A 56,189-nucleotide genomic window follows, 5' to 3' on the forward strand; every position below is an offset into this window, starting at 1 on the left:
GCCAGCAGCTGGCTGTACCCGGGCATGTGCGGCGGGTGCAACTCCAGCGCCCGGATCAGGTCGACGATCCCGCCGTCGCGCACGTGGTTGGCCCGGGCCTGGCCGCGCTGGCGCAGCAGGACCGCCCGCGTCGTGAGGGTCTCGTCGTCGGTGGCGTCCCCGGGAAGGGTGGCCAGGGCCTCGTCGACCAGTTCCAGGGCGCGCCTGCTGCGGTTGGCGGAGATGGCCGTGTTGGCGGCCCGGCTGACCACCGCGGCCCAGCTGAGCCCTTCCACCCGGCTGCTGGGGTCGGGCACCCGGTCCCACAGCGCCAGGACTCGCTCCAGCATGTCCAGCCGCTCGTCGAAGGCGAGCGTCTTCTTGGCCTGTACCGCCGCCCACCAGGCGGCCTCCATCGCCCGGGGCAGGTCCTGGGCGGCCTGGTAGTGGTGGGCCTGCTCGGCCGCGCGGCGGTCCACGGGCACGGCTTCGGGGTACTCGTCGATGAGCTGGGCGAAGCGCAGGTGCAGCCGTGAGTGCGGGCCGGGCAGGATCTCCTCGTGCACGGCGTCGCGCAGCAGCGCGTGCCGGAACCGGTAGCCGGTGCGTCCGGGGCGCAGCACGTTGGCGTCCACCAACGTGTGCAGCGCGGCCTCCAGTTCGTGTTCGGGCAGACCGGCCGCGTGGTAGAGGAACTCGTGCTCGATGGAGTCGGCCACGGCGCCCACCGCGGCCACCCGCAGGACGGCCATGGCGGACTCGTCGAAGCGGTGCAGGGGTTCCAGGAAGAGGTCGCGGAAGTGGTCCGGCAGGTCGGGGTCGTCGTCCGGGCAGCTGTCGGCGGCGGCCAGCGCCTCCACGAACAGCGGCACGCCCTCGCTGCGCTGGTAGAGCGTGTTCAGCGCGTCCTCCCCCAGAACCTCACCGCGGATGGCGGCGGCCTGGCGGCCCACCTCCTCGCGGGTGAGCGGTTCCAGCACGATCCGGCCCACCCGGGGCAGGCGTTCGAGTTCGGGGAGGAGGCGGCGCAGCGGATGCGATCGGTGCAGGTCGTCGCTGCGGTAGGTGGCCACGATCTGTGTGCCCGGCCGGTCCAGGTTGCGGGCCAGGAAGACCAGCAGGTCCCGGGTGGCGCCGTCGGCCCAGTGCAGGTCCTCCAGCACCACCGTGATCCCGTCGTCCCCCGCCACCTGGTCGAACAGGCGCAGCACCTGCTCGAAGAGGATGCCGCGGTTCTCCCTCCGGTCCGCGGACGGCTCGCCCAGCTCGGGCAGGAGCCGGGCGAACTCACCGATCCCGCCCGGGGCGGCCGACTCGAACGGAGGACGGCCGCGCTCGCGCAGGATCTGGCGGAGCACCGCGGTGAAGGGCGCGTAGGACAGGCCGTCCACGCCCAGTTGCAGGCAGGCTCCCAGGAAGACCGTGCCGGGCGGTCGTGTCGCGGCGAACTCGGCGACCAGGCGGCTCTTGCCGACCCCGGCGTCCCCTCCGACCAGAAGCATCTCCGGAGGCCCGGTCCGTACACGGTGGGCCTGGTCGGTCAGCAACCGCAGATGGTCCAGGCGGCCGACGAAGACGGGACTGGTGTCTGAAAGGAGGGGCATATCGCCCATTATGCTCTCCGTGGTTGGTAGCTCACCTGGTTTTCCCGACGACGGGCCCGCGCCTCGTTGCGCAGGCGCCGGGTACGGCGGCTGAGTTCGGCCTGGCGCAGGCGCTCGTCGTACAGGGCGTGCGTGGTGGCCAGGCGCAGGTCGGCGTAGCTCATGGTGTTCCCCCGTGGTGGTGTTGGTGCGGTCTTGTCGTGACGCGCGCCCTCAGGTCGTGTCGGAGCGTCGGCCCTCGCGTGCGGCCCGGCGGCGGGCGCGGGCCTCGGCCCGCGCCTCGCGGACCGCGTGGAGGTGCTCGCTGCGCTGGGCGGCCCGCTCGGAGAGGGCCCGGCTGCTGTGCTGTGGTGCGAGGTGGAACACGGTGAGTCCTTCGGTTGTGCGGCGGAACCGGTGTCCCGCCCTTGTGTCCTCCACGATCCGGCTAAGGGGGTCCCTCGCACATCGGAAGGATTCACCGGTTTTCCGTACGGAACCGGGCAAGCTGTGCCTAAGACGTCTAAGACGTGTGAGGTGCGGCCTAAGCATCCGGTCTCAGGCCCGTTCAGCCGTGCTCAGGAGGGGTTTCCGTCGTAGGTTCCTCTGGTCGGGGGCGTGTCACCGAGCGTTCTCGGGTGGTGGCGCGTAGTTGTCTTGAGGTGTCACAGGGTGAACCTCAAGGAGGCGTGGGATGACTCTGGTCGCTTGTGGGATCGGTCGACGGGTCGCGGGCGGGCGCGGGGGAGGGTTCGGGCGAAGGCCCGGATGGGCCCTCGCCGGTCTGGCCGCCGCCGTGTTGTGCGCGGCCCCCGCCGTCGCGGACGAGGACGAGCCGGAACGAGGGCTGCCCGGTGTGCTCTCCGGGGGTGAAGGGCTCGCCGACAGCGACCTGGTGGGGTTGGCGCTGTTCGGGGTGGACCAGCCCCCGCTGCCGGGGGAGGAGGTCGTCTACCGGGCGACCGTGGCCAACGGCGGCGAGACTCCGGTGGAGGGTGCACTGCTCGCCCAGCACGTGCCCGAACCCCTGGAGGTGCTGGAGATCGGCCAGGGCGGGCTGGTGGAGGAGGGGGTCGCCAACTGGCGGGTGGACGTGCCCGAGGACGAGGAGGCCGTCTACACGGTGCGGGTCCGGGTGTCCGAGAACGCCGAGGCGGGGGCCCGGGTGGTGAGCACCGCCTGCCTGCTGCTGGACCGCGACGCCGAGCCCTCGGCCTGTGCGAGTGACACCCTCCTGATCGCTGACCAGACGGTGCTCTCGCGGGCCGGGGAGCTGGTCGACCGCGACGGCGTGCTGCGGGCGCTGGGCGTGGGAGTGTTGATGGTGCTGGTCTGGTTGTTGTGGCGGCAATGGGGGCCGGCCCGGAAGGCGTGAGGGCGCGTTCGGGGTGGGTTGTCTGTTTTGTTACGTCAGGGCGTCAGTAAAACAAGGTCATCAACTACAGGGCGTAGTAGTCTACGGGCATGGACATTCTTTACTCCGCGCTCGTCTTCCTGCACATGCTCGGCCTGGCCGGCATCATCGCCGGTTTCCTGATGCAGCTGATGACCGACAACCTCAAGTCGACCAAGGTCCTGCTGCACAGCGCCCTGCTCCAGTTCGTCACCGGCCTGCTGCTGGTCGGCGTCGCCGAGATGGCGGACACCGCCGAGATCAACCACATCAAGGTCGCGGTGAAGCTCCTCATTGCACTGGGCGTGGTGGTCGTCGGTGTGCTGAACCTGCGCAAGCCCGCCAAGAACCTGGCGATCATCGCCGGTGTCCTCGCCATCGTCAACATCGGTGTCGCGGTCTTCTGGTAGGCCTCTCCCGCCACGTCGGCGTACCCGCCCGCACGGGTCGCCCTCTCGCCGCCGGTGGCGGCTCGGATCGCACACGGTCCGGGCCGCCACCGGCGTTTCTGCTGTCCGCAGGTGGCTTCTGGCGCCTGTTCCTGCTCGGCCCGGGGTGTGTTTTCGAATTTCTTGCAGGTTCTTTCGTTGAGGTCAGAGCGCTGTTGCGTGGCCCTGGGTGCTTAACGCGCCGGTCAACCTCTGTTCACAATCGAAGGTTCTTCTGTTACCTTCATCACCTCCACGCAAACTCTTGCGGATTCTGCAAGATGATGCGGCGGGGCAGCGCGGCCCCGCTTCAGGACTCCCCCCAAGGAGCGCTCCATGAGAACAGCCCGACTCGGCGCCCTCGCCGGGGCCGTGGTGCTGGGAACCGGCCTGCTAACGGTTCCCGCGTCCGCGAGCCCCCAGGAACCTGCCCAGGCACCCCCCGCCGTCGCCCAGGAGGGCGCGGCCGACACCATCGTCCACCTGTTCCAGTGGAACTGGGACTCCGTCGCCGCCGAGTGCGCCGACTTCCTCGGCCCCGCCGGATACGGCGGCGTCCAGGTCTCCCCGCCCCAGGAACACGTGGTCGTCCCCTTCTCCGAAGGCGGCAACTACCCCTGGTGGCAGGACTACCAGCCGGTCTCCTACCAGGTCGACAACACCCGGCGCGGCACCGCCGAGGATTTCGAGGACATGGTCGCGACCTGCGCCGACAACGGCGTCCGGATCTACGTCGACGCTGTCATCAACCACATGACCGGCCCGCAGGAGGAAACCAGCACCGGCAGCGCCGGGACCGAGTGGGAGCAGTACGAGTACCCGGACCTGTTCGGGGACGGTTCGGCCGCCTACTCCTACGAGGACTTCGCCCCCTGCTACGACACCATCGAGAACTGGGACGACAAGTGGGAGGTGCAGAACTGCCAGCTCCTCGACCTGGCCGACCTGGACACCGGCTCCCCGCACGTGCGGGCCCAGATCACCCGTTACCTGAACGAGCTGATCGCCATGGGCGTGGGCGGCTTCCGGGTGGACGCCTCCAAGCACATCGCCGAGGACGACATGGGCGCTATCATCGACGCCCTGGACGAGGTCCCCGGCTTCGGCGGCGCCCCGCACGTCTACCACGAGGTCTACGGGGACCAGACCGTCCCCTACACCGCGTACACGCCCTACGGGCAGGTCACCAACTTCGACTACAAGCGCGACATCGCGTCGGGCTTCGCCAACGGTGACATCACCGGGCTGACCGACATGCCGGATCACGGCGGACTCACCTCCGCCGAGTCCGTGGTCTTCGTCGACAACCACGACACCCAGCGCTACGAGCCGACCCTCACCTACGTGGACGGCGACCGCTACTACCTCGCCACCGCCTTCATGCTCGCGCACCCCTACGGCACCCCCGTGGTGATGTCGAGCTACGACTTCCAGGGCAACGACACCGAGGGCCCGCCCAACATCGGCGAGGTCGACGGCAACCCGGCCGGATGGATCACCGAGGACAGCGACTGCACCAGCTCGGACTGGGTCTGCGAGCACCGCGACGAGGCTGTCAGCGGCATGGTCTCCTTCCGTAACGCGGTGAGCGGCACGGGCCTGACCGAACGCGCCCAGGACGGATCGTCCCGCGTGGCCTTCGACCGCGGTGAGAGCGGTTTCGCCGCCTTCAATGCCTCGGGCCAGGCCTGGCAGCTGAGCGCCCCGACCTCCCTGCCCGACGGCGACTACGACAACGCCGCGGGACCGGGCGGTGCCACCGTCTCCGGTGGCCAGGTCTCCGCGACCGTCCCCGCCGACGGCGCCCTGGCGCTGCACGTGGGCGGCGAGTGCGGGCAGGACTGCGGCGGCAACGGCGGCGACCGTGTCACCGTCACCGCGACCGTCCACACCTACTTCGGTCAGGAGGTGCACGTCGTCGGCTCCACCCCCGAACTGGGTTCCTGGAACCCGGCGGACGGCGCCCCGCTGACCACCGACTCCGGCACCTACCCGCAGTGGTCGGGCAGTGTCACCATCGGACCGGACACCGAGTGGAAGCTGGTCAAGGTCTGGCCCGACGGCGGCGCGGACTGGGAACCCGGTAACAACCGGGTGGGCCCCGCCGCCTCCGTCACCTGGGGCCAGCGCTGATCCCGCCCCGCTGACCCGGCCCTGCGGACTCATCTCCGCTGAGCCATTCTTGCGGGTGCATCCCCACGGAGCCATCTCCAGGACCGTTCACCCCCCGGTCCGACCCTCGGGCACCTTCGCGCCACACTCCTCCGGCGCGGAGGTGCCCTTCCCCTTTTCGCTGCCGTCAGCCCGCGGAGGCGTCCTCGAGAGGGCCGGGCAGGCGCGGCAGGGCTCCTAGGCCGCACAGGAAAGGGGACGGGGCCGTGAGCTGTTCCGTGATTCATTGACAAACATTTATTTCTGTAATCACAGATCACCACCCTGGAAGCCTGTGGAGTTCAGGGTCTGAGGCATGGGCCGTCTACACGAGTAGAAAAAGTCGGCGGGTTGTCGTATTCGGCGGACACGACCCCGCCCGCCCCACTAGCGTTTGGTCTCGAACACCTGAACGATGAGCGCTGGGAGGGGGAGAACTCTATGAAGACGGCAACCGAACAGCACACCGGGCAGCAGCCGAAGCCGGAGAAGAAGCGGGACAAGCGGGGGTTCGAGCCCCGCCCCGGGTGGGTCGTTCAGGCGTTCGTGTTCGCCTTGGACTCCGCAGCCCAGACCGAGCAACGGTTGCGCTCGCACTGCGGGGCTTCCCGGGCCGCCTACAACTGGGCGATCTCCCATGTACTGGCGGTCTGGGACCAACGCAAGGCCGAAGCCTCCTACGGCATTGCCGAGGAGGAACTCGCCCCCTGGCGGTCTTGGTCGCTACCGAGCCTGCGCAAAGAGTTCAACGCCGCCAAACACACCGACCCTCGGTTCGCTCACTGGTGGGCGGACAACTCCAAAGAGGCCTACAACACCGGTCTGGCAGGCGCGGCCGCAGCGTTCGACGCCTACTCCAAGTCCAAATGCGGCGAACGTGCCGGGGCACGCATGGGCCGCCCCAAGTTCAAGTCCAAACACCGCTCCCGACTGGCCTGCCGGTTCACCACCGGGGCCATCCGGTGTGAGGACACCCGCCGTCACGTGGTGCTGCCGGTCGTGGGGCGGGTGCGCACCCATGAGTCCACCCGAAAACTCCACCGCCGTCTGGCCAACGGCACAGCCCGAATCCTGTCCGCCACGGTCTCCCATCGACGAGGCCGCTGGCAGGTCTCCTTCCAGGTCGAGATCGAACGCGCCGTACGTGCTCCGGCCCGCCCGCGGTCGGTGGCCGGAGTCGATCTGGGCGTCAAAGCTCTGGCGGTGGTCGCTGACTCCGACGGACAGGTACGACACGTGGCCAACCCTCGCCACCTGAACGGTGAGCTCCAGCGTCTACGCCACGCGTCCCGGCGGGTGTCGCGACGTCAAGGCCCTGACCGGCGCACCGGACAGGCTCCGTCACAGCGGTGGGTCAAGGCCAACATCGAACGCAACCGCGTGCACCACCGGGTGGCGAACCTGCGCGAGGACGCCATCCACCAGCTCACCACCAGCCTGGCCCGCGAATACGGGACGGTCGTGGTGGAGGACCTGAACGTGGCCGGAATGGTCAAGAACCGGCGTCTGGCCCGCCACATCGCCGATGCCGGGTTCGGGCGGATCCGCCGCCAGCTGGACTACAAGACCACCTGGAACGGTGGCCGAATGATCGTGGCGGACCGATGGTTCGCCAGCAGCAAGACCTGCTCGGGGTGCGGCGCGGTGAAAACCAAGCTGGGCCTGCACGTCCGGGTGTTCGACTGCGACGAATGTCCCCTGGTGTTGGACCGGGACGTCAACGCCGCACGCAACCTCGCCAAACTGGCGCAGAGCATGAGTAATACCGGTACCGGAGTGGCCGGAGACCGGGGAGCGCAAGCTCCAAAACCCCGTGGAGCCGACCGTAAGACCCGCACCACCCGCCGGGGTCGCACGACCCCGGCGGGGCGGGCTGGTGGCGCAACACCGCGTACGCGGAAGGAAGCGGGAGACCGTCGTCGAGGCACCCAACTGAGGTTGTGGTGAGACCGTCACGGACCTCCCGGGCAGAAATGTTCGGGATCCTGATGTTCGACCAAAGAATCAGCAACGGGAGGGCTGACCGTCACGGTCATGTTCCCTCCCCCGCCCGCCCGGGTGGCTCCGCCCGGTGCCGCTCAGCCGTCTCAGTCGTCGTAGAAGACCCGCTCCATGACCGCCCGCGCCCGGCGAGTGGTTCGCAGGTAGGCCTCGGTCAGCTGCTCCGCGGGGCCCTCCGGGTCCGGACCCTCCTGGTTCGGGCCCTCCTCCTCGGCCTCCCCGTCACCGCTGTCGTCGCCGAAGCCCATGGCCTGGGCGAGCGCCGCGCGCACCCGAAGGTCATGCGGGAGCGAGTCACCGCCCCGGCCGCGCACCAGCATGACCATCCCGCGTACCCGCGACGCCAGTCGCCAGGCCTCCTCCAGCACCACACCGTCGTCGGCGGCCAGCAGCCCGTGGGCCACCGCCACCGACAGCGCGGACAGTGTCTGGGGGGTACGCAGGTCCGGGTACTCGTGGGCGTGGCGCAACTGCACCAGCTGCGCCACCCACTCCACGTCCGACAGCCCGCCCCGGCCCAGTTTCGTGTGCAGGGTGGGGTCGGCGCCGCGCGGCAGCCGCTCGGCCTCCATCCGCGCCTTGAGCTTGCGGATCTCCAGTACGGAGGCGGGTTCAATGCCCCCGTCCGGGTAGCGGATGGGGTCGATCAGCGCGATGAACGCCGACCTCAGTCCTTCGTCACCGGCGATCGGCCGAGCCCGTAGCAGGGCCTGGCTCTCCCACACCTGGGACCAGCGGCCGTAGTAGGCGGCGTAGGAGTCCAGGGTGCGCACCACCGGTCCGCTCTTGCCCTCCGGTCGCAGGTCCGTGTCCACCTTCAGCGGCGGCTCGGCCTGCGGCATCTCCAGCAGCCGGGCCAGTTCCCGCACGATCGCCATGGCCTGCTTGGTCGCCGCGCCCGTGTCCACACCCGGCACGGGGTCGTGCACGTACATGACGTCCGCGTCGCTGGCGTAGGTGAGCTCACCGCCGCCGAACCGGCCCATGGCCACCACGCACACCCGGGTGAGCTCCTCACCGCCCGCTTCGGCCACCACCTTGGTGTAGGCGGCGCGCAGGGCGGCGTCGATGGTCACCGCGGCGATGCCGGTCAGCGCCCGGCCGACCTCCTCCACCGAGGACACCCCCAGCAGGTCGGCGGCGGCCGTGCGCAGCAGCTCACGGCGGCGCAGGGCGCGCACCGCCGACACCGCCTCCTCCGGGGTGTCGTAGCGGCGCAGGGCGGCGTCCGCCTCGGCCATCAGCGACGTGGTCTCCCGGCGCTTGAGGTCGGCGTCGTCGGCCAGCATCGCGACCGCCTCGGGCGCCCGCAGCAGCAGTTCGGTCACGTAGCGGCTGGTACCCAGCAGCCACGCCATCCGCTCGGCCACCCGCACGTCGTCGCGCAGCAGCCGCAGGTACCAGGGTGTGGTGCCCAGGGAGTCGCTGACCTGCCGGAACCCGAGCAGCCCGGCGTCCGGGTCGGGGGAGTCGGCGAACCAGCCCAGCATCACCGGCAGCAGCGTGCGCTGGATAGCCGCTCGCCGGGACAGCCCCGACGTCAGCGACTCCAGGTGGCGCAGCGCCCCGCGCGGATCCACGAATCCCAGGGCGCCCAGCCGCTCGACCGCCTGGTCGGGGGAGAGACGGATCTCGTCCTCGGGGAGCTTGGCCACCGCGTTCAGCAGCGGACGGTAGAAGAGCTTCTCGTGCAGGCGGCGCACCTCCGCCGACACCCGCTTGCGGGCCTCGGTCAGCTCGCGCACCGGGTCGGCGGTCAAGCCCAGCGCCCTGCCCAGCTGGCGCAGCTGCGCGGGGCCGTCCGGGGCCTTGGGGTCGGGCAGCAGGTGGGTACGGCGCAACCGCTCCAGCTGCAGCAGGTGTTCCACCCGGCGCAGGAACCGGTAGGCGTCGGCCAGCCCGGCCGCGTCCTTACGTCCCACGTAGCCGTACTCCGACAGCACGGCCAGTGCCTGGAGGGTGTTGCCGGACCGCAGCCGGTCGTCGGAACGCCCGTGCACCAGCTGGAGCAGCTGCACGGAGAACTCGATGTCGCGCAGGCCGCCCGGGCCCAGTTTGAGTTCGCGTTCGGCCTCGCCGGCGGGGATGTGCGCCACCACCCGGCGGCGCATCGCCTGCACGTCCTCCACGAAGTCCTTGCGCCCGGAGGCTTCCCAGACCAGGGGCGCGATCGCCTCGGTGTACTCCCGGCCCAGCGCCACGTCTCCGGCGATGTGCCGGGCCTTGAGTAGCGCCTGGAACTCCCAGGTCTTGGCCCAGCGGTCGTAGTAGGCCAGGTGGCCGGCCAGCGGCCGCACCAGCGGGCCGTTCTTGCCCTCGGGGCGCAGCGCCGGGTCCACCTCCCACAGGGTGCCCTCGGCGTCGGTCTCCGAGAGGATCCGCATCATCGCGGTAGCCAGCTTGGTGGCCGCGCGCTGGGCCTCCTGCTCATCCAGGGGAAGGCCGTCCTCGCCTGGGGCTGGCTCGGCCACGAACACCACGTCCACGTCGCTGACGTAGTTCAGCTCCCGGCCGCCGCACTTGCCCATGCCGATGACACTCAGCCGGCACAGCGCCGCGTCCTCGGGGGCCTCGGCGCGCGCCACCGCCAGCGCCGCGTCCAGGGTGGAGGCGGCCAGGTCGGCCAGCTCCGCGGCGACCTCGTCGACGGTGTTCACTCCGGTCAGGTCCCGCCCGGCCAACCGCAGGACCCGGCGCCGGTAGGCCACCCGCAGCGTGTGGCGCAGTACGGCCGAGGGGACCTCGTTGGAGCCCAGCCCTAGGGAGAGGTCGGCGACGGGTGCGGCCTCGTCGGGTTGTGCGCCTACGGTGTGCATCAGTCCCCGGCGCAGCTCCTCGGGATCGGGGGTGCGCGAGGCGTCGGCCCCGCGCAGTTCGCGCCAGTCACCGGGGTGCCGCACCAGGTGGTCGGTCAGGGCCGTGCTGGCCCCCAGGATTCGGCACAGCCGGGTCCGCAAGTCCGCCTCCTCCCGCAGCGCCACCAGCACTTCGTCGGGGTCGGGCGAGGCCTCCAGCAGCCGGAGCAGACCCAGCAGGGCCTGGTCGGGGTCGGCTGCCGCCGCGAGGGAGCCGATCACGTCGGTGTCGGCCCGGGCGTCCAACCCGGCCTCCGCCACCAGCCGCAGGGCCCGGGTGCTGTCGCTGAAACCGCGCCGGGCGAGCGCGCCTGCTGTCATGTTGGTGTTTCCGTCCCTTGCCACGCGTCAACGGTAGCCGTACGCCCGGCATCGCGGCCGCACGGCGGGCCATCGGGTGCCGATCGCGTGGTGACCACACCTCGACCACATCGCTGACCGGCCCCGGAATCGACTCGGGGCCGGTATCCAGTGCGGATACCGGCCCCGAGGGGTGCTGCTTAGATGTCGTAGAACTGATACCCGCAAGGACGGTAGCAGCGCAGACCCTGAAAGTCCCCTGATGAAGGGGGATTTCATCTGCTGGTAACACGCGCTGTCTCTCATCGTTTTTGGCTCTGGTGTGCGCCCGATGTGCGCCAGAGGTTGTTGTGGCGTGAGCTTGTTGAGCTAGCCAGTGGGGGGGCTGGTCTCCTGTGTCTCTTTACCTTTTTAGAGAGTAAGAAGATACAGCCTCCGCAGCCTCCGGTTGCCATCAGAAACCGCTCTTGAACTGCGCTGATGATGCGGAGGCTAAGCCCGGTTCTCAGCCTCCGCCCAGCCTCCGCAGCCTCCGGTCCAGCCTCCACCCCCCTGGCTAGCTATCCCTGCCGCAGCTCTGCCTGGATGTTCCGGGCCACCCCCTCAGCAGTCATGGTGCTCGTGTCGACACGCAGGTCCGCGTGAGCCAACCGCGGAGTCTGGTCCCATGCTGCAATCCTCGCTTCGGTGTCTCCAGTGCCACGCTCCCGAATCCGCTTGAGAGCGACTACTCGCGGGCATTCGAGAGCAACAACCAGCCAGTTCACCGGGACCGCTGTGGTCACTGCGGATACCGCTTCCGGTTGCCCCAAGTGGATGATCGGTATGCGATCGACCATCAGTTGTTCGACCTCGGGACGGTCGATGGCGTAAATAGCTCCGTACCTGTGGTTCTCCCAGATGAACTCCCCACGCTTGCGCGCCTGGGAAATGTCGTGAGGGGTCACCATTCGGTATTCATCGCTGCGCCCCTCCCCAGCCTTGAGTCGGCGAAAGAGGGAAACCTGTGGCTCCAACGAAGCCAGCTTCTTGGTAACCGTGCTCTTTCCGGATGCTGGAGGCCCGTAGAGAATGATTCCGGCGCTCACGACGTCGCCGCCATAAGGTCCTTCACAAGGGTACTCGCCTGAGTCTGGAGAGGCGGGCTGTCGGTTGAGTTCTCGATCAGTACATGTTCAACCGGTGGGCGGAAATCGACATCGATCCCTGCCAGGTAGCCCTGCCAATCGGCGAGCTTGGCCGTATCCCGAGCTGCTCCCCTATGGCGGATGTAGGTATGCATAGTGTCCGCGTCGCAGTGAACCCAGACGAACGTGATTCGTGCGCCGAGACCCGTATACATGGCTTTGGTCCGATCGATCCATGCTGGATCGTTGAACTCCTTGATGTACGGAGCGGTTGTGATGACACTCGTGCCGCACTCCACGTTTTCGCGGGCCGCAGCGGACAGTGCCTCGTACTCCCGCGGTCGCACCTTCTCCAAATAGACATCTGACTCCCGGTCATGTGGGGAGGCGCCGAGAACTTCCAAAGCCGCTTCGACTACTGGCCGAGTCAGGGTGTCCTTGTCGAGCATGGGCCACCCAGTCTCCTTGGCGAGCACACGCCCCAGTTCACTCTTGCCGCTTCCGGCGTAGCCACCTACAAACAGCACATTTGCTGTACCAAGCCGAATTCCTGTCCTTACTTGCCCCGGAGCGTTCACTACCCGCTGAGAACGGGACTTGCTTACCACCAGGCCTTCGGAGGACAGGACCCTCATCGCCTCGTTGATGGTGTGGACGCTGACATCCCACTCCACTGCCAGCTGGCGAGTTGAGGGTAGGGCCTGGCCATCGCGGAGGACGCCCGCCTCGATGGAGTTCCGTATGTTGCGTGCGACCTGTTCGTACATGGCCTCTGGCCGCGAACCTCGTGAATCACGTGCCACGCAAATCTCCCTGATTGCCCGTTGTGACGGGAACACTCTATCTCTGCCTAACAGATGCCGTTCAGCGTCTCCCCAGCTCACAACGCATCTTCAAAGTTTTTTGTTCCTAACAGTTGATCCCTATGCCTATCAACTGTTAGCTTCTTGCCATGGCTCACGACAGAGCCAAGACCGGAGGAGGACTCCGGTGACCAGGGCAGAGCCCTGCTCACCGCGTGGAATCCCGGGTCCGGCTCCCCGCCTGGTGATCGGGAGCCCTACAAACTCAACAGCGCGTATTGCCCCGACCCCATCCCGAGCTCCCAAGGGACGGCGAACGGCACCGGCCACGGCGACCACTCGGTCGTGATCCGCCATCACCAGGGCGGAACGGAATGGCCGCATCCCCCGCACTACCCGCACCCCTGGGGTGCCTGTCCATCCCCACCTCCCGGCACAACACGGGAACCGGTGGGGGCGGGCGGGGACCACCCGGGTCCACACCACTCAACAAAGAGGACTTCACATGCCGTTCGCTTCGCTCTTCGCTGCTTTCCGCACGGCCTACGCCGCCACCTACTACTGCGCCAACTGCAACTACATGTTCCGCAGCCAGCAGAGCCTGGACGCCCACGTCTGCAACGTCTACTACCCCTAACCACCCGCCAGGGCCCACCACGTCAGGGCCGACACGAAGGTGTCGGCCCTGCCCCTGTACAGGTTCCGACCCACATCCCATTCGCTAGGAAAGGCTCCCCATGCGGTTCAGCGCTCCCTCTGACGTCAGCTCCATCACCGACCGCGGCCTGGTCAAGGTCGTCATCACCACCTACGGGGTCCTGCACGGTGCCCCTCCGGCCGGTGACATGCTCACCGTCGACCTGTCCCGGGCCCTGCGCAACCCGCACCACGACCCGCAGATGAAGTACAAGACCGGCCTGGACCGGCAGGTGCGCGACCACGTCATGGCCACCCCCGGCGCCACCGAGATCCGTGACCGCACCGTCGACCGCATCGAGGCCGCCCGGGTCTTCCACGACATGCACGGCGAGATCACCGAGGTCGGGATCTACTGCAAGGGCGGCCGCCACCGCAGCGTGGCCATCGCCGAAGCGGTGGCCGTCGAGCTCCGGGCCCGGGGGATCAACACCGAGGTCGAGCACCGCGACATCGACAAGCCCGTGGTGGCTACCCCCAAGAACAAGTGAGTCCGGGGCCGCTGGTACCGGCCCCGGACTCACCACCATCACACCACAGCCAGCCCGCTCCTAGGTGGGCTGGCTGTCGTTTGGAGCCCTATGAGTTCGACCCATCAACCCTGTGTGTTCTGCGAGATCGCCGCGGGCCGCTCTCCGGCCACGGTGGTGCGCCGCTGGGCTGACGCCCTGGCGATCGTTCCGCTCAACCCCGTCACCGACGGGCATCTGCTGGTCATCCCGCACCAGCACGTCACCAACGCGGCCACCGCGCCGCTGGTCACCGCCACCACGGTGATGCACGCCGCCTCGCTGCTGGCGGAGTCCGGTCGACAGGCCAACCTGATCGCCAACGTCGGACCGGACGCCACCCAGACCGTGTTCCACCTGCACTGGCACATCGTGCCCCGCACCGCTGGCGACGGTCTGCGTCTGCCGTGGAGTGCGAACTGAGCACCCCTGGGGTGCCTGTCCTCCCCCTGCTCTCCTGGCACCGGCCACCAGAGCGGGGGCGGGCGGGGACCACCCGGGTCCACACCACTCAACAAAGAGGACTTCACATGCCGTTCGCTTCGCTCTTCGCTGCTTTCCGCACCGCCTACGCCGCCACCTACTACTGCGGCAACTGCGACTACAAGTTCCGCAGCCAGCAGAGCCTGGACGCCCACGTCTGCAACGTCTACTACCCCTAACCACCCGCCGAATAGCTGTTTCCCCTTCACCTACGACGAAGGCCCCTCCGGTCGCACCCGGTGGGGCCTTCTGTATCGAGATCACCCCGTGTTGAAAGGCCCATCCCGATGCCGACCATTCTGCCCTTCCCGAGCACCACCCACACCGCACACCCCGTCGGCCTGGTCGAGCTGACCGCCCTGCTGGCCGACCTCGAACTGGCTAGCGAGCTGTTGGCCCCGCGCCAGAGCGGCGAGACCAACGCCGACTACCTCGCGCGCCGCCAGGCCGCCGCTGACATCAGCGCGGACCTGGACGGCCCCGACTCCTTCTCGGCGCTGCCGGTTTCCGAGCTGGGGAGCGTGGCCTGATGATCACCACCCTGCTGCTGGCCGCCCTGGCTCTGGGGCTGGTCTTCGCTCTGCTGCGGTTGCAGGCCGGGCCGCTGCTGCCCGACCAGGCCTCCGATCTGGCCACCCTGCGCGCCATCCGCGCCCGCCAGGAAGGGGTCGACCAGTGATCTTCACCCTGACCCTGCCCCAACTGCTCCTGCTGCTGACCCTGACCGTGGGGGTCGCGCACACCCTCAGCCTGGCCAGTGGCTACGTGGCCGACCGGTTCGTGCTCGTGCTCGGACCGGGCCGCCCCCGGCTGGTGTGGGCCTGGTACGGCATGGGAGCCACCGTGCACCACCCCACCCAGGGTGAGTGCCAGGTGGTCGACGTGGACCTGTACACCGACCCTGCCGCCTGCTGGGTGCGCATCGCCCCCACCACCGACGAGTCTGACTCGGGCCGCTGGGTGCCGGTAGCTGAGCTGGCCGAGACCCGCGCCGAACTCCTGGCCGGAGGTGAGGACCGGTGAGCACCACGGACCTGATCCAGAGTGCCGGGTTCCTGGCCATCCTGTTCGCCCTGCTGTTGACCCTGCTCGTGGCGCTGCTGCGGTTGGCCGCTCTGCCGTTGGCTGGGGCGGTCCTGGTCTTGGATGCCGCCGCCGCGGTTGCTGCCCGCCCGTTGACCTTGCCCGCTCCGGCCCCGAAGGAGGCCCGCCCATGAAGTTCTCGCAGTGGTTCGGCCGCCGGGCCCCGGACGCGGCCGCCACGGTCGCTGACCAGGTGAACGTGGCCCGCCGCTTGGTCGGGATCAGCGATCAGAAGCTCCTCAACGACCCGCACACCAACCCCGCTACCCGCAGCGACGCTGACCGGCTGCGCATCATCCAGCACCGCGAACAGCTGCGGCTCAACCACCGCCGGGCTCTGCGCCGCGAACGAGTGGCCGATTCCCGGGCCGCGGCTGCGGAGAAGGCACTGGAGGCGATCACCGCCGCTCGCGAGGCCGTCTCGCCGGGGCGGGCGGTCGCGGACCTGACCCGCACCCGCTCCCGGGCCCTGATCGGGTGCCTGGTGCTGTCGGTACTGCTCTCCATCGGGTCCGGGGTGGCCATCGAGTTCTGGCTGCAGAACCGGCCCGTGCCCCAACCGACCGGGCTGGGGTACCTGATCGAAGGCGGCCTGACCATCCTGGCCACCACCATGATCGTGCTCCGTGGCCGACTGGCCGCCCGCAACACCGTGCTCGAACCGTGGCAGGTGTGGGCGTTCGGGGTGCTGATCGTGGTGCCGCTGGCGGTCAGCGCGGTCTTGGCGAGTCTGGGCAGCATCGTGGGAGCCGTCTGCTCCCTGGGTGCGGCCGCCTGGTCGGTGGCCGCCTACCTGTCCGCGACCTCGCTGTCCACGGCGATCAACGACGCCCTGGACGAAGTCAACGACGCGGATGAGGCTGAGCTGCGCTCCATCGCGCTGGGCGAGAGCGAGACCGCTCCGGCCACCGCCCGCACTCACCCGGCTGATGTGTGGGTGAGCGAGCAGTCCACCGCGCTGGCGACCCAGATCGAGGCGTTCCTGTCCGACCAGGACGGCCCCGACACCGGAGGGGTCAGCGGGGGTCACATCGACCCGAACCCGCGTGGCCCGAACCCCCGCCAAGCGGGTCACCCCACCCGCGAGGAAGTCCTGGCCGCCTGGGAGCGGCAGCAAGCCCACAACGCCACTCTGCAGGGGGGCCACACTGTTCACGACCAGGGAAAAGTCCACTCCACTGACCGAGGTGGACCGGCCAAGGTGGCCCCGGGGGTCACCGAGGCTCACCAGGCCCGCCGGACCACCGGCCAGGCCAACCTTCAGCGGGTGGCCGACCACGCCAAGGCCCACCCCGAGCAGTCCGTTGCGGAGATGGCCAACGCGCTGGGGTTGGGCGTGACCACCGTCAAGCGGCACCTGCGCACCCTGCGTGGCAGCGATGGGTGAACGTCACCGGCCCACGATCACGCGCACCGTCGCGGACCTGGGTGAGGGAGAGGGGTGGGTGTACCAGCTGCGGTGCACCTGCCCCTCACTCGTTCTCGACACCTACCACCGCAGCAAGGCCCAGGAACAGCGCCGATACCACCTGGAAGTCGAGGTCGACATCGACCCGACCGAGCGGTGCCGCGATGCCCGCCACAAGGTTCCCGCCTGGGACGTGTGCGGGTTGTGCGGCGACCAGATCCCGCTCTTCGACCTGTAAGTCACACCCCACCCCACAAGGGTTTGACCAGTTCAGAGGTAGTGGCCTGGCCACCACAGATTCGCCACCGCCCCGCCCACACAGAAAGGCCCACCGCCCATGTTCGAGCTCCTCATCCTCGCCGGAATCCTCGCCACCGGTATCGGCCTGGTCATCTCCGGACGCCGCGACCAGGGCCGCAACCGCTAACACCCCGAACGCGGCCCCACCCCCAAGGTGGGGCCGCCTGACCTGCGAAAGGAGTTGTCTATGGCCAGCGGGATCGTGGCCCTGGCCGCCATGGGACTGGGGATCGTGCTGCTGCTCTTCGGTAAGCGCGGCCGGATGCTCACCCTGTGCGCGCTCATCTCCGGGCTGGCCGTGGTGCCCTTCCTGGCCCCCTACGTCGTGGCCGGGGTCCGGACCCTGGGCAGCGCCACCTTCGACGGCCTGGCGGTGCTGGTCGCCGTGGCCGCCACCGGGTGGGTGACCTTCGAACTCAAGGACGCCGGAACCCGACCCCCGACCCCGTGGATCGCGCTGCTGGTGCCCTGCCTGTGGCTGGCCGCCTCCGGCCCCTTCATCGGGATCTACGAGTTCTTCCAGAACGGCCTGGACTCCGCTGAGTCCTTCACCCGCGACTTCGACATCAACGACTACTAACCCGACCAAGCGGGCGGCGGCCCCACCACCACAGATCCGCCGCCGCCCGCACCCCACACAGGAGGGCCCACCAGCATGAGCGCCACCCACCCCGAACACGAACCCCACCCCGACACCGAGCAGGACCAGGAGGCGGAGGTGATCGACTTCCCCACCCGCACGACCGTCACCGAGACGGCCACCGATGAGGCCGCCCACTCCGGCGAGATCGTGGACGCCGAGATCGTGCACGAAGAACCCGACCCCGACCCCAACACCGCCAGCTCCGAGGTGGCGGTGCCCGCCAAGTCCAAGGCCCGCGTGGTGGTGCCCGCTTCGGTGCGCACCGCCGCCACCCGCACCGCCGAGGTGGCCAAGCGCCCGGACCGGCTGCTGTGGGAGCTGCTCCGGCACGAGCTGGTCTACGGGTCCGTGGGGACCGCTCGCGGGGCCGGGCACGTGTGGCGGTGGATGGTGGCCGCTGAACTGGACACCCAGTTGGCCGTCAAGCCCGAACTGGTGCTGACTACGCGCAAGAAGCGCCGCAACGTTGTACTCACCGGGGTCGGGACCACGGCCGCCGCTGGAACGCTGGCCTGGTTCCTGCTCACCCCGGCCGTCCCGGTCATCGCGCTGTTGACCGTGCTCGCGGTGGCCGGTGGCCTGGAACGCCGCCGCGCCGCCCTGGGCGATGCCGAAGCCGGGCACGCCGCGTTGGGTGCCTCCCCTTCCGGTAAGGAGGTCAAGCGGGTGTTCGTCTCGGCCAAGCTGGCCAAGAAGGCCGACGAGATCCGTATCGTCGGGCCGGTCACCCGCACCGACGGGGCCTGGGAGGCCACCCTGGAACTCCCGCCGGGCACCACCTACAAGTCCGCGGCGAAGAAGCGCGGGGAACTGGCCGGAGCGATCGGGGTCGACGAAGTCCAGATCGCGTTGGACCCGGTCAAGGGCCACAACGGGCGCGTCAAGCTCTGGTGCGCTGATGAGGACCCCATGCAGGGCTCGCGGGTGGAGAACCCGCTGGCCACCCGCGCCCCCGACCAGGTGAACTTCTGGACCGGCAAGCTCTTCGCCGGGCGCGACGCCCGGGGCCGTGCGGTGGAGTTCAAGATGGTCGAGCGCTCCTACATGATCGGTGGGGAGCCCGGCGGCGGTAAGAGCGTGGCCTCCAACAACGTGCTGGCCTGGTTCTTCCTGGACCCCCGCACCCAGGTCTACCTGGCCGATGGCAAGTTCGGGTTCGACCTGATGGTGTGGGAGCCCATGGCCAAGTTCGTGCTCACCGACAAGCGCCCCGAGGCCATGATCGCGATGCTGCGCGAGGTCATCTCGGAGATGGACCGCCGCTACAAGATCCTGCGCAAGATCGGTGCCCCCAAGGTCACCGAGGCCATCGCCAAGAAGTACGACCTGCACCCCATCGTGGTGCACATCGACGAAGTCCAGTTCTGGTCCGCCTCCGGGGACGCCAAGGCCGACAAGGAGTTCATGACCGCGCTGGCCGACATCGTGGGGCGGGGCCGGGCCGCGGCCATCATCACCGGGGTCATCACCCAGCGCCCGGCCGCCGAGGTCGTCCCGACCCGGCTGCGCGACATCCTGTCCATCCGCTGGGCTCTGCGGTGCACCACCCCGGCCGCCTCCGACACCATTCTGGGCACCGGCTGGTCCGGTCGCGGCTACTCCGCCGCGCTGTTCGAGCCCGACCAGCGCGGCGCCGGATACATCCTCGCCGAAGGGTCCTCTCCGGTGCAGACGCGGGCGGCGTTCATCGACCCCGACCGGGGCGAACTCCAGGCGCTGGCCGACCGGGCCTTCGCGCTGCGCAAGGAGGCCGGGACCCTGCCCAAGAGCGATGAGCGCACTGACGTGCGGCTGCTCAACGCGGTCCTGGAAGCGATGGGGGAGGCCGACAAGGTCCACTCCGACATGCTCGTGACCCGCCTGACCGCGACCGAGGAGTTCACCGACCTGACCCAGGAAGCGCTCGCCAAGATCCTGCGTCCGCTGGGGGTGGTCTCCAAGGGTGTGTGGGCCGCCAAGGTCGAGGACCCCACCACCAAGACCACCCGCCAGGGATACGAGAAGGAGGCCGTCCTGAGCGCCCTGGAGAGGGTCTAGAGCACCCCCTTGGCGGGGCCTAGAACTAGCCCCCAAGGGCCTAGAAACTAGGCCCTGCCACTAGAAACCAAAACCCTATCTGGCCTGCTCCCTTGGCCGTCTAGGGCCTCTAGGGCCACCCCCGAACCCCCGCCTGGGACCCACCCCGGTCGGGGGTTCGTCATCTCTCTCGCGAAAGGCACCCGATGAGCAACCTGTTCACCCGAACCGAGACCGTCGAAGCCCACCAGTGGATGCCCGCTGACCCGATCACTTCGGGCCGCACCCTGGGCTGGCTGCTCGCCTCGGAAACCCAGTTCACCCACACCTGCGGCCCGGAGGCCACCCTCACGCTCGCCCCCGGTTCCGGGGAGCTGATCGCTCACCCCGGTGACTGGGTCGTGCGCCACCCCGAGGGAGTCTTCGCTGTGCTGACTCAGGCCGACTTCGAGGCCACCTACACGCCCACCGAACCGCTCCGTTCCCGGCGCCGGAGCGTCACCAACGTGATCAACGGGGTGAGCGCCGGGGGCTCCATCATCCAGGCCGGCGACCACCACGGCGATATCCGCTTCTGACCCGCCCGGTGCCTCTGACCCACCACCCCGACCTCTTGTTGCGGTGGTGGATCGGGGGGACCGCCCGGTCCGCACACATGACGACGGCCCCACCCCTTGCTTGCAGGCGCGGGTGGGGCCGTCTCTCTCACACGGAGAGGACCACATCCTATGGCCCCCGCGACCCACATCGCTGAGCGTCCCTGCCCCGTTTGCGGTGACTGGTACGACATCAGCGACCCCCAGGCCAGCTACCCGCACAACAACCACTGACCGCACGCATGAGGCGGGCCCGCCATGACGCCAATCCCAGCGGGCCCGCCCACACCCACCCGACGCTTCGACCAGGAAGGCCCACCCAGTATGACCAGCAACCGAGAACTCCAGAACGCCGCGGCCCAAGTCCTGACCGATCTGCTTGATGCCCCTGACCTGCCGGAAGCGTCCTGGCGCCTGCACCGCATCCGCAAGTTCACCCAGATCTTCACTACGCCTCGACTGGACTGCGAGCTGTTGGACGGCCAGACCGACTCTCACCAGGCTGTCCGGGACTGGGCCGCGCATCTGGGCACCGACGTCGAGGAGCTCTACGGGTACACGCTCGCCGCCCGCGCGGTCGTGAAGGGCATCGTCGTGAAGGTCTGGTGCGCCATCGAGGACCCCGAGTTCAGCGACGACATCCCCGCTACTCAGGGAGCCGCGGCGGCTGGACGCGTTTGATCTGAACACCCCCCGCCGAACCCGGGGCCGGGCCGTCACGAGGTGACGGCACCGGCCCCTTGTGCTTGGTGATTTAAGGAGATCCGTGAGCATCTGGAGGCCCCCATGAACGGCTTCGCGCCTGTCGATTACGCACTGGCCGCCGCCCGCCGCGGCTGGCCCGTCTTCCCCCTCACCCCCCGCTCGAAGAAGCCACCGCTGGTGCGGGCCTGGGAGCGGGCCGCGACCACCGACCCCGACCAGATCCACACCTGGTGGCGGCAGTGGCCCGACGCGAACTACGGCATCGCCACCGGCCCGGCCGGACTGGTCGTGGTCGACCTGGACACCCCCAAGCCCGGGCAGGCCCCGCCCGGGCCGTGGAACCGTCCCGGCATCACCGATGGGGCGGACGTGCTCGCGCTCCTGGCCGAAGAAGCCGGGGAGCCGTTGCCGCTGGACACCTTCACCGTCCGCACCCGCCGGGGCGGGTGGCACCTGTACTTCACCCACCCCAACGGCCCCAAGCTGGGCAACACCAGCGGTGACCAGGGCCACGGTCTGGGCTGGCTGATCGACACCCGCGCCCACGGCGGCTACGTCGTGGGCCCCGGCTGCCCAGTCACCGCGCCCGACGGGTCGGGCCGCTACGAAGTGAAGGTCCGCGAGGACCCCGCAGCTCTGCCGTGGTGGATTCAAAGGCGCCTGCTGCGCAGGCCCGATTCCCCGGACCAGCCCACCACCCCCGGAGCCACCCCGCCGGGGCCTGTTGCGGATGTGCTGTCGGCGATCACCACCGATAACCGCCGCCGGGCCGCCTACGTGCGGGCGGCGGTGACCGGCGAGCTAGCCAGGGTTCGAGGCGCTCAGCCCGGCACCAGGAACGAGAACCTCTACATCGCCGCCGCCTCGTTGGGCCAGCTGGCCCGCGAGGGCCTGCTGGAAACCGGCTGGATCGCCTCCGCGCTGCGGGGCGCCGCCCTGGAGGCCAACGCCCAGGGCGATGCCAACCCGACCCACGAGATCGACGCCACCATCCGCTCCGGCCTGAACAAGGGGCTACGCGAGCCCCGCCGCACCCGAACCACCCACTCACGACCAGGAAGGACGGCCGCCTAGATGAGCTCCAGCGACGACAAAGACAAGAAGCCGAGCCAGGCCACCCTGTTGATCGAACTGGCTGACCGGCAGGTCGACGTCGTGGCCGGAGCCGACGGCAAGACCTACGCCGTCCGCAAGAGCGGCCCCAACGTCGCCTTCCCGCTCCTGCGCAAGGACGGCCTACGGGTCCAACTCGCCCGCCAGTACTGGCAGGTACACCGCTCCGTGCCCTCCCAGTCCGCGCTCACCGACGCCATCAGCGTGCTGGAAGGACGCGCCATGGACCAGGACCCCCAGGACATCCACATGCGCCTGGCCAACCGCCGCACCGAACAGGCAGACCAGGTCATCATCGACATGGGCACCCCCGACGGGCGGTGCGTGGTCGCCGGCCCCGACGGGTGGCGCATCGAACCGGTCTCGCCGGTGCTGTTTCGCCGCACCCGACTGACCAGCCCGATGGGCGACCCCGGCCCGGCCGGGCAGACCGAGCACGGCCTGGCCACCCTCCGGGGCCTGCTCAACGTGGACGAGGCCGCGTTCCGCCTGATCGTGGGATGGATGGTCGCCGGGCTCATGCCCAACATCCCCCACCCCATCCTGGCCGCCAAGGGAGAGCAGGGCACCGGAAAGTCCACAGCGCTGGAGATGCTGGTCAACCTCATCGACCCCTCACCGGCACCCCTGCGGTCCCTGCCCCGCGACATCAAGACCTGGGCCACCGTCGCCAGTGCGAGCTGGGCGGTGTGCCTGGACAACGTCTCGATCATCCCGCCCTGGCTGTCGGACACCCTGTGCAAGGCCGTCACCGGCGATGCCCTGGTCGATAGGGCCCTGTACTCCGACGACGACGTGTCCGTGCTCTCGTTTCGCCGTCTGCTGGCGCTCACCTCGATCGACACCGGGGCCCTGGCCAGCGACTTGAGCGAGCGCATGCTGAGCGTGGAGTTCTTGCCCATCAAGTCCGACCAGCGCCGCCCGCACAGCGCCGTGGCCGCTGCCTTCGCTGAAGGCGCACCGGCCATCCGCTCCGCCCTGTTCGACGTGCTCAGCAAGATCCTGGCGGCCCTGCCCGACACGCACCTGGCCGAGCTCCCGCGCATGGCGGACTTCGCCCGCATCCTGGGCGCCCTGGACAAGGTCATGGGCTGGGACACCCTGGACACCTACCTGGTCGCTTCCCAGGTCACCACCGCTGACCTGCTCGACGCCAAACCGTTCACCTCAGCGGTGGCCGATTTCGTCGACGAACGCGGCTCCTGGACCGGGTCTGTCAGCCAGCTCCTGGAGCTGCTGCCGGTACCGGACCCGCGGCCCCGCTCCTGGCCGGTGGACACCACCCGGGCCGCCGGACAGCTCAAGCGCGACGCCCCGGTGCTGCGCTCGATCGGGATCACGGTGGAGGAGGCGGGCCGCTCCCGCGACCGCCAGCGCCGCCAGCTCTACACCTTCACCGCTCTCGCACTCACCACCCAGGCCCCGCAGCCTCCGCACGATGATTCTGCTTCGGACACCCCGGTGACCAGGCAGGACTCCCTTTTTTTTGACCAGCGAGTCACATCTGACCCTGCGGAGGCTACCGACTCAGCCTCCGCATCAGACTCCGCACGAAATCCCAGCTCAAGCGTGCCAGCGGAGTCTACGGGCCCTGCGGAGGCTGGCTTCCCCCAACTCTCTAAAAACCCACCAGTGGAAGCGGGCGCATGCACCTCGTGCGGCACCACCTTCCGCCGCTTCGAGGCCACCACCCACCCCACGGTGTGCACCGGGTGTGCGCACCGCCACCGCTCTTGACCGCGTATGAAGCGGCCCCGGGTCCGCCTGCCAGCTGATCCCCGGGGCCGCGCCCCAACCACAGGAAGAGGCACCACCAGCATGACTGACACGAGCAAACGCTGCCTGGGCATCGCCAAGGTCCGGGTGATCGGACCGCCCGAGGCCGTCGACCAGGTGGTCGACGCGATCACCACCGCGTTGCCCTCCGCTGCCCCGTCCCGCCCCTACCCGAGCCGCCACAGCTCCGGCCACGTCCGCGTCTACCTGGAGGTCGCACCCGAATGAGCAGCACGACGCAGACGAAGCAGAGGACGCACGCAAGCACCAGGCCCTCGCGGCTGTGGTCGATCGAGGAGACCGCGGACTTCCTCGGGGTGCCCGAAACGACCCTTTACCAGTGGCGTCACAAGCGGACCGGGCCACCCTCGCACCGGGTGGGCAGGCACGTCCGCTACTTCCCGGAGGCAGTCCAGGCCTGGGTGCGATCACAGCCCTGACCAGGCGAGATTCGGCGGTGTTGGCGGGACTCACCCCGCTGGCACCGCCCTTTTTGTTTTCCAGCATGACTGACAGCAAGGATTCTCATGCCCGTGGTCGACCTCTGGCACAAGATGGAAAAGCAGCAGGACGGCTCCCGCAAAAAGGTGCGGAGTAGCAAGTACGGACGGGGTAAGCGTTGGGCTGCCCGGTACCGGGCCCTGGATGGAGAGCAGAAGTCGCCGGTCTTCGAGACCCAGGAGAAGGCACGCCAGCACCTGAAGCAGGTGGAAGGCGATCTCGCCCGTGGGCAGTACGTCGACCCCAAGGCCGGACAGGTTCTCCTGGAGGACTTCGCCCGGAAGTTCATCGCCAACGCCTCAGTCGACGAAGCCACCCGGTACGCGATGGAGCAGCGGTTTGAGCGGCACATCTACCCTCTGCTTGGTAAGCGCCCGATGAACTCCCTCCGCCCCTCCGACGTTCAGAACTGGATCAGGGGCCGTCAGAAGGAGCTGGGAGACCGAACGGTCCGCACCATGTTCGAGAACCTCTCCAGCGTCTTCTCGTCCGCTGTGGACGACGAGATCCTCGGGAAGAACCCCTGCCGGGCCAAGTCCGTCAAAGCCCCGACACCCACCCAGAAGAAGATCGTTCCGTGGCCGGTGGGCCGCGTGGTCGCCGTCCGGGCGCAACTACCGGAGCGCTACCGGGCTCTGGTCGACATAGGTGTCGGCTGTGGTCTTCGCCAGGGAGAAGCCTTCGGGTTGGCCGCGGACGACTTCGATTTCGCGGACGAAGTCCTCCGTGTCCGGCGGCAGGTGAAGCTCGTCCGTAGCACCCTGTGCTTCGCCCCGCCCAAAGGCGGCAAGGAGCGGGACGTTCCGCTCCCGAAGAGCGTGGCCGTGCCCCTGGCAGAGCACATGGCGCGCTTCCAACCTGTGGAAGTCACCCTGCCCTGGAAGAAGCCTGACGGGAAACCGGTGACGGCGCGGCTGGTGTTCACCGGCCGAGAACGCAAGGCCCTCAACAAGAACTACGTGAACCCCTACCTGTGGAAGCCCGCCCTCGCGGCCGCGGGGGTGATCAGTCCCCGGGAGCCGGGGGAGAAGTTCGAGGAGTCCCGGGAACACGGCTTTCACGCCCTACGGCACCTCTTCGCTTCCCTGGTCCTCTCCGGAGGCGCCAACATCCGGGAGCTGGCTGACTACCTGGGGCACGCCGACCCCGGGTTCACCCTGCGGACCTACGTCCACATGATGCCGACCTCGGACCAGAAAATGAGAGAGGCCATCGACAGCGTGTGGAACGCCGTCGATGGCCTCTGAGACCCTCAGAGTGTGCCCAGTGTGCGCCCGGCGGGGGAGTATCCCCCGTCGGTGCAGGTCAGGGCGCTGAACTCCTAGATGTCGTAGTAGAGCTCAAACTCGCGCGGGTGCGGGCGCAGACGCAGGGAGTCGATTTCCTCGGTGCGCTTGAAGTCGATGTAGGTCTCGATCAGGTCCTTGGTGAAGACACCGCCCTCGAGCAGGAACTCGTGGTCGGCCTCCAGGGCCAGCAGGGCCTCGTCCAGGGACGCGGGGACCGTCTCGATGGCCGCGGCCTCGGCCGGGGGCAGCTCGTAGAGGTCCTTGTCGACCGGCTCCGGCGGCTCGATCTTGTTCTTGATGCCGTCCAGGCCCGCCATCAGCATGGCGGAGAAGGCCAGGTACGGGTTGGCCGACGGGTCCGGCACGCGGAACTCGATGCGCTTGGCCTTGGGGTTGGAACCGGTGAGCGGCAGGCGGATGCAGGCCGAACGGTTCCGCTGGCTGTAGACCAGGTTGATCGGGGCCTCGTAGCCCGGCACCAGGCGGTGGAAGGAGTTCACCGTCGGGTTGGTGAAGGCCAGCAGCGCCGAGGCGTGCTTGAGCAGACCACCGATGTAGTAGCGGGCCGTGTCCGAGAGCTGGCCGTAGCCGGACTCGTCGAAGAACAGCGGCTCGCCGTCCTTCCACAGGCTCTGGTGGCAGTGCATGCCGGAGCCGTTGTCGCCGAAGAGCGGCTTGGGCATGAACGTGGCGGTCTTGCCCGCCTCGTTGGCGACGTTCTTGACGATGTACTTGTACAGCTGGACCTTGTCGGCCTGCTGGAGCAGCGTGCCGAACTTGATGCCGATCTCGGCCTGGCCCGCGGTGCCGACCTCGTGGTGCTGCAGCTCCACCTCGATGCCGGACTCGATCAGGGTCTGCACCATGTCGGAGCGCAGGTCGCTGTAGTGGTCGACCGGCTCGACGGGGAAGTAGCCGCCCTTGAAGCGCGGACGGTAGCCGCGGTTGCCGCCCTCGATCGCGGAGCCGGTGTTCCAGGCGCCCTCGATGGAGTCGATCTCGTAGTAGCCGGTGTTCGCACGCGTCTCGAACTTGACATCGTCGAAGATGTAGAACTCGGCCTCGGGGCCGAAGAACGCGGTGTCCGCGACGCCCGAACCCTTGAGGTAGGCCTCGGCCTTGCGGGCGACGTTACGCGGGTCGCGGCTGTACGACTCCAGCGTGAGCGGGTCGTGGACGAAGAACGTCATGTTCAGCGTCTTGTGCTTGCGGAACGGGTCGAGGACGCCGGTGCTCAGGTCGGGGAGCAGCAGCATGTCGGACTCGTGGATGGCCTGGAAGCCGCGGATCGAGGAGCCGTCGAACATCTGGCCGTCGGTGAAGGTGGACTCGTCCACGTTCTGGATCGGGAGGGTGACGTGGTTCACGCCTCCGAACAGGTCCGTGAATCGGACGTCGAGGAACTTGACGTCCTCGTCTCGGATGTAGGCGAGTACCTCGTCGACGCTGCTGAACAAAACGGAACCTCCGTGCAGGTGGCTGAGACGACGGGTCCGTGGTCCGCTTCGTCGCGGACATGTCGGACCAACGCGCCGTCTCCCGGCTTCTTTATCGAAGCTAGGAGCGCGTGATTTCCACGCGGTGTCTCGATTGTTTCCTGCATGTTACGGAGCTGTCCGTTTTCGCAGACCAAGGCGGTTGACCCGGTGATTCCGCCTGTTTCATGGCGAAATCAGGGCGCATCGACCCCCTCGGTGTGATGGGGGCCACGGTCGTCTCCCTGTCGCGTCACAGCGCTCCCGCGGGCCCGCGCGCAGGGTGCGCTGAGCGGCGGATAACGTGAAAACCATGAGTGACAAGAGCCGGAGCGGCCCCCCCGCGCCTCCTGAAGACGACTTCCGTTACCGGGGCAACCGGCTCGGCCTGCCCGAGGAAGGCACCGGTTCGGTGCCCGGAGTGGTGCGCCGCCTGGTCGGGCTCGCCCTGGACTGGGGCATCTCCGCGATGCTGGTGTGGGGCGCGATCAACCTCGGCCTGATCGGGCAGGAGGTCGCGGCGGCCGCGGCCGCCGGCGGTGAGCCCGAGGCCCTGGCGCTCACCAACTTCACCACCCTGTCCACCCTGGTGGTGTTCGCGGCGATGAACATCGTCCTGCTGACCCTGTTCGGTACAACGATCGGGCGGCGGATCGTCGGCGTCGGTATCACGGCGACCGGAGAGCGCAGCTGGCCCTGGTTCGCGTCGATGGCCGTGCGCACCCTGCTGTTGTGCCTGGTGATCCCGGCCGTGGTCTACGACCGTGACACCCGTGGTCTGCACGACCGCGCCGCGGGGACGATCGCGACCCGCTACTGACCGCTCACCAGTGGTACCGAAGCCTGTTCCCGCGGGGTTTCGAGCCGTGCGCACCCTTCCCGAGCTGCTGTTAGCATCCGTTCACGGTATTTTTGCAGGGGCCCCGCGACCTCGGGCCGTGTCCTTTCATGTTTCCCCGCCTTCGGGCGGAATCCGCGCCTGGGACACGCCCTGGCTGCCCTGACCCCGCCCCCTCAGGTCTCACCGCACCCTCGAAGGTTCGCATGGCTGGAAGACGCTCCGCCCCCCACACCTCAGGCGCCCTGAGCGCCGCCCGGCTGTCCGCCGGACAGTGGATCGCCTGCGTGGCGACGGCCCTGGCCATCATCGCCAGTCTGGGCGGTTACGGCTGGTACCAGGGCTTGATCGGTAACATCACGACCGCCCAGGTGGACACCGACGAGTGGGACCGGCCCACCAGCGTTGAGGGGGTGATGAACCTCCTGATCATCGGTTCGGACGTGCGCTCGGGGGAGAACGCTGACTACGGTGACGTGGAGGGTGAGCGGCCCGACACGATGCTCATCGCGAGCATCAACGTGGACAACGGCGCGGCCACGCTGGTGAACCTGCCCCGTGACCTGATGGTCGACCTGCCCGCCTGTGAGGCGGTGGAGGGGTACGAGGGCATGTCCCCGCACGAGGGCATGATCAACTCCGCCATGAACTTCGGCGGCGTGGGTTGCCAGTGGAACACGGTGGAGCAGGTCACCGGGGTGCACCTGGACCACTTCGTGGTGATGGACTTCGGCGGGTTCAAGGACATGGTGGACGCCATCGGCGGGGTGGAGATGTGTATCCCCGAGCCGATCGACGACGTCAAGGCGCACCTGAAGCTGGATGCCGGGTTGCAGACCCTGGACGGCGAGGACTCGCTGGGGTTCGTGCGTTCGCGCTACGCCCAGGGTGACGGCAGCGACCTGTCCCGGATCGACCGCCAGCAGGAATTCATGGGCGCCATGCTGCGCGAGGTGCTCAGCAGCGAGGTGATGACCAGCCCGGTGACCATCACCAAGTTCCTGGGTGCGGTGACCGACTCGATCACCACCGACGACGACCTCACCGTCGACACCATGGCCGACATCGCCATCTCCATGCGCGAGGTCGACCTGGACCGGGTCCAGTTCGTCACCGTGCCCAACGGGGAGCATCCCGCGGACAAGAACCGCATCATCATGAGCGACGCGGCCCCCGCGCTGTTCGAGGCGATCAACAGCGGCGTGGACCTGTCCGGCGGAGACGACGAGGACGAGGAGAAGGCCGACGACGGCGCACCGTCCCCCGGCGACATCTCGGTGGAGATCGTCAACAACACCGGGATCGAGGGCCTGGCTGTGGAGATCGAGTCGGTCCTGGTCGGGGACGGCTACGTGGTCACCGGCACCGGAAACCCGGAGCTGCGCGCGCCCGAGTTCACCACCGTCTACCACGGTCCGGGCGACGCGGCCGCGGCCAAACTGCTCGCCGGTGAGCTGAGCAACGCCCAGACCGAGGAGGTCGAGGGCCTGGAGCAGACCCTCGAACTGGTCGCCGGGTCGGACTGGCAGGGCTTCGACACCGGCTCCTCGTCCTCCTCCGAGGGGGAGCTGTCCATCACCGACGACCTCGGCGGCAAGACCGCCGAAAAGAAGGAAAGTGCCTGCTAGGGCATTATTTTCCAGCGTATTCAGCCGCGCATTCCGGCGGGTCCTTCGAGGGCCCGCCGGTTTTCTTTTCCGTCCGTCGCCCAGGACTCCCGAAGAGGCGGTTTGCCGTTCCTCCGTGCGGATGGTCTTTCCCGAACAACGCCCTGTTATCTTTCTGGGGAATCCCCTTCCCCAGCGGAGAACCCCATGCGGAGGACTAACCCGGGGCGGGGCCTCGGCTGGCCCCGTCACGGTCGCCGCGGCGCCACCCGTCGGCTCCGGTGCGGGGCTGCTGGCTGGTGCCTGCCCGGCCTGGCCCGCGGCTACCACCGAACCGGCCCGTGCCTTGCGTTCGTCATGGTTCAACGCCCTGTGTTCGTCCATGGTTCGCCACTCCCACCCCAGTCCCGGAAAGGGCACTATGTTCAGGAACAACCCACCCAACTCCACCCGGCTGCGTGTGCCTCTGACTGCTGCCGCCACCGCCCTGTGCGTCGGACTCGTGGCCGTCGGCTGTGCCGGGTCGGAGGACATCAGGCTCGAAGCCGAACCGCGTGAGGACGCGCAGGACCCGGTCCCGGGGGCAGACGAGGAGATGGACGAGCTCTTCGCACTGCCGATCCACGCCTACATGTTCACGGTGGTGGAGGAGACCACGATCCTTAACGCCCACGAGATCCTCGTTGAGGAGTGCATGCGTGACCTCGGCTTCTCCTTCACCCGGGGCGAGCCGCAGGAAGTCGACCCGGTTTCGATCGCGGCCTTCGGCCCCCAGAACAACTACCTGGGACGCTGGCACGTGGACGCCGAGTACGCCGCCGAGAACGGTTTCTCGCACCCGGAGGAGCTGCTGGCCCAGGACGAGGAGGGCCTCGAAGGGGAGTTCCGTGACCCGCGCATCGACCACGAGGGGGAGACCTACGACGCCGCGGTGGCCGCCTTGCAGGGGTTCCCGGAGGATGTGGCGACCCCATCGGGCGACCCCGTGCCGGAGTGGGGCTGTACGGGGTGGGCCGAGGGTGAGATCGACGAGGGTGTGCGGATCATCGGGGTCGAGGAGGCCCAGGCGGGAGAGGTTCCCACGCCGATGGGGCAGAGCCCGGTGGCCGTCCAGATCTCCAACGAATCTCAGGGGGAGGCCTCCTCGGATCAGCGGGTCCTGGACGCCGAGGCCGCCTGGCGCGAGTGCATGGCCGACTCCGGTTACCCCGGTGAGGAGCCGGGCACCGTGGGCTCGGGGAAGGACACCCGGGTGGACTCCGACGACACCGAGGCCGCGGTACGCAACGTGGAGTGCCGGGAGGAGTCGGAGCTGACCCAGACCTACCTGGACGTGCTCTCGGAGATCCAGGAGCGTGACATCGCCGCGAACCAGACTGTTCTCCAGGAGCGGTCGGAGGAGATGGAGGCGGTTCTGGAACGGGCTGTGGAACTCACCGGGGTGTGAGGGCATCAGACCCGAGAGGCGGCTTCGGTCGTGGTCGCGGAAAACGCATGATGTGCCGGTAGCGCATTTCCGTCTCCGTCTCCGGAGGTGTTTTCCGTGAATTTCTGCCGGAACTCCTCGGTTTCCCACGAGGGAATTGTTCACCACCAGTGGTGATCACGCGCGGTCGCCGAATTCCCGCGGGAGTTGTTCCTCGGCTCGGGGTGGGCGATCGCCCACCCCGAACTGGTGACCGTGATCTGACGCACCGAGACCGGTCCGGTACCATCCGGTGGGTTACGTCCGGGTAGTCGCACGGTTCCCTCCCGCCGCGGCGCCCCTCACCGGACGGCAGCACTCCTCTCATGTCCCAGATCGGATCGCAGGTGCCCTCTTGGCCCCAAGAAACGTGTCTACGGCCGCCGCCAAGATGAGCCTTGGCAAGTGGGCGGCGTGCGCGATGACCGGTGTGGTCATCGCCGGGAGCCTGGCTGGCTACACCGTCTACCAGGACGTCTTCGGTATCGCCACGGCCGACGTCGACCCCGACGGCTGGGGTGATCGGCCCGCCCAGGTGGACGGACTGCACAACATCCTGCTCCTGGGCACCGACGAGCGCGCGGGGGACGACGCCAGCTACAACGATCTCAACGGCATCCGCCCCGACGTCCTCGTGGTCGTCAGCATCGACGTCGACCAGGGCGGCGTGACCATGGTCAACCTGCCGCGCGACACCATGGTCGAGATCCAGCCGTGCGAGGGCGGCGAGGAGGGCAGCGGCTGGAACGGCGGCGTCGACCAGCTCAACCACGCCATGGTCTACGGGGGGATGGACTGCCAGGGCAACACCGTGGAGACGATCACCGGCATCCACCTGGACCACATGGTCATGGTGGACTTCGCCGGGTTCGAGAACATCGTCGACGCTGTCGGGAACATCGAGATGTGCATCCCCGAGCCGATCGACGACCCCAAGGCTCATCTGAAGCTGGACGCCGGACTCCAGGAGCTCAACGGCGAGCAGGCCCTGGGCCTGGCGCGCTCTCGGGAGAGCACGGAGACCGGCAGCGACCTGGACCGGATCGAGAATCAGCAGCGCATGATCGGTGCCATCCTGCGCGAGGTCACCGAAGGCGAGGTCCTGTCCAGCCCCAGCAGTCTCTACGGCTTCCTGGACTCGATCACCGACAGCCTCACGACCGACAGCGGCTTCACCGTGGACAAGATGACCGAATTGGCCATCGCCATGCGTGAGGTGGACCTGGGCCGGATGAACATGGTCACCGCCCCGGTCGTGGAGTACCCCCCCAATGACAACAAGGTGATGCTGGATGAGGTGCCGGCGCAGGAGCTGTTCGCGGCGGTGGCCGCCGGCGAGCTGACCGAGGGGGACGACGGGGGGACGGACGAGGAGGAGTCCGGGGGCGGCGTCGAGCCCTCCGACGTGTCCCTGCGGGTGCTCAACAACACCGGCATCGACGGGCTGGGGAGCGAGATCGAGCAGTTGCTGACGGCGGAGGGCTTCGTCGTGACCGAGGCCACCAACCCCGAACCGGGTGCACCCGACACGACCACCGTCTACCACGGCCCCGACCGGGTCGAGCACGCGGAGGCCCTGGCCGATGCCCTGGCGGTCGCCGATGTGGTCGAGGAGCCCTCGCTGGGCGAGGAGCTGGAACTGGTCATGGGCGGGGCCGACTGGGGCGGCATGGCCACCACCGGAAGCGAGGGCGAGGACGAGGGCGAAGGCGGCGGTGGCAACGCGCTGGACGACCTCGAGTCCACCTCGGCCGACGAGGACACGGTCAGCTGCTCCTGAGTCCGCTGGCGCCCGTGTGACGCTTCTTCAGGGGGCGGTGACCCGACCGGGTCACCGCCCCCTTGCCATGCGCACGTCTTATCGTTTATCGTTAATATCGATAATCGATAAGATAGAGGTGGGCATGCCGTCTCCACGCCGTCCCCGGATCCGCTGGACTCGAGCGGATTCGCTGCTCCTCCAGGGCACTCTGTTCCTGGTGCTGCTCTTGTTGACTCTGTCCTTCGGGGCCACCGTCCTATGGATCCTGCCGGTGATATCGGTCGGGGCCATGGAATGGATGAACCAGATCACCGTCCACCACACGTCCGAGGTCGCCCGGGCGGTGCCCGACCTGACGCTCCTGAGCGAGGACGTCAGCGTGCGCGGTACTGACACGCTGGTGCTCGTGTTCGAGAACCCCGACACCCTCGAACGCCTTCTGCTGGCGCTCCCCGCGCTCGCGCAGCAGGCCCTCGGGCTGTTCGTGGTCTACCTGGTGCTGCGGGTGCTCCAGAGCCTCGGCACCGGGGATCCTTTCGTGCCCGCCAACGTGCGCCGTGTCTACGCCGTGGCCTTCGCGGTCCTCTTCGGCTCCCTGTTGCTGCCCATGGTGGAGTCCATCGCCAACACCGCCCTGTGGGCAGACCGGGTCCCGTTCGACGAGGTGGCGCTGCTCGCCTTCGACCTGGGGATGGGTTCGGGTCCGGTGGCTGGGGTCCTGGTGGGGCTGCTCCTGGCCTCCCTCGCCGAGGTCTTCCGGCGCGGCAGCAGGATGCGCGAAGACGTCGAAGGGCTGGTCTGATGCCGCCGGAGGAGGCCACCGGGATCCGGATCCACCTGGACAAGCTCCTGGCCGAGCGGGGCATGACGCTCACCGAACTCGCGGAGCGGGTGGGAGTCAGCGTCGTCAACCTGTCCGTGCTCAAGAACGACCGTGCCAAGGCGATCCGCTTCTCCACGCTGGCCGCGCTCTGCCGAGTGCTGGAGTGTCAGCCAGGAGACCTCATCAGCCACGAGAGGGACTGAACGGGGCCTCCGGGAGGTCCGCACAACCGGACTCCACACACGCGAACGGGGCCGGCACTCCCTGGAACAACCCAGGTGTGCCGGCCCCGTCGGGTCCGCCAGGAGGCGTGGAGGCTCAGCCTCCGGCCTTGTTACCGCGCATGCCCTTGGGCAGCTTGGCTCCCTTGGGCATGGGGCCCTTGGGCATCTGCATCGCGGCGGGCAGCGCCTTGAGCCGGTAGTTCAGCTCGGCGGTGCCGGACTTGTCCAGGTTGCGGGGCAGCTTGACCAGCGTGCGCTGGAGCTTGGACACCGGCACCTGGCCCTCGCCGTTGCCGACCTTGAAGTCGTAGATGGGGGTGTCGTGGGCGACGCGGGCGACGCGCTTCTTCTCCCCGGCGATCAGGCCCTTGAGGCGACCGGGGTCGCCCTCGCCGACCAGGATCACACCGGGACGGCCCACCACGCGGTGGACGACGTCCATCTGCTTGTTGGCGGCCACGCCCGGCTCGACCACCCAGTTGCCGCGCATGTTCTCCAGGATCGCCATACCGGCGCCCAGGCGCCCGTCCAGCATCTGGTACTGCACGCGCTGGGCGGCACGGGTGAACATGATGAAACCGACCAGGAACGCGATCGGCAGACCGGTCAGCGGCCAGATGATCCAGGAACCGGTCCAGATACCGATACCGATGAAGACGGCGAAGATCAGGATCGCGACGCTGACCGCGATCGGGATCGTACGCGGGCTCTGCTTGTGCACGACCTTGGCGACCATGCCGATCTGCTTCAACCGGCCCGGCTGCTTCTCGCCACCCTTACCGGCGGTCGTGTTGTCGGACTTCTTCGCCATCGTGCTTTCAGGCAGCGCACACCGAACGGATCGGCGGGGAAGGAGATCCCTGTGCTGCCTTGCCTCCTCTTCGCGATCGACCTACGGTGCGGCGCCCTCTGGCGCCGCTGGGGCATGCCCGGCGCCATGGAAACACCAGGATATGCGTCCGGACCCCGAGATGCGGAACGGTGGCCCGGGGGCCACCGTTCCAGGTTGGTCACGACTCGGGTTAATCGGCCGTTATGCGTTGCTTGTGACCTGTGCTGCCTCGGCGTCCCGCTTTTCGCGGGCCTGCTTGTACAGGGTCCCGGCGCGGTAGGACGAGCGCACGAGCGGGCCGGACATGACCCCGGCGAAGCCGATGTCCTCGGCCTCCTTGCCCAGTTCCACGAACTCCTGCGGCTTCACCCAGCGGTCGATCGGGTGGTGCAGCTTGGAGGGGCGCAGGTACTGGGTGATCGTCAGCAGGTCGCAGCCGGCCTCGTGCAGGTCGCGCATGGCCTCGCTGACCTCCTCACGGGTCTCGCCCATGCCCAGGATCAGGTTCGACTTGGTGACCAGACCGGCCTCGCGGGCCATGGTGATGACCTTGAGGGAGCGCTCGTAGCGGAAGCCCGGGCGGATGCGCTTGAAGATCCGCGGCACGGTCTCCACGTTGTGCGCCAGGACCTCCGGACGCGAACCGAAGACCTCGGCCAGCTGGTCGGGGTCGGCGTTGAAGTCCGGGATGAGCAGCTCGACGCCGCCACCGGGGTTGAGCTCGTGGATCTTGCGGACCGTCTCGGCGTAGAGCCAGGCACCGCCGTCCTCGAGGTCGTCGCGGGCCACACCGGTGACGGTGGCGTAGCGCAGCTCCATCTTCTGGACGGAGGTGGCGACCTTGGTCGGCTCCAACTTGTCCAGAGGGCTCGGCTTGCCCGTGGCGATCTGGCAGAAGTCGCAGCGCCGCGTGCACTGGTCACCGCCGATGAGGAAGGTGGCCTCGCGGTCCTCCCAGCACTCGTAGATGTTGGGGCAGCCCGCCTCCTGGCACACGGTGTGCAGGCCCTCGCCCTTGACCAGGGACTGGAGCTCGGTGTACTCCGGCCCCATGTGCGCCTTGATCTTGATCCACGGCGGCTTTCTCTCGATGGGGGTCTCGCTGTTGCGCGCCTCCACGCGAAGCAGCTTGCGGCCCTCAGGAGCGATGGTCAACGCGAACCCGTTCCCTTCTGTACCCCTTGACGGGGACCCTCGCGCCCCTTGTGGGGGCGGCACGTCCCGATGGGGACTGGCTCATGGTGTGGTCTGTCATCCCAGCGCGGTGGCATCGGAAAGCATTCCGCTGCCGTCGGTGTGGCTGTACTCCGCCGCGCCCAGGACGTCGGCCAGGTGCCGTTCGAGGCGCGGCCGTGCGTCGGCGACGGTGACGGCGCGCCCCAGTTCGTTGGTGAGCGAGGTGACCCCCGCGTCGGAGATCCCGCAGGGGACGATCCGGTCGAACCACGACATGTCATTATCGCAGTTCAACGCCAGGCCGTGCATACCGACCCCACGGGCGATGCGGCAGCCGATCGCGGCGATCTTGCGCTCGGTCAGTCCGCGCTCGGGATCGGCGTCCAGCCAGACCCCGGTGCGGCCCTCGACCCGGCGGCCGGTGAGACCGTAGTCGGCGAGCGTGCGGATGATCGCCTCCTCGAGCATGCGCACGTAGGCGATCACGTCGATCGGGTCCGACAGCTTGACGATGGGGTACACCGTGAGCTGGCCGGGACCGTGCCAGGTGATCTTGCCGCCCCGGTCGATGTCCACAACGGGAGCACCGGGATCGGTGATGGGACGATCCCACCTCCCTGTGCGCTTGCCCGCCGTGTAGACGGGTTCGTGCTCCAGGAAGAGGACCGTATCGGGCACCTCATCGGCGACGCGGCTCTGGTGGAGCCGTTTCTGGAGATCCCAGCCCTGGTGGTACGGGACGGGAGTGTCGCCCAGCCATGCGTAAACGAGATCACTCACACCACCAACCTACCTCCCGGCGGGAGGGGCGGGTCTGGGCAGGATGTCGGAAAGCGCACTGTCGACGGTGGGTAGGAGGAAGGAATACCCCGCCTCCTCCAGGCGTTTCGGCCGCGCCCTGAGGTCGATCAGGGCGGTCTCCTCCGCGAAGTCCCCCAGTGCCGCGCGCATCGCCGTCGCCGGAACCGGAAGGATGGTCGGACGTCCCAGGGCCCGACCGAGCGCCTCGGTGAAGGCAGCGTTGGTGACCGGTTCGGGCGCGCACATGTTCACCGGACCGGTGATCTCGGGCCGCTCCAGCAGGAACCGGATCGCGCCGATCTGGTCGGCCAGCGCGATCCAGGTCATGTACTGCGCCCCCGAGCCCAGTCGCCCGCCCAGCCCGAGCCGCCACAGCGGCAGCAGATGCCGGAGCAGCCCGCCGGAACGGGCCAGCACCACGGCCGTGCGCAGGTGCGCCACGGACAGCCCCGCCTCCTCGGCGGGGGCGGTGGCCGCCTCCCAGTCCCGGCACACCCCGGCCAGGAACCCCTTGCCGGGCGGACTCTCCTCGGTGGCCACACTTCCGCCTGTGTCCCCGTAGAAATGCATCCCCGAGGCGCTGAGAAGGCGCGGAGGGGGCGTGGACATCCTGGCCAGGGCCTGGGCGAGGGTCTGGGTGCCGCGGACCCTGCTGCGGCGAATGGCGGTCTTGCGCTGCCGGGTCCACAGGGTGGGGCCGATCGGTTCGCCCGCCAGGTGGACCACGGCGTCGGCGTCCTGGAGGGCGACGGTGTCCACACGCCCCTGCTCGGCTCGCCACTCGGCCTCCTCCAACCGGGGCACCCGGGTGTCCCGGGGCAGTCGGCGCACCAACCGCACCACCGTGTGCCCGTCCTCGAGCAGGGAGTCCGTCAACGCCTCGCCGATCAGCCCGGTCGCACCCGTGATCGCCACTCTCATAAGGGGGTGTCTACCCCTCCAGCCGTACTTTCAGCACCGGTGAACTGCCTGCTCTTGCGCGGTCCTGGAACAGGCTCGGAAGTTTTCTCGGCTTTTTCGGCGAAAGCACTGCGCGGAGGGTGCGGGTCTTCTAGGTTGAGTGTGGGACATGGAACTCCGCGTCAGCGCGGAGCTACCGTGGGCGACGCCCTGTCGGGCTGGCTGGGGCTCGCTTACCCGCAGACCTTTGATGATGGGGATCATCAGGGGATGGTGATTGGTGGGGTAAAAAGACGGGGCGGTGCCGTTCAGGCGCCGCCCCGTCCACCTTTTCGGCCCTCTCTCCCTCGGTGATCTTGCTACCAGGAGCAAGTTCGGCGCCGAACTTGCTCCTGGTAGCAAGATCACGGGGAATAGGTGGGTTGCGGCTCAGCTCGGGAACGGGCGGCGGATGCGGGCCTCGCGCAGGGACAGGGCCCACCAGACCAGTTGGTCGAGCATCTCCTCGACCGCGTCCTCCGCGCCCCGCAGCTCCGCCACGGGCGCTCCCTCGGGGCCGAACATCCGCTGCGCGTTATGCAGGCTCACCGAGGTACGCACCGACGTCACGTGCAGTTCGGCGAAGACCGAGCGCAGCTGCTCCACGGCGCGTAGGCCGCCGGACATGCCGCCGTAGGAGACGAACGCGACCGGTTTGGCGAACCACTCCTTGCGTGCGGTGTCGATGGCGCTCTTGAGCGGTCCGGGATAGCCGTGGTTGTACTCCGGGGTCACCACCACGAACCCGTCCGCGGCGGCGATGCGCGAGGGGAACGAGTCCGAGGACGTGCCGTGGCCGTCGCCCAGGTCGAGCCCGGCCACGTCCAGGACGTCGAGGGTCACGCCCTCGCGGGAGGCGGCCCGGTCGAGGAACCAGCTGGAGACCACGGGTCCGGTGCGGCCGTTGAGGTTGCCGCCCAGGACGACCGTGATCCGAAGGTTCTCCTGCTGCATGTGCTTCCTCGTCTGGGGCTGTCCGGGGCATGGGTTCCGCGGGGGTGTGTCCACGTTAGAACGTCAAGTGAGGTTGAGGTCAACCCGGGGGCCGGGACCGGTCGGGAGACCGTCGTCACGCGGACCCGTACGCGAAGCGGCCCGGGCCGGGCACCGTCGCACGGTGCCCGGCCCGGGCCGAGGAGAACTCCCCTGGAGGGGACTCGGGTCAGGAAAGACCCAGGTCACCCTCGAAGGCGCCCTCTTCCAGGCGCTCCTTCACGGTCTGCAGGAAGCGGCCGGCGTCGGCGCTGTCGATCAGACGGTGGTCGTGCGCCATCGACAGGTAGACCATCGACCGGACCGCGATGACCTCGCCGCCCATGGCCTCGTCCTCGACGACGACCGGGCGCTTGACGACCGCGCCGGTCTCCAGGATCGCGACCTGCGGCTGGTTGATGATCGGAGTGCCGAACAGCGCGCCGGTGTGGCCGGTCTCGGAGATCGAGAACGTGCCGCCGCCCAGCTCGTCCGGGCCGAGCTTGCCGGTGTGGGCGCGCTCGGTCAGGTCGGTGAGGCCGCGGGCCAGGCCGCCGAGGTTCAGCGAACCGGCGTCCTTGACCACCGGGGCGAGCAGGCCGCGCTCGGTGTCCACCGAAACGGCCAGGTTCTCGACGTCGTGGTAGGTCACCGTCTGGTCGGCGGCGTTGATCACCGCGTTGACCTTCGGGTGGACCTTGAGGGCCTCCACGGCGGCCTGCGCAAAGAACGGGAAGAAGCTCAGCTCCACGCCCTCGCGCTTGGTGAAGTCGGTGCCGACCTGGTCGCGCAGGCGCGCGATCTTGCTGACGTCGACCTCGATGACCTGGGTGGTCGTGGCGGACACGCGCAGAGACTCGACCATGCGGTCCGCGATGGACTTGCGCAGACGGCTCAGCTTCTCGGTGCGACCGCGCACCGAGGTGTCCGAGGTGACCTTGCGCGGGGCCGCGGCGGTCGAACGCTGGGCCTCGGCGGCCTTGAGTACGTCCTGCTTGCGGATGCGACCGCCCACGCCGGTGCCGGAGACGCGGCTCAGGTCGACGCTGTGCTCGCCTGCGAGCTTGCGGACCAGCGGGGTCACATACGCCTCGGTCACGGCGTCGGTGCCGGAGGCCTGACCGGTGCCGCTGAGCGTCTCGATGTCCACCGACGGGGCGCCAGCGTCCTGCTCACGTGCGGCGGGAGCAGGTGCGGACTGGGCGGCCGGGGCGGGCTCGGGCTCGCTCTTGGCCTCGGCCTCGGGCTGGGTCGGGCCGGCGGCGGAACCGGAGCCGCCGCCGATAATCGCGATCTCGGCACCGATCTCGACCGTCTCGTCTTCCTCGACGAGGATCTTGGTGAGTACACCGGCCACCGGGGACGGGATCTCGGTGTCCACCTTGTCGGTGGAGACCTCGAGCAGCGGCTCGTCCTCCTCGACGGTGTCGCCGACGCTCTTCAGCCACTGGGTGATGGTGCCCTCGGTGACGCTCTCACCCAGGGCGGGGATGGTCACGGAAGTACCGGGACCGTCGGAGTCGGAACCATCGGAGGCCGGGGCGGGCTCGGGAGCGGCCTCGGGCTTGGCCTCCTGAGCGGGCTCCTCGGCTGCCGGGGCGGACTCGGGAGCGGCCTCGGGCTCGGTCTCCTGAGCGGACTCCTCGGCGGCGGGCGCGGTGTCGGCGTCGGCGCTGTCACCCTCGCCGCCGATGACCGCGATCTCCGCGCCGATCTCCACGGTCTCGTCCTCGTCGACGAGGATCTTGGTGAGTACACCGGCCACCGGGGACGGGATCTCGGTGTCCACCTTGTCGGTGGAGACCTCAAGGAGCGGCTCGTCTACCTCGACGGTGTCGCCCACGTTCTTCAGCCACTGGGTGACGGTCCCCTCGGTGACGCTCTCACCCAGGGCGGGCATGGAAACGGAAGTCGGCATGAGTTCCTCGTTGGATCTGGACGCGGTACCTGCCCAGGCCTTGATGGGCAGCGCGGATGTGTACGGGGGCGGGCCCGTGGGGCCCGCCCCCGGGGGTGAAGCGGTCAGTCGTGAACGTGCAGCGGCTTGCCCGCCAGCGCGAGGTGCGCTTCTCCCAGCGCCTCCGACTGGCTCGGGTGCGGGTGGATCAGCTGCGCCACCTCGGAGGGCAGGGCCTCCCAGTTGTAGATCAGCTGCCCCTCGGCGATGAGCTCGCCGACGCGGCTGCCGACCATGTGGACGCCCAGCACGGGGCCGTCCTTCTCGGCGATGACCTTGATCGCGCCCTGGGTCTGCAGGATCTGGCTCTTGCCGTTGCCCGCCAGGTTGTAGTTCATCTCGACGACGTCGTGACCGCGTTCCTTGGCCACCTTGGTGGTGAGACCGACGGAGGCGACCTCAGGCTCACAGTACGTGACACGGGGAACACCGTCGTAGTCGATCGCGGGCGGGTTCTGCCCGGCGATGTGCTCGGCGACGAAGATGCCCTCGGCGAAGCCGACGTGCGCGAGCTGGAGGGTCGGGATGAGATCGCCGACCGCGTAGACGTTGCCCACGCCGGTGTGCAGGTTCTCGTCGACCTGGACGAAACCGCGGTCCAGGGTGATGCCCTGTTCCTCGTAGCCCAGGCCCTCGGAGACCGGGCCGCGGCCGATGGCGACCAGCAGGACCTCGGCCTCGAGGGTCTTGCCGCCCTGGAGGGTGACGACCACGCCGGAGTCGGTGGTCTTGACCGACTCGAACGGGGTGCCCAGCTCGGACTTGATCTTCCGCTTGCGGAAGGCGCGCTCCAGCAGCTTGGAGCTGGACTCCTCCTCGACGGGGACCAGGTGCTTGAGGGCCTCGACGATGGTGACGTCGGAGCCGTAGGAACGCCACACGCTGGCGAACTCCACGCCGATCACGCCGCCGCCCAGGACGATGACGGACTCGGGGACGCGTCCCAGCTCCATGGCCTGGTCGCTGGTCATGACCTTCTCGCCGTCGATCTCCAGACCCAGGGTCTTGGGCTTGGAGCCGGTCGCCAGGAGGATGTTCTTCCCCTTGAAGACCTTGCCGTCGACGGTGACCTCGTCCTTGCCGGTGAGCTTGCCCTCACCCTCGACGACGGTGATCTTGCGGGACTTGATCAGCCCGCTCAGGCCCTTGTGCAGGCCGCTGATCACCTTGTCCTTGTACTTGTGCACGGCCTCGATGTCGATGCCCTCGAAGGTGGCCTTGACACCGAAGTTCTCGCTCTCCTTGGCGGAGTCGGCGACCTCGGCCGAGTGCAGGAGGGCCTTGGTGGGGATACAGCCGCGGTGCAGGCAGGTGCCGCCGAGCTTGTCTTTCTCGATCAGGACGACGCTCATGTCCAGCTCGGCGGCGCGCAGTGCCGCCGCGTAGCCGCCGCTGCCGCCGCCAAGGACGACGAGGTCGAAGGTGCCGCCGCTCTCACTCACGGGAACGAACTCCTAGTTGTGGTGGCTGGTGATGGGTGGTGGAAGACCGCGGTCCGCTACCGCCGGGGGCGGCGTGTCAACGGGGACCGCGGCTGCCGGGGAAGGGGCGGCACACCGGCTCAGGAGTGCCGCCCCGACCTTCCGGACTACTGCTTACGGGCGTAGTCCTCGGCGATGCGGACGAGGGTGCGGGTACCCGCACCCGTGCCGCCCTTGGAGGTGTAACCGTGGGGGCCGCCCTGGTTGAAGGAGGGCCCGGCGATGTCGAGGTGGGCCCACTTGGTGCCCTCCTCGATGAACTCCTGGAGGAAGATGCCCGCGGAGAGCATGCCGCCCCAGCGTTCGGCTGCCACGTTGGCGATGTCGGCGACCGAGGAGTTGAGACCGGCGCGCAGCTCGGCCGGGAGCGGCATCGGCCAGGAGGCCTCGCCCTCGGCGGTGGCGGCGGCGACGATCTCGTCGCGCACGGAGTTGTCGTTGGACATGACCGCGAACACGCGGGTGCCGAGCGCGACCAGCTGGGCGCCGGTCAGCGTGGCGATGTCCACGATCAGGTCCGGCTGGTCCTCGTGGGCGCGGACCAGGCCGTCAGCCATGACCAGACGGCCCTCGGCGTCGGTGTTGAGGACCTCGACGGTCTTGCCACCGTAGATGCTCAGGACGTCGGAGGGGCGCTGGGCGGTGCCGCTGGGCATGTTCTCGGCCACGGTCAGGTAGCCGATCGCGTTGACCTTAAGACCCAGGGAGGAGATGGCGCGCATGGCGGCGAGCACGGAGGCGGCGCCGCTCATGTCGGACTTCATCGACTCCATCCCGCCCGAGGGCTTGAGGGACAGGCCACCGGAGTCGAACGTGATGCCCTTGCCGACGAAGGCGACCGTCTTGGTGGCCTCGGGGTGGCTGTAGGCCAGGCGGACCAGGCGCGGCGGGTTCGCCGAACCCTGGCCGACGCCGGTCAGGCCGCCGTATCCGCCCTCGGCCAGTGCACGCTCGTCCAGGACCTCGATCTCCAGCCCGGTCTGCTGGGCGATCTCCTGGGCCGCGGCGGCCAGGTCCTCGGGGACCAGGTCGGCCGGGGCGGTGTTGACGAGGTCGCGTGTGAAGGAGACGGCCTGGGCCAGGACGGCGGCGCGCTCGACGGCGTCGTCCGCGCCGTCGGCCTCGCTGACCACGGTCAGCGAAGCAGCGGGCAGGGCGGCCTTCTTCTCGGCCTTCTCCCCGGTGCGGTAGCGGTCGAAGCTGTAGCTGCCGAGTTCGGCTCCCAGGGCCACGGCGCCGGCCTGGTCGGCGGTGGTGGCGGGCAAGGCCAGAACGACGCGGCCCGCACCCTCGGGGCGCGAGCTCAGCGAACGCAGCGCGGCACCGGCCGCGCGGGACAGGACGTCGGAGTCGACGGGGCCCTCGGCGGGCGCCGGGCCGAGACCGACCGCGACGACGACCGGGGCCTTGACGGCTCCGAGGGAGGCAATGGTGTGCACCTCCTCAGGTGCGCCGCTCGCTCCCAGGAGCGACAGGGTCGAGCCGAGACCGCCGGCGAAGGCGGCGTCGACGGAATGAGCGCCCGATGCGGGTTCCGGGGCGTCGCCTCCGGAGTGGTAACCGACGACAACCGCGTCGGCGTCGAGCGAACTGGGGGACTCCGTGTTTACTGACAACGTCGTGCTCACGTCCTTGATGCTAGTCCTCTCGCGCCCCCGGCGGCGACGCGGCGCCCCGCGGCCCCAGGGCTCTGACGCGGCGCTCCGCGCCACCCGGGACTGCGGGGGTGTTCCCCCGGTGGGTCCGTCGCCGTCCGCGCCATGAGGGGGCTCTGGTCCCTCGCGGGGAGTGTCGCACGCGGTTGACGGCGCGGACACGCGCCTGTCCGGGCGCCGGTAGCGTGAAACCCCGTGTGAAAAAATGTGATGATGGCGACATTAGGCCGCTCTGGAAGGCTACCGGCCAGTACGAATCGCCTGGTGGGGATCCCCGGGGACCTTCACAACGCCCCGATCGCGGCGGCCGCCACCAGCAGGACCGTGGTCGCCGCCGTCTCCACCAGAGCGCCCAGGACGTCCCCGGTCAGACCGCCCAACCGCCGCACCGCACGGCGCAGCAGCAGCCCGGCCGCCAGTAGCCCCAGCACCGCCCCGGCCGCGCAGGCCGCGGCGAATGCGGGGGAGTGGACCAGCCCGAGCCCGCACAGCGCCAGCACTCCCGCCGAGCACACCGCGGCGGGCAGCGGCCGCACCGTGCCCGCCACGAACGAACCCAGCCCGTCGGGCCGGGCCGAGGGCACCCGCGGTGAACACGCCAGGGTCACCGCCAGTCGCCCAGTCGCGCCCGCCGCCACCGCACCGGCCAGGGCGGCCCAGGGGGAAGCTTCGAGGAGCTGGGCCAGGGCCAGTACCTGGGCGCCGACCGCCACCAGCAGGGTGATCACCCCGAACGGGCCGATGTCGGAGCGCCGCATGACCTCCAGCGCTCCCTCGGCGGGCCGACCGCTGCCCAGGCCGTCCGCCAGGTCGGCCAACCCGTCCAGGTGCAGCCCCCGGGTGAGTAGCGCGCCCAGGCCCACCGCGAGCAGCGCGGCCAGCGGGGCCGACCAGCCCCACGACGCACCGGCCACCGCGACCGCCCCGGTGACTGCGCCCAGCAGCGCGCCCAGGGCCGGTGCCCAGCACATCGCCCACCCGGCTACGGCGCGGTCCACCCGGTCCACCCGCACCGGCCAGACCGTGAAGGTACCCACAGCCATCCGGGCACCGGCCACGGCGTCGGCACCGTTCACGGAAGCTCCATCATGCGCCCGGCCGCGGCCAGCACCACTTCCTCGGACTCGGCGCCCACCCACTGGTTCAGCAGCCCCAACTGGTCACGGAAGATCCGACCCGAGCGGGTCGGCGGAACCACACCCGAACCCACCTCGTTGGTGACCGCCACGACATAGGCCTGGGTCGAACGCCAGGCCTCCAGCAGCTCGTGCACGGCCGCCTCCACCCGCTCCTCGGCATCCCCGGCCGGCTCCTCCTCCCACAGGCCGGCCTCGTCCATGACCGAGGTCAGCCAGGTCCCCAGGCAGTCGACCAGGACCGCGCCCCGCGCCTTCTTCAGCAGCAGCGCGAGATCGGTGGTCTCCTCGGTCCGCCACCACCAGGGGCGGCGCCGACGGTGGTGAGCGACGCGCTCCGCCCACTCCGGGTCCGCTTCGGGGTCGGCCACCGGCCCGGTGGCCGCGTAGACCACCCGGGGCTCGGCCAGCAGACGCAGCTCGGCCTCGGTGGACTTGCCCGAACGCGCCCCGCCGGTGACCAGGGTCCGGTGCGGTCCGTGCGGCCGCGACTCCGGCCACACGGCGGGCGGGCACGACATGACGCTGCCGTCCCCCGGAACCAGGGCGCCCCACAGGCGGGCGCGCCGCGCGAACTCCTCGGGGGAGCGGATCCGGTGGTCGCCGCCGACCGCCACCACGGCGGTGGTCACCCCGATCACCCCGGAACGGCGCAGCTCCCCGATGATCTCCGGGCGCTGGGCGGCGTCCACGATGACCATGTCCACCTGTTGCTCGGGCGCGGAGGAGTACACCGACGACCCCGTGGGCCGCTCCTCGACGGGCGGTCCCCCGGGCAGCGGGCCCGGGCCGGAGCGAGCGTAGAGCAGACGCCCGCCGTCGGCGCCCTCGACCAGGGCGCCGTCCGGGGTGGGCGTCACCGTGTAGCCCGGCGGGACCGGGCCGACCGCCCCGGACTCGCGCAGGCGGAAACGGTCGTCGACGGTCACCCTCAGCGGCAGCCGACGATCCGCGCGGGCCTTGTTGCAGGACGAGCAGGTGCACTGCGGGGCTGGCCAGCCCGTGTGACCCGCTGTCCCCAGAAATCGGATACGCACCCAAAAAGTAAACAGCATCGCGAGCCAAGCGTCTCTGATCTGCTTAGTGATCCTCAACAAGACTGATGGTGTCTGAGGGAGGATCTGCCCACCGCGGTGGGGTGGCGTGGGCGTGCAGGTGGAAGCCCGCGCCCAGCACCGCCCCGGCCGGTCTGTGCCGGGTTGGCCGGGTGGTGGGTGTGCTGATCGTCTTCACGCCCTGGTGCCGGTGGGCCGCGCGGGGCAGCCCGGTCCGGTCCGTTGGTGCGTGTCCCCCCGGACGCTGGCCCGCCCGGCCCTGGGGCCGGGCGGGGGAGGGTGCCCCGCGTCGCCTGGGCGCGGGGCGTTGAGTCCTGCGGTGCCGGGTTGGTCCGGTCTTGGACCGGTCCGCCCGGCGGGTCTGGGGTGCGGTGGCCGTGACCACGGCCTTGGCTTCGAGCTTGTCGACCACCGAGCGGATGGCCATCGCGCCCGTGGTGCGGTCGGTGACGGTCTTGGTCTGGTGGGTGAGGCCGCGTGCGGCGATGCGCTGCCAGGCCCCGGTGTCGCGGTCGCCCTGCCATCCGCAACCGGGGGTGGGGCACAGGGCCCATTTCCACCCGGGTGTGGTGGGCCGGTCGGGGGCCTTGCGGTGCCTGAGTGGGACCAGGCAGCGGGGGCAGTGCTTGGAGGTGTTCTTCGCCGGGACGCTCACCACGGCGATGCCGACCTCGGCGGCCAGGTGCCGCATCCGCTCAGCGATGCGCCCGCGCACGGTCTGGGACAGGCGCGTGTTGTGCGTGCGACCCATGCCGCCCGCTTCCATCGAGCGCAGGTCTTCCAGGTAGATGACCGTGGCCCCGGCCGCGATGGCTTGGTCCACCGCCCAGCGGGCGGCCGAAGCGGCCAGAGCCTGGTTGAGGTTGGACCGGCGCTCGGCCACCTGCCGGAACTCCTCCCGCAGCACCTGGTGTTTGCCGGACAGCGGATGATCGGCGTCTTGACGGATGAGCCGCTGGTAGTGCTCGGCCTTGGCGTGCAGGTACTCGCTCTGGCGGCGTAGCCGGTGCTGCTTGGCCAGCACACCCCCGGCCCGGAACATCGCCCCGGCCCCCAGCGCGATGATACGGCCGTCCTCGCCCAGGCGGGCAGCCCCCGCCGACAGTAGGGTGTTCAGCCCCCAGTCCACACCCAACGCGACAGTGTGCCCGGTGCGCTTGGTCTTGGGGACGGCGTGGGTGTAGGCCAGATCAATACTTACCCGCCCGCCTTGTGGGCGCAGGGTGGGCAGGTGCAGGAGCGCATCGGCCCCGATGGTGGGCGGCAGGTTCAGGGGGCAGGCCACCCACGTCCAGTCCCGGTAGGAGACCGGATCGGGACGGGTGGGCAGCTGCAACCGCAACAGCGCACGCCGCCCGTCGTCGGAACGTTCGATGGTGGCCTGCTGGGCGTCGCACGCTGCCAGCACCAGCATCCGCGCCATACCCGGCTTCGGTTCCAGCTCGAACACATCAGCCGGGAGACGGTCGTTCTTACGCTCGAAGGCGGCGATCTGCCGGGTGCGGGAGCGGATCACGCTGGAGGGCAGGTGTTCACCGCCCGGGATCGCGGCACGTACCGCTTCCCACTCCTGGCTGGTGCGCTTCTTGGGATCAGCGGGCCAGGTGGCCAGGGTTCCGGCGACCACGTCAGCGCGCCACTTCACCGACCGCAGAGCACGCCCGGCCGTCTCCTGGGCCATGCGCACGATCCGGTCGTTGACCCTCACCCCCTGGGGCGGTGCGGTGGTCCAGCCCAAGCGGCGCAGCGCCATCCACGCGTTCGAGGGGAGCTTGCGGCCCCCGGCATCGGCCCCGGCAGCCAGGGTGTCCACGTCGGTGGTGTTCCAGTGTGCAACCAGCAGCGCGCCGGTCATCTGGGCCACCAGGTCGGCGGCCCAGCCCACCCGCTCGGCCAGCACAGGCGCCAACAGGAGCTCGCCGGTTTTCTCGTCCACCCCGGTTCGCAGCACCATTGGGGCGCACGCGGTGCGGGAGGTCTCACCCTGGGCGAGCGGGATCTTGCGGCTCACCGGCCGCCACCCCGCACGGCCCGGAGCGGCACGCCCTGGCCGGGGCGCGCGGCCGGGGTGGCCGCCTGCTCTGGAAAGGGGTCGGTCGTGGGCTGGGAAGGGGTGGACATGTTCGAATCATGGCACGAGGGAGTGACCAAGGGTGGGGGTTTCAGTCAAACCCACTGGTCAGCGCATCCAGGCCACCCGGAGCAGAACTGAGGAGAATGAGGGATCACTAAGGAAACTGGTGAGCCTTGGTTAAGCTCGGCACAGGATCGCGGTGCACCCACCGTGGAACCGGCGACGAAGGGTGGTCGAACATGACGTGGACGTGGCGGTATCTCGAGGCGGGCGGGGCCCGGGCCGAGACGGAGGAGCTGCCGACCGAGTCGTTCACGTCGCGCGGCGACGCCGAGAGCTGGCTGGGCGAGAACTGGGCCGAACTCGCGGAGGGCGGCGTGGGCAGCGTCGCCCTGATGGAGGAGGACCGGGAGGTCTACACGATGCCCCTCGCGGCCGAGTAGGCCACCCCTGCGCCGCGCCTGTCCGCGGGTGCGGCCGAGGTTGCCCTTCCGGTCCCGGGGGCGGCGCTCACCGTGTCGGCCGGGACGGGTGAGGGCCCGGCGGTCCGTACGGCCGCCGGGCCCTCACCTTCGATGCTCTGCGCGTCAGCCGCGGATGTTCTCCGGGCTCTTGGTGAGCGCCGGGTCGCGCTCGACGCTGTCGCCCAGGACCTCGTCGATCCGGGCCATGAGCCCGGCGTCGAGCTTGACCCCGGCCGCCTCGACGTTGCTCTCGACCTGCTCGGGACGGGAGGCGCCGATGATGGCGGCGGACACGTTCGGGTTCTGCAGCACCCACGCCACGGACAGCTGCGACAGGGTCAGTCCGGCCTCGGCGGCCAGCGGCTCCAGCTGCTGCACCCGCTCCAGCAGGGTCTGGTCGGAGACCTTGTCGGCGAGGAACTTCTCGCTCTTGGGGTCGCTGGCGCGCGAACCCGCGGGGAGCTCCTGGCCCGGCTTGTACTTGCCGGTGAGAATGCCGCCTGCGATGGGGGACCAGACGATCTGGCCGATGCCCTCGCGCTCGGAGAGCGGGACGACCTCGGACTCGATGACCCGCCAGATCATGTTGTACTGCGGCTGGCTGGAGACGATCCGGTCGAAGCCCATCTCGTCGGCGATCTTGAGCGCCCGCTCGATCTCCTCGGCGCGCCACTCGGAGACGCCGATGTAGAGGGCCTTGCCCTGGCGGACCAGGTCCTCGAAGGCCCGCATGGTCTCTTCCAACGGGGTGGTGTAGTCGAACCGGTGCGCCTGGTACAGGTCCAGGTAGTCAGTTCCGATACGGCGAAGGGAGTCCTCGCAGCCTCGGATGATGTGCTTACGGGACAGGCCCTTGTCGTTCTTGCCCGGGCCCATGGGCCAGTAGACCTTGGAAAAGATCTCCAGGCCGTCGCGGCGCTCGCCCTTCAGCGCGCGACCCATGACCTCCTCGGCCTTGCCCTGGGCGTAGACGTCCGCGGTGTCGAAGGTGGTGACGCCCGCGTCGAGTGCGGCGCGGACGCAGGAGGCGGCGGTGTCCTCCTCGACCTGGGAGCCGTGGGTGATCCAGTTCCCGTAGGCGATCTCACTGATGATGAGACCGCTGTTGCCTAGATGCCGAAATTCCATGGGGGAACTCTAGTGGTCGGCGCCACCGTTGCCGAGACCCGGCCGCCGGTTGTCGGGAACGCTCCCATAGAGCGGGGCGGCACACGAAGTGAAGGGCCGGTGCGCGCACCGGCCCTGCTCACGTCGGACGGGATGGGGATGTGGTGGGACGGCTCGCCGTTCAGCGGGCGCTGTTCGGGGTGGGGTCCTCGCCGACCTTGACGCGGGGCTTGGGCAGACGCAGGCGCCGGAACTGCAGCTGGCGCATCGCGGCGTACATGCCGATGCCCTTGATCGCGGGGTCGTCGGGGAAGTACTCCATGGCCCGGCGCTTGACCGTGCGGCCGACCATGACGCCCTCGGCGATGATCGTGACCATCATCAGGGGCCACAGGACGTAGGCCACACCCACCTGGAAGAGCGGGTTGTTGATGAACAGCAGCGCGATGATCAGGATCGAGAACGGCAGGAAGAACTCACTGGCGCTGCGACGCGAGTCGATGAAGTCGCGGGCGAAGGCGCGGGCCTTCCCGAGGTCCTGCTGACGGAAGTACTTCTCGTCGCCCTTGGGAGCACCGGAACGCCGGGCGGTCGTGCCGCGTTGACGTTCGAGACGATCCCGGTAGGCGCGGTAGGCCTCCTTACGGGTCTCAGGGGCCTTCACCGGTCGGCGCGGGGCGGTTTCGGATTCCCTGCGCTTAGGGGTGGGCACACCCTTCTTCGGGGTATATCCCTTAGGTTGGGTGGCCTCAGTGGCCTCAGGGCTGGCGGATTCGGCAGAGTTCGAATCCGGGGCTGCGGAAGCGGAGCGACGTCGGAACACACCCTCAGGGTAGCCGGTCATAGCTTTATGGCGACCGCGGGCCAGACCGCGTAGGGTTGGGCAAAGCGCCCGCTGGGAACAGCCGATGTACGCACCGAGAAGGGGACGGCCACGCCGATGAGCGTGTTTCAGCGACTTTCGATGATCTTCAAGTCCAAGGCCAACAAGGCCCTGGACTCTGTCGAGGACCCCAGGGAAACCCTCGACTACTCGTACCAGAAACAGCTCGAACTCCTGCAGAAGGTTCGTCGCGGTGTCGCTGACGTCGCGACCTCCCGTAAGCGGGTCGAGCTCCAGATCCAGCAGCTCGAGCAGCAGTCCGGCAAGCTGGAGAACCAGAGCCGGGCGGCCCTGACCCAGGGTCGTGAGGACCTCGCTCGCGAGGCCCTCACCCGTCGCTCCGGTCTCACCAGCCAGATCGAGGGCCTGCGCGAGCAGCACGCCAACCTCCAGGGCGAAGAGCAGAAGCTCACGATGGCCGCCCAGCGCCTGCAGGCGAAGGTCGACGCCTTCCGCACGCGCAAGGAGACCATCAAGGCGACCTACACCGCCGCCCAGGCCCAGACGCAGATCAGCGAGGCCTTCTCCGGCATCTCCGAGGAGATGGGCGACGTCGGCATGGCCGTGCAGCGGGCGGAGGACAAGACCGCCGAGATGCAGGCCCGCGCCGGCGCGGTGGACGAGCTCCTGGCCTCCGGCGCGCTGGACGACGTCACGGGCAGCGGCCCGCGCGACGACATCCAGCACGAGCTCGACCAGCTGGCGAGCACGACCGGGGTCGACGCCGAGCTCGAGCGCATGAAGCTTGAGCTGGGCGGCGGCAACGGCGGCAGCGCCACGCCGCAGATCGAGGGCGGCAACGGTGCCGGGAACCGGGAGGGCTCGTGATCGTTCGCATCATGGGTGAGGGTCAGGTGGACCTCACCGAAGCCGACCTGGAGCTGCTCAACGAGTTCGACGCCGCTCTGGAAGCGGCGATCGAGTCCGGTGACGAAGCCACCTTCCGCACGGCCCTGCACGACCTCCTGGAGAAGGTGCGGCAGGACAGCAAGCCGCTGCCGCCCGACTCCCTGGAGCCTTCGCAGTTCATCCTCCCCCACGCTGACGCCAGCATGGACGAGGTACGCGAGATGCTGCAGGACGACGGACTCATCCCGGGCTAGGGGACCCTCCCAACCGGTCCCACCGCCGTCCGGGTGAGCCCCCGAAGCAGACGTGTTCCCACCAGCGGGCAGCTATCGGGGAACACGTCCGGCCACGCTCGGTGCCTGCGTGCGCGTTTTCCACCGCGGCCGCCGTGACCCCGTGTCACGGCGGCCGCGGTGTGTCATGTCCAGGTCCGGCCACCGCGGATCCTGTGGCCCGCTTCACCCGAATCAGGGAACACGCGGCGGCCCGCTTTAACCCGTTTCTCACCTGCCCGAACTACACTCCGAACATCCGCAGGGGGAAGGAAACGGCGTGGCAGGTTCGAAGTTCCGTCCAGACCGGGGGCTGACGGCCCGGATGGTCATGACCATGGTCCTTCTCTTCCTGGTCTACGTCGCCTTCGTGGTGGGTCTGGTCCTGGCCGGGCTCAACATCTGGCTGGTGCTGATCCTGGTCGCGGCCTTCGCTGCCTTCTCGTACTTCTCCTCCGACAAGATCGCCATGTTCGCCATGGGCGCCAAGGAGGTCAGCCCCCAGCAGGCCCCGGACCTGCACGCCATGGTCGACCGCCTGTGCGCGATGGCCGACATGGCCAAACCGCGAGTGGGGATCGCCGACACCGACGTCCCCAACGCCTTCGCCACCGGACACAGCGAGAAGTCCGCGGTCATCTGCGTGACCACCGGGCTGATGCGCCGCCTGGACGGGCCCGAGCTGGAGGCGGTCGTCGCCCACGAGCTCTCGCACATCGCCCACCGCGACGTCATGGTGATGACCATCGCCGGGTTCCTCGGTATCGTCGCGGGCTTCCTCACTCAGGCCGGACTGCGCTTCGCCATGTTCGCCGGGGCGGGCGGAAACCGCGGCAACAACAGCGGCCCGGCCCCGGCGGTCATCGCCCTCCTGGTCGTCGTGGTCAGCGCCGTGGCCTGGGTGCTGAGCTTCCTGCTCACCCGGGCCCTGTCCCGCTACCGCGAGCTCGCCGCGGACCGCGCCGCTGCCTACCTGACCGGCCGCCCCTCCATGCTGGGTAGCGCCCTGTCCAAGATCACCGGGGACATGGCCCGCATCCCCACCCGCGACCTGCGCCAGGTCGAGCCGTTCAACGCCTTCTTCTTTGCCCCTGCCTTCGCCAAGAAGGGCTTCAGCATGAACCAGTTGATCGCCACCCACCCGCCGGTGGAGCAGCGCCTGGCCCAGCTCTCCGACATCTCCCGCCAGCTCGGCCGCGGGGCCTGACCACACCGTGCCCGACCACTCTGGGCCGGGCACGCCACTGACGACGCCGCCCACGAGACCACCCACGAGGGGAACCCACCAGCATGAGTTTCTGGCGCGCCCTGCTCGGCCGGTCCGCACCGGTCAAGCCCGACCTCGACGCGCTCTTTGGCCTGCCCTCGGCTGCGCTCACCCTGCGGGCCGGGGTTGGCCTGACCCCCACCGGTTCGGGGTCGGTGGCCTTTCGCGCTGCCGAGGGCGCCGCCTTCGCCGACATCGAGCGCGACGTCACCGCGCTGCTCAACGCCGGAGACGGACCGCCGGTCGAGCAGAGCACCGACGACTACGGCTATACCTGGCTGGTCGTGCGCGGCTCCCAGACGGCCGAAGGGGAGTCCGGCGGCGAGCTCGTGGACACCGACATCACCGGGCTCGTCACCGACCTGCACGCGGTCAATTCCACCTTGGAAGCCAACGGCTACGGCCCCTCCCTGCTGTGCTCCCTGGTGGGTTTCACCGACACCGGGGGCCGCTCGGTCGGCCTGGTCTACCTGTACAAGCGCGGGACCTTCTACCCCTTCGCGCCCAAGAGCGGCAAGCAGCGGGACAACGCGCTGGAACTCCAGGTGGAGGCGGCGATCGGGGACGACCTCCCGATGGAGAAGGACCGTTCCCGCTGGTTCCCGGTCTACGGCGCCCCGGGCCTGTGAAACCGGCCGGTGCACCCGGGTTCCGGGGCCGGAACCCCTCCGTCCTTCGATCTGCGGGACCTGCGGAGATGGCATCCGGGCCCCGGACAAATTACCCTTGGAGGTACGAGCACACCCGTGCGTCGCCGAGGCCACACGTGCACCGTGCGGACGAGGCGGCAGGGCGAACACAGCGGCCACACGGCGGAATGCCACACAGGCTTCCGGCGTTGGGACCCGTTGAAGAGGACTGGACCCGCCCCGGCGGGGCAGATCCGGTACGCGACCGGGGTCGCCAGACGGCCGCAACCCCTTTCAAGAGGAGCTTTACAACATGACGGTTCAGAGCGAAGCCACCGCGCAGGGAGTCATCCTCACCGAGGGTGCGGCCGACAAGGTTCGGGCGCTCCTTGACCAGGAGGGCCGCGATGACCTGCGCCTGCGTGTAGGCGTCCAGCCCGGTGGTTGCTCGGGGCTGCGTTACCAGCTCTACTTCGACGAGCGCGACCTCGACGGTGACGTCGTCGCCGACTTCGACGGTGTCGAGGTCGTCACCGACCGCCGCAGCGCCGCCTACCTCATCGGTGCGAGCATCGACTTCGTGGACACGATCGAGAAGCAGGGGTTCACCATCGACAACCCCAACGCCACCGGTTCCTGCGCCTGCGGTGACTCCTTCAACTAGGGGCACCTGAAGGCTCTCGGAGCTACCGGGGGGAGGGCGGACGCACCCGAGGCGTCCACCCTCCCCCCTGCTTTTTCCGCCCGTGCGGGATCGGGCGTCCGCCCACCTGTGTAGCGGTCCGGCACTCTGGGTACCCTTGGCAGGTCCGAACGGGCACGTCCTCGGCATGCCCGCACCAGCTCGCTCAGCTCGTCTCCGAGCGAACCACTTCCCCAACAAGGAGCCCACGTCCCGTGCGTATCGCGGTTGCCGGATCCATCGCTACCGACCACCTGATGACCTTCGAGGGTCGGTTCGCCGAGCAGATCATCCCCGAGCAGATCCAGCAGTTGTCCCTCTCCTTCCTCATCGACGAGCTGGACGTGCGCCGCGGCGGCGTCGCGGCCAACATCTGCTTCGGCATGGGCGGCTTCGGCCTCAACCCGGTCATGGTCGGTGCGGCCGGTGCCGACTTCGAGGAGTACCGCGCCTGGCTGGACCGCCACGGCGTCGACACCTCGGCCGTGCACATCTCCGAGCTGCGCCACACGGCCCGGTTCATCTGCACCACGGACCGGGACCAGAACCAGATCGCCTCCTTCTACACCGGTGCGATGGCCGAGGCCCGCAACATCGAGCTCCAGCCGATCGCCGACCGCCTGGGCGGTCTCGACCTCGTCCTGATCGGCGCCGACGACCCGGCCGCCATGGTCCGCCACAGCGAGGAGTGCCGTACGCGTTCCATCCCCTTCGCGGCTGACCCCTCCCAGCAGCTGGCCCGCATGGACGGCCCGGAGGTGCGCACGCTCATCGAGGGCGCCGCCTTCTTGTTCAGCAACGAGTACGAGAAGGCCCTGGCCGAGCAGAAGACCGGTTGGTCCGACGCCGAGATCCTGGCCAAGGTCGGCACCCGGATCACCACCCTGGGTGCCAAGGGCGCGCGGATCGACCGCCAGGGCGAGCCGAGCATCCACGTACCCTCCGCCGCCGTCGACGAGCTCGTCGACCCCACCGGCATGGGCGACGCCTTCCGCGCCGGGTTCCTGTCCGCCCACTCCTGGGGCCTGTCCCTGGAGCGCGCCGCCCAGGTCGGAAACGCCACCGCCGTCCACTGCCTGGAGGCCGACGGCCCGCAGGAGTACACGCTCACCGGTGCCTCCCTGCTGGAGCGCCTGGAGCGTTCCTACGGAGCCGAGGCAGCCGCCGAGGTCAAGCCCTTCGTGTGACCCGGGTCCTCGTGGGACCGGGGTGCTCCCGCCGACCCCCTGTCGGCGTGTGACCCGCACCCGCCCCGACCGGAAAAACGCGGCTTCTGGTCGGGGCGGTGTCTCCGAGCCCGTAAAGTGGATGGTCGTGACCCGCACGGGGCTTTCCCGTGCCCGCTCGGTGCGTTGAAACGCGTGCCGGGTCATTCGCCCAAGCCGTTCGCGCCGGGTCACGCGCGACGGTGGGGAACCCGCTTCCGACCCGCACCGCGGGACACCGGGGCTCGGGCGCCCTGAGCGCCTCCCAGATCTAGGCAAGCCTTACCTGGGATTCCCTGATTCACCCTGAAAGGACTTTGCATGCGCTACACCGGACCGAAGGTGCGGTTGTCCCGGCGCGCCGGCACCCCGCTGACCCGTAAGGCGGTCAGCTACTTCGAGAAGCGTCCGTACCCGCCCGGCGAGCACGGTCGTCGCGTCCGCCGCAACAGCAGCGACTACGCCGTTCGTATGGCGGAGAAGCAGAAGGTGCGCTGGTACTACGACCTGACCGAGAAGCAGCTGGTCAGGATCTACGAGAACGCCAAGAAGCGTCCCGGCCGTACCGGCGAGGAGATGCTCGGCGAGCTCGAGCTGCGTCTGGCCACGGTCGTGCTGCGCGCCGGTCTGGCCGCCTCGATCTACGCCGCGCGTCAGTTCATCAACCACGGCCACATCACCGTGGACGGCAAGAAGGTCGACATCCCGTCGTACCAGGTCAAGCCGGGCCAGATCATCAGCGTTCGGGAGAAGTCCCGCTCGATGGTCCCGTTCGTCGAGGCTGCTGAGGGCGTTCACGCCGACGACAAGATCGCCGGCTA

The 56,189-nt window shown here is 69.1% G+C and carries 57 protein-coding genes (2 of these 57 cut by a window edge); 37 read left to right on the forward strand and 20 right to left on the reverse strand.

Annotated elements, in window-relative coordinates; translation table 11 throughout:
* The 3 genes in view from D457_RS0115700 to D457_RS36190 are tightly spaced (at most 49 nt apart) and all read right to left on the reverse strand, a layout consistent with a single transcriptional unit that may run on beyond the window.
* Positions 1-1,592: the 5' portion of a helix-turn-helix transcriptional regulator gene (locus D457_RS0115700; RefSeq protein ID WP_017581622.1), read on the reverse strand. Its footprint begins 1,432 nt before the window's first position; only the first 1,592 of its 3,024 coding nucleotides appear in the window; it begins with the start codon at positions 1,590-1,592; the stop codon falls past the left edge of the window.
* On the reverse strand, positions 1,592-1,747 hold the full coding sequence (locus D457_RS36470) for a hypothetical protein (RefSeq protein ID WP_017581623.1): 156 nt from the start codon (positions 1,745-1,747) through the stop codon (positions 1,592-1,594). The genes D457_RS0115700 and D457_RS36470 overlap by 1 nt, the downstream gene beginning before the upstream one ends.
* Before the next feature lie 49 nt (positions 1,748-1,796).
* Entirely contained in the window at positions 1,797-1,949 is a 153-nt protein-coding gene (locus tag D457_RS36190; protein ID WP_017581624.1) for a hypothetical protein, read from the reverse strand.
* A 307-nt stretch (positions 1,950-2,256) separates the two neighbouring features.
* Here D457_RS36190 and D457_RS0115715 point away from each other — a divergent pair, with 307 nt between their 5' ends.
* From D457_RS0115715 to tnpB, 4 genes are all read left to right on the forward strand, one after another.
* Complete coding sequence (locus D457_RS0115715) at positions 2,257-2,937, forward strand: hypothetical protein (protein WP_026116685.1); 681 nt, start codon at positions 2,257-2,259, stop codon at positions 2,935-2,937.
* An 89-nt stretch (positions 2,938-3,026) separates the two neighbouring features.
* Positions 3,027-3,365, forward strand: a complete 339-nt coding sequence (locus D457_RS0115720) for a hypothetical protein (RefSeq protein WP_017581626.1) — start codon at positions 3,027-3,029, stop codon at positions 3,363-3,365.
* Positions 3,366-3,719: 354 nt separating this feature from the next.
* Complete coding sequence (locus D457_RS0115725) at positions 3,720-5,516, forward strand: carbohydrate-binding module family 20 domain-containing protein (RefSeq protein ID WP_026116686.1); 1,797 nt, start codon at positions 3,720-3,722, stop codon at positions 5,514-5,516.
* Between the two features lie 459 nt (positions 5,517-5,975).
* Positions 5,976-7,481: an IS607 family element RNA-guided endonuclease TnpB gene (tnpB, locus tag D457_RS0115730; protein WP_017581628.1), complete on the forward strand. Its 1,506-nt coding sequence runs from the start codon at positions 5,976-5,978 to the stop codon at positions 7,479-7,481.
* A gap of 140 nt (positions 7,482-7,621) precedes the next feature.
* Here the strand turns inward: tnpB and D457_RS0115735 are convergent, their stop codons facing one another.
* From D457_RS0115735 to D457_RS32685, 3 genes are all read right to left on the reverse strand, one after another.
* Positions 7,622-10,711 carry a bifunctional [glutamine synthetase] adenylyltransferase/[glutamine synthetase]-adenylyl-L-tyrosine phosphorylase gene (locus D457_RS0115735; protein WP_017581629.1) on the reverse strand — a complete coding sequence of 1,030 codons (3,090 nt, stop codon included), beginning with the start codon at positions 10,709-10,711 and terminating at the stop codon, positions 7,622-7,624.
* A 539-nt stretch (positions 10,712-11,250) separates the two neighbouring features.
* A complete protein-coding gene (locus D457_RS0115740; protein WP_026116688.1) occupies positions 11,251-11,778 on the reverse strand; it encodes a phosphotransferase-like protein in 528 nt (175 codons plus the stop codon).
* The gene (locus tag D457_RS32685; RefSeq protein WP_051072940.1) at positions 11,775-12,584 is read right to left on the reverse strand and encodes a GntR family transcriptional regulator; all 810 of its coding nucleotides are present in this window, start codon (positions 12,582-12,584) and stop codon (positions 11,775-11,777) included. Before D457_RS32685 ends, D457_RS0115740 begins: the two co-directional genes overlap by 4 nt.
* 541 nt (positions 12,585-13,125) lie before the next feature.
* Between D457_RS32685 and D457_RS37520 the strand changes: the two genes are divergently transcribed.
* From D457_RS37520 to D457_RS0115850, 19 genes are all read left to right on the forward strand, one after another.
* A complete protein-coding gene (locus D457_RS37520; RefSeq protein ID WP_017581632.1) occupies positions 13,126-13,257 on the forward strand; it encodes a hypothetical protein in 132 nt (43 codons plus the stop codon).
* Between the two features lie 100 nt (positions 13,258-13,357).
* Positions 13,358-13,807, forward strand: a complete 450-nt coding sequence (locus D457_RS0115755) for a RapZ C-terminal domain-containing protein (RefSeq protein ID WP_017581633.1) — start codon at positions 13,358-13,360, stop codon at positions 13,805-13,807.
* A gap of 90 nt (positions 13,808-13,897) precedes the next feature.
* The gene (locus D457_RS0115760; RefSeq protein WP_039831328.1) at positions 13,898-14,248 is read left to right on the forward strand and encodes an HIT family protein; all 351 of its coding nucleotides are present in this window, start codon (positions 13,898-13,900) and stop codon (positions 14,246-14,248) included.
* A gap of 107 nt (positions 14,249-14,355) precedes the next feature.
* Positions 14,356-14,487, forward strand: a complete 132-nt coding sequence (locus D457_RS37525; RefSeq protein ID WP_017581635.1) for a hypothetical protein — start codon at positions 14,356-14,358, stop codon at positions 14,485-14,487.
* Between the two features lie 108 nt (positions 14,488-14,595).
* A complete protein-coding gene (locus tag D457_RS0115770; protein ID WP_017581636.1) occupies positions 14,596-14,838 on the forward strand; it encodes a hypothetical protein in 243 nt (80 codons plus the stop codon).
* Complete coding sequence (locus D457_RS36195) at positions 14,838-14,987, forward strand: hypothetical protein (RefSeq protein ID WP_017581637.1); 150 nt, start codon at positions 14,838-14,840, stop codon at positions 14,985-14,987. Before D457_RS0115770 ends, D457_RS36195 begins: the two co-directional genes overlap by 1 nt.
* The gene (locus D457_RS0115780) at positions 14,984-15,331 is read left to right on the forward strand and encodes a hypothetical protein (protein ID WP_017581638.1); all 348 of its coding nucleotides are present in this window, start codon (positions 14,984-14,986) and stop codon (positions 15,329-15,331) included. The genes D457_RS36195 and D457_RS0115780 overlap by 4 nt, the downstream gene beginning before the upstream one ends.
* On the forward strand, positions 15,328-15,525 hold the full coding sequence (locus D457_RS0115785) for a hypothetical protein (RefSeq protein ID WP_017581639.1): 198 nt from the start codon (positions 15,328-15,330) through the stop codon (positions 15,523-15,525). Before D457_RS0115780 ends, D457_RS0115785 begins: the two co-directional genes overlap by 4 nt.
* Positions 15,522-16,778, forward strand: a complete 1,257-nt coding sequence (locus D457_RS0115790) for a hypothetical protein (protein WP_017581640.1) — start codon at positions 15,522-15,524, stop codon at positions 16,776-16,778. The genes D457_RS0115785 and D457_RS0115790 overlap by 4 nt, the downstream gene beginning before the upstream one ends.
* Complete coding sequence (locus D457_RS0115795; protein ID WP_017581641.1) at positions 16,771-17,037, forward strand: hypothetical protein; 267 nt, start codon at positions 16,771-16,773, stop codon at positions 17,035-17,037. Before D457_RS0115790 ends, D457_RS0115795 begins: the two co-directional genes overlap by 8 nt.
* A 249-nt stretch (positions 17,038-17,286) precedes the next feature.
* Entirely contained in the window at positions 17,287-17,679 is a 393-nt protein-coding gene (locus tag D457_RS0115805; RefSeq protein WP_017581643.1) for a hypothetical protein, read from the forward strand.
* 75 nt (positions 17,680-17,754) lie between these two features.
* Positions 17,755-19,779 (forward strand): FtsK/SpoIIIE domain-containing protein, encoded by a 2,025-nt coding sequence (locus tag D457_RS0115810; RefSeq protein WP_017581644.1) that lies wholly within the window; start codon positions 17,755-17,757, stop codon positions 19,777-19,779.
* Positions 19,780-19,964: 185 nt separating this feature from the next.
* Complete coding sequence (locus D457_RS0115815) at positions 19,965-20,336, forward strand: hypothetical protein (protein ID WP_017581645.1); 372 nt, start codon at positions 19,965-19,967, stop codon at positions 20,334-20,336.
* A gap of 342 nt (positions 20,337-20,678) precedes the next feature.
* Positions 20,679-21,035, forward strand: coding sequence for a hypothetical protein (locus D457_RS0115825; RefSeq protein WP_017581647.1), 357 nt, complete (start codon positions 20,679-20,681; stop codon positions 21,033-21,035).
* Between the two features lie 105 nt (positions 21,036-21,140).
* Positions 21,141-22,133 (forward strand): bifunctional DNA primase/polymerase, encoded by a 993-nt coding sequence (locus tag D457_RS0115830; RefSeq protein ID WP_017581648.1) that lies wholly within the window; start codon positions 21,141-21,143, stop codon positions 22,131-22,133.
* Positions 22,134-23,909 (forward strand): hypothetical protein, encoded by a 1,776-nt coding sequence (locus D457_RS0115835; protein WP_017581649.1) that lies wholly within the window; start codon positions 22,134-22,136, stop codon positions 23,907-23,909.
* A gap of 81 nt (positions 23,910-23,990) precedes the next feature.
* A complete protein-coding gene (locus D457_RS0115840) occupies positions 23,991-24,176 on the forward strand; it encodes a hypothetical protein (RefSeq protein ID WP_017581650.1) in 186 nt (61 codons plus the stop codon).
* On the forward strand, positions 24,173-24,388 hold the full coding sequence (locus tag D457_RS0115845) for a helix-turn-helix transcriptional regulator (RefSeq protein ID WP_017581651.1): 216 nt from the start codon (positions 24,173-24,175) through the stop codon (positions 24,386-24,388). The genes D457_RS0115840 and D457_RS0115845 overlap by 4 nt, the downstream gene beginning before the upstream one ends.
* 87 nt (positions 24,389-24,475) lie before the next feature.
* A complete protein-coding gene (locus D457_RS0115850) occupies positions 24,476-25,696 on the forward strand; it encodes a tyrosine-type recombinase/integrase (protein ID WP_017581652.1) in 1,221 nt (406 codons plus the stop codon).
* Between the two features lie 74 nt (positions 25,697-25,770).
* Here D457_RS0115850 and glnA read toward each other — a convergent pair whose 3' ends face one another.
* Positions 25,771-27,195, reverse strand: coding sequence for a type I glutamate--ammonia ligase (gene glnA, locus D457_RS0115855; protein ID WP_017581653.1), 1,425 nt, complete (start codon positions 27,193-27,195; stop codon positions 25,771-25,773).
* Positions 27,196-27,526: 331 nt separating this feature from the next.
* On the opposite strand from glnA, the gene D457_RS0115860 reads away from it, so the two are divergent.
* The 6 genes from D457_RS0115860 to D457_RS0115885 all read left to right on the forward strand — a co-directional run bounded on the left by D457_RS0115860 (position 27,527) and on the right by D457_RS0115885 (position 33,911).
* Complete coding sequence (locus D457_RS0115860; protein WP_017581654.1) at positions 27,527-28,033, forward strand: RDD family protein; 507 nt, start codon at positions 27,527-27,529, stop codon at positions 28,031-28,033.
* A gap of 224 nt (positions 28,034-28,257) precedes the next feature.
* Positions 28,258-29,679: an LCP family protein gene (locus D457_RS0115865; RefSeq protein WP_017581655.1), complete on the forward strand. Its 1,422-nt coding sequence runs from the start codon at positions 28,258-28,260 to the stop codon at positions 29,677-29,679.
* A 439-nt stretch (positions 29,680-30,118) separates the two neighbouring features.
* Positions 30,119-31,105 carry a hypothetical protein gene (locus D457_RS0115870; RefSeq protein WP_039831354.1) on the forward strand — a complete coding sequence of 329 codons (987 nt, stop codon included), beginning with the start codon at positions 30,119-30,121 and terminating at the stop codon, positions 31,103-31,105.
* A gap of 409 nt (positions 31,106-31,514) precedes the next feature.
* A complete protein-coding gene (locus tag D457_RS0115875) occupies positions 31,515-32,903 on the forward strand; it encodes an LCP family protein (RefSeq protein WP_193374504.1) in 1,389 nt (462 codons plus the stop codon).
* 124 nt (positions 32,904-33,027) lie between these two features.
* Positions 33,028-33,687, forward strand: a complete 660-nt coding sequence (locus D457_RS0115880; RefSeq protein ID WP_039831330.1) for a DUF2975 domain-containing protein — start codon at positions 33,028-33,030, stop codon at positions 33,685-33,687.
* Entirely contained in the window at positions 33,687-33,911 is a 225-nt protein-coding gene (locus tag D457_RS0115885) for a helix-turn-helix domain-containing protein (RefSeq protein ID WP_017581659.1), read from the forward strand. The genes D457_RS0115880 and D457_RS0115885 overlap by 1 nt, the downstream gene beginning before the upstream one ends.
* A gap of 115 nt (positions 33,912-34,026) precedes the next feature.
* On the opposite strand, the gene D457_RS0115890 is transcribed toward D457_RS0115885, so the two are convergent.
* The 11 genes from D457_RS0115890 to D457_RS0115940 form a co-directional block, all read right to left on the reverse strand.
* Complete coding sequence (locus tag D457_RS0115890; RefSeq protein WP_017581660.1) at positions 34,027-34,743, reverse strand: DUF4191 domain-containing protein; 717 nt, start codon at positions 34,741-34,743, stop codon at positions 34,027-34,029.
* Between the two features lie 222 nt (positions 34,744-34,965).
* Positions 34,966-35,919 carry a lipoyl synthase gene (gene lipA, locus D457_RS0115895; protein ID WP_017581661.1) on the reverse strand — a complete coding sequence of 318 codons (954 nt, stop codon included), beginning with the start codon at positions 35,917-35,919 and terminating at the stop codon, positions 34,966-34,968.
* Positions 35,920-36,015: 96 nt separating this feature from the next.
* Positions 36,016-36,720 (reverse strand): lipoyl(octanoyl) transferase LipB, encoded by a 705-nt coding sequence (lipB, locus tag D457_RS0115900; RefSeq protein WP_017581662.1) that lies wholly within the window; start codon positions 36,718-36,720, stop codon positions 36,016-36,018.
* 9 nt (positions 36,721-36,729) lie between these two features.
* On the reverse strand, positions 36,730-37,662 hold the full coding sequence (locus D457_RS0115905) for a TIGR01777 family oxidoreductase (protein WP_026116691.1): 933 nt from the start codon (positions 37,660-37,662) through the stop codon (positions 36,730-36,732).
* A gap of 408 nt (positions 37,663-38,070) precedes the next feature.
* Positions 38,071-38,634, reverse strand: coding sequence for an NADPH-dependent FMN reductase (locus D457_RS0115910; protein ID WP_017581664.1), 564 nt, complete (start codon positions 38,632-38,634; stop codon positions 38,071-38,073).
* A gap of 208 nt (positions 38,635-38,842) precedes the next feature.
* A complete protein-coding gene (gene sucB / locus D457_RS0115915) occupies positions 38,843-40,570 on the reverse strand; it encodes a 2-oxoglutarate dehydrogenase, E2 component, dihydrolipoamide succinyltransferase (protein ID WP_083926774.1) in 1,728 nt (575 codons plus the stop codon).
* Between the two features lie 104 nt (positions 40,571-40,674).
* Complete coding sequence (gene lpdA, locus D457_RS0115920) at positions 40,675-42,051, reverse strand: dihydrolipoyl dehydrogenase (protein WP_017581666.1); 1,377 nt, start codon at positions 42,049-42,051, stop codon at positions 40,675-40,677.
* A gap of 146 nt (positions 42,052-42,197) precedes the next feature.
* Positions 42,198-43,718 carry a leucyl aminopeptidase gene (locus tag D457_RS0115925; protein ID WP_083926775.1) on the reverse strand — a complete coding sequence of 507 codons (1,521 nt, stop codon included), beginning with the start codon at positions 43,716-43,718 and terminating at the stop codon, positions 42,198-42,200.
* Between the two features lie 311 nt (positions 43,719-44,029).
* Positions 44,030-44,821 (reverse strand): adenosylcobinamide-GDP ribazoletransferase, encoded by a 792-nt coding sequence (locus tag D457_RS0115930; protein ID WP_017581668.1) that lies wholly within the window; start codon positions 44,819-44,821, stop codon positions 44,030-44,032.
* On the reverse strand, positions 44,818-45,810 hold the full coding sequence (locus D457_RS0115935) for a bifunctional adenosylcobinamide kinase/adenosylcobinamide-phosphate guanylyltransferase (protein WP_017581669.1): 993 nt from the start codon (positions 45,808-45,810) through the stop codon (positions 44,818-44,820). Before D457_RS0115935 ends, D457_RS0115930 begins: the two co-directional genes overlap by 4 nt.
* Before the next feature lie 151 nt (positions 45,811-45,961).
* On the reverse strand, positions 45,962-47,947 hold the full coding sequence (locus tag D457_RS0115940) for a zinc ribbon domain-containing protein (protein ID WP_017581670.1): 1,986 nt from the start codon (positions 47,945-47,947) through the stop codon (positions 45,962-45,964).
* Between the two features lie 302 nt (positions 47,948-48,249).
* Between D457_RS0115940 and D457_RS0115945 the strand changes: the two genes are divergently transcribed.
* On the forward strand, positions 48,250-48,453 hold the full coding sequence (locus D457_RS0115945; protein WP_017581671.1) for a hypothetical protein: 204 nt from the start codon (positions 48,250-48,252) through the stop codon (positions 48,451-48,453).
* A gap of 144 nt (positions 48,454-48,597) precedes the next feature.
* On the opposite strand, the gene D457_RS0115950 is transcribed toward D457_RS0115945, so the two are convergent.
* The gene (locus D457_RS0115950; RefSeq protein ID WP_017581672.1) at positions 48,598-49,602 is read right to left on the reverse strand and encodes an aldo/keto reductase family protein; all 1,005 of its coding nucleotides are present in this window, start codon (positions 49,600-49,602) and stop codon (positions 48,598-48,600) included.
* A gap of 160 nt (positions 49,603-49,762) precedes the next feature.
* Positions 49,763-50,425 carry a DUF3043 domain-containing protein gene (locus tag D457_RS0115955; protein WP_026116693.1) on the reverse strand — a complete coding sequence of 221 codons (663 nt, stop codon included), beginning with the start codon at positions 50,423-50,425 and terminating at the stop codon, positions 49,763-49,765.
* A gap of 96 nt (positions 50,426-50,521) precedes the next feature.
* On the opposite strand from D457_RS0115955, the gene D457_RS0115960 reads away from it, so the two are divergent.
* From D457_RS0115960 to rpsD, 7 genes are all read left to right on the forward strand, one after another.
* The gene (locus D457_RS0115960) at positions 50,522-51,292 is read left to right on the forward strand and encodes a PspA/IM30 family protein (RefSeq protein WP_017581674.1); all 771 of its coding nucleotides are present in this window, start codon (positions 50,522-50,524) and stop codon (positions 51,290-51,292) included.
* The gene (pspAA, locus tag D457_RS0115965; protein ID WP_017581675.1) at positions 51,289-51,567 is read left to right on the forward strand and encodes a PspA-associated protein PspAA; all 279 of its coding nucleotides are present in this window, start codon (positions 51,289-51,291) and stop codon (positions 51,565-51,567) included. Before D457_RS0115960 ends, pspAA begins: the two co-directional genes overlap by 4 nt.
* Before the next feature lie 298 nt (positions 51,568-51,865).
* Positions 51,866-52,792, forward strand: coding sequence for a zinc metalloprotease HtpX (gene htpX / locus D457_RS0115970; RefSeq protein WP_026116695.1), 927 nt, complete (start codon positions 51,866-51,868; stop codon positions 52,790-52,792).
* 83 nt (positions 52,793-52,875) lie between these two features.
* Entirely contained in the window at positions 52,876-53,481 is a 606-nt protein-coding gene (pspAB, locus tag D457_RS0115975) for a PspA-associated protein PspAB (RefSeq protein WP_017581677.1), read from the forward strand.
* 313 nt (positions 53,482-53,794) lie between these two features.
* A complete protein-coding gene (locus D457_RS0115980; RefSeq protein WP_017581678.1) occupies positions 53,795-54,145 on the forward strand; it encodes a HesB/IscA family protein in 351 nt (116 codons plus the stop codon).
* A 233-nt stretch (positions 54,146-54,378) separates the two neighbouring features.
* On the forward strand, positions 54,379-55,350 hold the full coding sequence (locus D457_RS0115985; protein ID WP_017581679.1) for a carbohydrate kinase family protein: 972 nt from the start codon (positions 54,379-54,381) through the stop codon (positions 55,348-55,350).
* Between the two features lie 339 nt (positions 55,351-55,689).
* On the forward strand, positions 55,690-56,189 hold the 5' portion of the coding sequence (gene rpsD, locus D457_RS0115990; protein ID WP_017581680.1) for a 30S ribosomal protein S4. The gene runs 112 nt beyond the window's last position; only the first 500 of its 612 coding nucleotides appear in the window; it begins with the start codon at positions 55,690-55,692; its stop codon lies beyond the right edge, outside the window.

This window comes from Nocardiopsis valliformis DSM 45023, from assembly GCF_000340985.1.
GTDB classification, from domain to species: domain Bacteria; phylum Actinomycetota; class Actinomycetes; order Streptosporangiales; family Streptosporangiaceae; genus Nocardiopsis; species Nocardiopsis exhalans.

What these genes read in the sequence shown, in the direction of transcription:
- D457_RS36470 (WP_017581623.1), bottom strand. Translation starts at nt 1,747, where the DNA reads ATGAGCTACGCCGACCTGCGCCTGGCCACCACGCACGCCCTGTACGAC.
- D457_RS0115715 (WP_026116685.1), top strand. Translation starts at nt 2,257, where the DNA reads ATGACTCTGGTCGCTTGTGGGATCGGTCGACGGGTCGCGGGCGGGCGC.
- D457_RS0115720 (WP_017581626.1), top strand. Translation starts at nt 3,027, where the DNA reads ATGGACATTCTTTACTCCGCGCTCGTCTTCCTGCACATGCTCGGCCTG.
- D457_RS0115725 (WP_026116686.1), top strand. Translation starts at nt 3,720, where the DNA reads ATGAGAACAGCCCGACTCGGCGCCCTCGCCGGGGCCGTGGTGCTGGGA.
- tnpB (WP_017581628.1), top strand. Translation starts at nt 5,976, where the DNA reads ATGAAGACGGCAACCGAACAGCACACCGGGCAGCAGCCGAAGCCGGAG.
- D457_RS0115735 (WP_017581629.1), bottom strand. Translation starts at nt 10,711, where the DNA reads ATGACAGCAGGCGCGCTCGCCCGGCGCGGTTTCAGCGACAGCACCCGG.
- D457_RS32685 (WP_051072940.1), bottom strand. Translation starts at nt 12,584, where the DNA reads ATGTACGAACAGGTCGCACGCAACATACGGAACTCCATCGAGGCGGGC.
- D457_RS37520 (WP_017581632.1), top strand. Translation starts at nt 13,126, where the DNA reads ATGCCGTTCGCTTCGCTCTTCGCTGCTTTCCGCACGGCCTACGCCGCC.
- D457_RS0115755 (WP_017581633.1), top strand. Translation starts at nt 13,358, where the DNA reads ATGCGGTTCAGCGCTCCCTCTGACGTCAGCTCCATCACCGACCGCGGC.
- D457_RS0115760 (WP_039831328.1), top strand. Translation starts at nt 13,898, where the DNA reads ATGAGTTCGACCCATCAACCCTGTGTGTTCTGCGAGATCGCCGCGGGC.
- D457_RS37525 (WP_017581635.1), top strand. Translation starts at nt 14,356, where the DNA reads ATGCCGTTCGCTTCGCTCTTCGCTGCTTTCCGCACCGCCTACGCCGCC.
- D457_RS0115770 (WP_017581636.1), top strand. Translation starts at nt 14,596, where the DNA reads ATGCCGACCATTCTGCCCTTCCCGAGCACCACCCACACCGCACACCCC.
- D457_RS36195 (WP_017581637.1), top strand. Translation starts at nt 14,838, where the DNA reads ATGATCACCACCCTGCTGCTGGCCGCCCTGGCTCTGGGGCTGGTCTTC.
- D457_RS0115790 (WP_017581640.1), top strand. Translation starts at nt 15,522, where the DNA reads ATGAAGTTCTCGCAGTGGTTCGGCCGCCGGGCCCCGGACGCGGCCGCC.
- D457_RS0115795 (WP_017581641.1), top strand. Translation starts at nt 16,771, where the DNA reads ATGGGTGAACGTCACCGGCCCACGATCACGCGCACCGTCGCGGACCTG.
- D457_RS0115805 (WP_017581643.1), top strand. Translation starts at nt 17,287, where the DNA reads ATGGCCAGCGGGATCGTGGCCCTGGCCGCCATGGGACTGGGGATCGTG.
- D457_RS0115810 (WP_017581644.1), top strand. Translation starts at nt 17,755, where the DNA reads ATGAGCGCCACCCACCCCGAACACGAACCCCACCCCGACACCGAGCAG.
- D457_RS0115815 (WP_017581645.1), top strand. Translation starts at nt 19,965, where the DNA reads ATGAGCAACCTGTTCACCCGAACCGAGACCGTCGAAGCCCACCAGTGG.
- D457_RS0115825 (WP_017581647.1), top strand. Translation starts at nt 20,679, where the DNA reads ATGACCAGCAACCGAGAACTCCAGAACGCCGCGGCCCAAGTCCTGACC.
- D457_RS0115830 (WP_017581648.1), top strand. Translation starts at nt 21,141, where the DNA reads ATGAACGGCTTCGCGCCTGTCGATTACGCACTGGCCGCCGCCCGCCGC.
- D457_RS0115835 (WP_017581649.1), top strand. Translation starts at nt 22,134, where the DNA reads ATGAGCTCCAGCGACGACAAAGACAAGAAGCCGAGCCAGGCCACCCTG.
- D457_RS0115840 (WP_017581650.1), top strand. Translation starts at nt 23,991, where the DNA reads ATGACTGACACGAGCAAACGCTGCCTGGGCATCGCCAAGGTCCGGGTG.
- D457_RS0115845 (WP_017581651.1), top strand. Translation starts at nt 24,173, where the DNA reads ATGAGCAGCACGACGCAGACGAAGCAGAGGACGCACGCAAGCACCAGG.
- D457_RS0115850 (WP_017581652.1), top strand. Translation starts at nt 24,476, where the DNA reads ATGCCCGTGGTCGACCTCTGGCACAAGATGGAAAAGCAGCAGGACGGC.
- D457_RS0115860 (WP_017581654.1), top strand. Translation starts at nt 27,527, where the DNA reads ATGAGTGACAAGAGCCGGAGCGGCCCCCCCGCGCCTCCTGAAGACGAC.
- D457_RS0115865 (WP_017581655.1), top strand. Translation starts at nt 28,258, where the DNA reads ATGGCTGGAAGACGCTCCGCCCCCCACACCTCAGGCGCCCTGAGCGCC.
- D457_RS0115875 (WP_193374504.1), top strand. Translation starts at nt 31,515, where the DNA reads ATGAGCCTTGGCAAGTGGGCGGCGTGCGCGATGACCGGTGTGGTCATC.
- D457_RS0115880 (WP_039831330.1), top strand. Translation starts at nt 33,028, where the DNA reads ATGCCGTCTCCACGCCGTCCCCGGATCCGCTGGACTCGAGCGGATTCG.
- D457_RS0115885 (WP_017581659.1), top strand. Translation starts at nt 33,687, where the DNA reads ATGCCGCCGGAGGAGGCCACCGGGATCCGGATCCACCTGGACAAGCTC.
- D457_RS0115890 (WP_017581660.1), bottom strand. Translation starts at nt 34,743, where the DNA reads ATGGCGAAGAAGTCCGACAACACGACCGCCGGTAAGGGTGGCGAGAAG.
- D457_RS0115905 (WP_026116691.1), bottom strand. Translation starts at nt 37,662, where the DNA reads ATGAGAGTGGCGATCACGGGTGCGACCGGGCTGATCGGCGAGGCGTTG.
- D457_RS0115910 (WP_017581664.1), bottom strand. Translation starts at nt 38,634, where the DNA reads ATGCAGCAGGAGAACCTTCGGATCACGGTCGTCCTGGGCGGCAACCTC.
- sucB (WP_083926774.1), bottom strand. Translation starts at nt 40,570, where the DNA reads ATGCCGACTTCCGTTTCCATGCCCGCCCTGGGTGAGAGCGTCACCGAG.
- D457_RS0115945 (WP_017581671.1), top strand. Translation starts at nt 48,250, where the DNA reads ATGACGTGGACGTGGCGGTATCTCGAGGCGGGCGGGGCCCGGGCCGAG.
- D457_RS0115950 (WP_017581672.1), bottom strand. Translation starts at nt 49,602, where the DNA reads ATGGAATTTCGGCATCTAGGCAACAGCGGTCTCATCATCAGTGAGATC.
- D457_RS0115955 (WP_026116693.1), bottom strand. Translation starts at nt 50,425, where the DNA reads ATGACCGGCTACCCTGAGGGTGTGTTCCGACGTCGCTCCGCTTCCGCA.
- D457_RS0115960 (WP_017581674.1), top strand. Translation starts at nt 50,522, where the DNA reads ATGAGCGTGTTTCAGCGACTTTCGATGATCTTCAAGTCCAAGGCCAAC.
- pspAB (WP_017581677.1), top strand. Translation starts at nt 52,876, where the DNA reads ATGAGTTTCTGGCGCGCCCTGCTCGGCCGGTCCGCACCGGTCAAGCCC.
- D457_RS0115980 (WP_017581678.1), top strand. Translation starts at nt 53,795, where the DNA reads ATGACGGTTCAGAGCGAAGCCACCGCGCAGGGAGTCATCCTCACCGAG.